Annotated in this window: 56 protein-coding genes and 1 tRNA gene (1 of these 57 cut by a window edge); 26 read left to right on the forward strand and 31 right to left on the reverse strand. The window is 65.6% G+C overall.

Annotated features, from left to right (window positions below; all coding sequences use genetic code 11):
- Positions 1-1,092, forward strand: a 1,092-nt coding sequence (locus tag QMB55_RS00195) for a conjugal transfer nickase/helicase domain-containing protein (protein ID WP_497586638.1), incomplete at its 5' end; no start/stop codon positions are given.
- A 26-nt stretch (positions 1,093-1,118) separates the two neighbouring features.
- On the opposite strand, the gene QMB55_RS00200 is transcribed toward QMB55_RS00195, so the two are convergent.
- Positions 1,119-1,418, reverse strand: coding sequence for a helix-turn-helix domain-containing protein (locus tag QMB55_RS00200; RefSeq protein ID WP_003282197.1), 300 nt, complete (start codon positions 1,416-1,418; stop codon positions 1,119-1,121).
- Between QMB55_RS00200 and QMB55_RS00205 the strand changes: the two genes are divergently transcribed.
- On the forward strand, positions 1,375-2,151 hold the full coding sequence (locus tag QMB55_RS00205) for a substrate-binding domain-containing protein (protein WP_497586639.1): 777 nt from the start codon (positions 1,375-1,377) through the stop codon (positions 2,149-2,151). The two genes, QMB55_RS00200 and QMB55_RS00205, sit on opposite strands and share 44 nt — an antisense overlap.
- A gap of 199 nt (positions 2,152-2,350) precedes the next feature.
- Here QMB55_RS00205 and QMB55_RS00210 read toward each other — a convergent pair whose 3' ends face one another.
- The 15 genes from QMB55_RS00210 to moaA form a co-directional block, all read right to left on the reverse strand.
- Positions 2,351-3,439 carry an IS5 family transposase gene (locus QMB55_RS00210; protein ID WP_497586640.1) on the reverse strand — a complete coding sequence of 363 codons (1,089 nt, stop codon included), beginning with the start codon at positions 3,437-3,439 and terminating at the stop codon, positions 2,351-2,353.
- 85 nt (positions 3,440-3,524) lie between these two features.
- On the reverse strand, positions 3,525-5,378 hold the full coding sequence (locus QMB55_RS00215; protein WP_497586641.1) for a tyrosine-type recombinase/integrase: 1,854 nt from the start codon (positions 5,376-5,378) through the stop codon (positions 3,525-3,527).
- Between the two features lie 238 nt (positions 5,379-5,616).
- Positions 5,617-5,690, reverse strand: a tRNA-Gly gene (locus tag QMB55_RS00220).
- A gap of 61 nt (positions 5,691-5,751) precedes the next feature.
- A complete protein-coding gene (purT, locus tag QMB55_RS00225) occupies positions 5,752-6,984 on the reverse strand; it encodes a formate-dependent phosphoribosylglycinamide formyltransferase (protein ID WP_497586642.1) in 1,233 nt (410 codons plus the stop codon).
- Positions 6,985-7,135: 151 nt separating this feature from the next.
- A complete protein-coding gene (gene modC / locus QMB55_RS00230) occupies positions 7,136-8,263 on the reverse strand; it encodes a molybdenum ABC transporter ATP-binding protein (RefSeq protein ID WP_497586643.1) in 1,128 nt (375 codons plus the stop codon).
- Between the two features lie 2 nt (positions 8,264-8,265).
- Entirely contained in the window at positions 8,266-8,937 is a 672-nt protein-coding gene (gene modB, locus QMB55_RS00235; protein ID WP_497586644.1) for a molybdate ABC transporter permease subunit, read from the reverse strand.
- Positions 8,938-8,950: 13 nt separating this feature from the next.
- The gene (gene modA / locus QMB55_RS00240) at positions 8,951-9,712 is read right to left on the reverse strand and encodes a molybdate ABC transporter substrate-binding protein (RefSeq protein ID WP_497586645.1); all 762 of its coding nucleotides are present in this window, start codon (positions 9,710-9,712) and stop codon (positions 8,951-8,953) included.
- Entirely contained in the window at positions 9,709-10,290 is a 582-nt protein-coding gene (gene mog / locus QMB55_RS00245; RefSeq protein ID WP_497586646.1) for a molybdopterin adenylyltransferase, read from the reverse strand. Before mog ends, modA begins: the two co-directional genes overlap by 4 nt.
- Before the next feature lie 10 nt (positions 10,291-10,300).
- Positions 10,301-11,563 (reverse strand): molybdopterin molybdotransferase MoeA, encoded by a 1,263-nt coding sequence (locus tag QMB55_RS00250; protein WP_497586647.1) that lies wholly within the window; start codon positions 11,561-11,563, stop codon positions 10,301-10,303.
- A 43-nt stretch (positions 11,564-11,606) separates the two neighbouring features.
- Positions 11,607-12,248, reverse strand: a complete 642-nt coding sequence (gene mobA, locus QMB55_RS00255; protein ID WP_497586648.1) for a molybdenum cofactor guanylyltransferase — start codon at positions 12,246-12,248, stop codon at positions 11,607-11,609.
- On the reverse strand, positions 12,245-12,754 hold the full coding sequence (gene mobB / locus QMB55_RS00260; protein ID WP_497586649.1) for a molybdopterin-guanine dinucleotide biosynthesis protein B: 510 nt from the start codon (positions 12,752-12,754) through the stop codon (positions 12,245-12,247). The genes mobA and mobB overlap by 4 nt, the downstream gene beginning before the upstream one ends.
- A 323-nt stretch (positions 12,755-13,077) precedes the next feature.
- A complete protein-coding gene (locus QMB55_RS00265; RefSeq protein ID WP_497586650.1) occupies positions 13,078-13,530 on the reverse strand; it encodes a molybdenum cofactor biosynthesis protein MoaE in 453 nt (150 codons plus the stop codon).
- A 3-nt stretch (positions 13,531-13,533) separates the two neighbouring features.
- Positions 13,534-13,773 (reverse strand): MoaD/ThiS family protein, encoded by a 240-nt coding sequence (locus QMB55_RS00270; RefSeq protein WP_497586651.1) that lies wholly within the window; start codon positions 13,771-13,773, stop codon positions 13,534-13,536.
- Positions 13,770-14,300, reverse strand: coding sequence for a cyclic pyranopterin monophosphate synthase MoaC (gene moaC, locus QMB55_RS00275; RefSeq protein WP_497586652.1), 531 nt, complete (start codon positions 14,298-14,300; stop codon positions 13,770-13,772). Before moaC ends, QMB55_RS00270 begins: the two co-directional genes overlap by 4 nt.
- Before the next feature lie 114 nt (positions 14,301-14,414).
- The gene (gene moaA / locus QMB55_RS00280; RefSeq protein ID WP_497586738.1) at positions 14,415-15,440 is read right to left on the reverse strand and encodes a GTP 3',8-cyclase MoaA; all 1,026 of its coding nucleotides are present in this window, start codon (positions 15,438-15,440) and stop codon (positions 14,415-14,417) included.
- Between the two features lie 261 nt (positions 15,441-15,701).
- Between moaA and QMB55_RS00285 the strand changes: the two genes are divergently transcribed.
- From QMB55_RS00285 to pssA, 3 genes are read left to right on the forward strand one after another with little or no spacing between them, the layout of a single operon-like run.
- Entirely contained in the window at positions 15,702-16,529 is an 828-nt protein-coding gene (locus QMB55_RS00285) for a substrate-binding domain-containing protein (protein ID WP_497586653.1), read from the forward strand.
- Positions 16,530-16,541: 12 nt separating this feature from the next.
- Positions 16,542-18,788, forward strand: a complete 2,247-nt coding sequence (locus tag QMB55_RS00290; protein WP_497586654.1) for an EAL domain-containing protein — start codon at positions 16,542-16,544, stop codon at positions 18,786-18,788.
- Between the two features lie 36 nt (positions 18,789-18,824).
- On the forward strand, positions 18,825-20,240 hold the full coding sequence (gene pssA, locus QMB55_RS00295; protein ID WP_497586655.1) for a CDP-diacylglycerol--serine O-phosphatidyltransferase: 1,416 nt from the start codon (positions 18,825-18,827) through the stop codon (positions 20,238-20,240).
- A gap of 38 nt (positions 20,241-20,278) precedes the next feature.
- Here the strand turns inward: pssA and QMB55_RS00300 are convergent, their stop codons facing one another.
- Positions 20,279-21,052, reverse strand: coding sequence for an N-acetylmuramoyl-L-alanine amidase (locus QMB55_RS00300; protein WP_497586656.1), 774 nt, complete (start codon positions 21,050-21,052; stop codon positions 20,279-20,281).
- Positions 21,049-21,420 (reverse strand): DUF1840 domain-containing protein, encoded by a 372-nt coding sequence (locus tag QMB55_RS00305; protein ID WP_497586657.1) that lies wholly within the window; start codon positions 21,418-21,420, stop codon positions 21,049-21,051. The genes QMB55_RS00300 and QMB55_RS00305 overlap by 4 nt, the downstream gene beginning before the upstream one ends.
- Before the next feature lie 143 nt (positions 21,421-21,563).
- Between QMB55_RS00305 and pepE the strand changes: the two genes are divergently transcribed.
- The 4 genes from pepE to QMB55_RS00325 all read left to right on the forward strand — a co-directional run bounded on the left by pepE (position 21,564) and on the right by QMB55_RS00325 (position 25,889).
- The gene (pepE, locus tag QMB55_RS00310; RefSeq protein ID WP_497586658.1) at positions 21,564-22,277 is read left to right on the forward strand and encodes a dipeptidase PepE; all 714 of its coding nucleotides are present in this window, start codon (positions 21,564-21,566) and stop codon (positions 22,275-22,277) included.
- 124 nt (positions 22,278-22,401) lie between these two features.
- Positions 22,402-23,613 carry an MFS transporter gene (locus tag QMB55_RS00315; protein ID WP_497586659.1) on the forward strand — a complete coding sequence of 404 codons (1,212 nt, stop codon included), beginning with the start codon at positions 22,402-22,404 and terminating at the stop codon, positions 23,611-23,613.
- Between the two features lie 178 nt (positions 23,614-23,791).
- Positions 23,792-24,676 carry a DMT family transporter gene (locus tag QMB55_RS00320; protein WP_497586660.1) on the forward strand — a complete coding sequence of 295 codons (885 nt, stop codon included), beginning with the start codon at positions 23,792-23,794 and terminating at the stop codon, positions 24,674-24,676.
- Between the two features lie 106 nt (positions 24,677-24,782).
- A complete protein-coding gene (locus tag QMB55_RS00325; RefSeq protein ID WP_497586661.1) occupies positions 24,783-25,889 on the forward strand; it encodes a dienelactone hydrolase family protein in 1,107 nt (368 codons plus the stop codon).
- Here QMB55_RS00325 and QMB55_RS00330 read toward each other — a convergent pair.
- The gene (locus tag QMB55_RS00330; protein ID WP_497586662.1) at positions 25,886-27,046 is read right to left on the reverse strand and encodes an alkaline phosphatase family protein; all 1,161 of its coding nucleotides are present in this window, start codon (positions 27,044-27,046) and stop codon (positions 25,886-25,888) included. The two genes, QMB55_RS00325 and QMB55_RS00330, sit on opposite strands and share 4 nt — an antisense overlap.
- A gap of 126 nt (positions 27,047-27,172) precedes the next feature.
- Here QMB55_RS00330 and QMB55_RS00335 point away from each other — a divergent pair, with 126 nt between their 5' ends.
- The 3 genes from QMB55_RS00335 to QMB55_RS00345 are packed head-to-tail and all read left to right on the forward strand — an operon-like array spanning position 27,173 to position 28,379.
- Complete coding sequence (locus QMB55_RS00335; protein WP_497586663.1) at positions 27,173-27,979, forward strand: enoyl-CoA hydratase-related protein; 807 nt, start codon at positions 27,173-27,175, stop codon at positions 27,977-27,979.
- Positions 27,976-28,194: a DUF1289 domain-containing protein gene (locus QMB55_RS00340; protein WP_497586664.1), complete on the forward strand. Its 219-nt coding sequence runs from the start codon at positions 27,976-27,978 to the stop codon at positions 28,192-28,194. The genes QMB55_RS00335 and QMB55_RS00340 overlap by 4 nt, the downstream gene beginning before the upstream one ends.
- Positions 28,191-28,379 (forward strand): DUF1289 domain-containing protein, encoded by a 189-nt coding sequence (locus QMB55_RS00345; RefSeq protein ID WP_497586665.1) that lies wholly within the window; start codon positions 28,191-28,193, stop codon positions 28,377-28,379. Before QMB55_RS00340 ends, QMB55_RS00345 begins: the two co-directional genes overlap by 4 nt.
- A gap of 17 nt (positions 28,380-28,396) precedes the next feature.
- Here QMB55_RS00345 and QMB55_RS00350 read toward each other — a convergent pair whose 3' ends face one another.
- Positions 28,397-29,446, reverse strand: a complete 1,050-nt coding sequence (locus QMB55_RS00350) for a response regulator (RefSeq protein ID WP_497586666.1) — start codon at positions 29,444-29,446, stop codon at positions 28,397-28,399.
- Positions 29,447-29,709: 263 nt separating this feature from the next.
- Here QMB55_RS00350 and QMB55_RS00355 point away from each other — a divergent pair, with 263 nt between their 5' ends.
- Together QMB55_RS00355 and QMB55_RS00360 are read left to right on the forward strand one after the other, a co-directional pair.
- Complete coding sequence (locus QMB55_RS00355; protein ID WP_497586667.1) at positions 29,710-30,471, forward strand: transporter substrate-binding domain-containing protein; 762 nt, start codon at positions 29,710-29,712, stop codon at positions 30,469-30,471.
- Positions 30,472-30,520: 49 nt separating this feature from the next.
- Positions 30,521-31,372: a substrate-binding periplasmic protein gene (locus tag QMB55_RS00360; protein ID WP_497586668.1), complete on the forward strand. Its 852-nt coding sequence runs from the start codon at positions 30,521-30,523 to the stop codon at positions 31,370-31,372.
- A gap of 36 nt (positions 31,373-31,408) precedes the next feature.
- Here QMB55_RS00360 and QMB55_RS00365 read toward each other — a convergent pair whose 3' ends face one another.
- A complete protein-coding gene (locus tag QMB55_RS00365) occupies positions 31,409-32,572 on the reverse strand; it encodes a M20 aminoacylase family protein (protein ID WP_497586669.1) in 1,164 nt (387 codons plus the stop codon).
- A 93-nt stretch (positions 32,573-32,665) separates the two neighbouring features.
- On the opposite strand from QMB55_RS00365, the gene rapZ reads away from it, so the two are divergent.
- The 6 genes from rapZ (at position 32,666) to QMB55_RS00395 (ending at position 37,441) form a co-directional block, all read left to right on the forward strand.
- On the forward strand, positions 32,666-33,526 hold the full coding sequence (gene rapZ / locus QMB55_RS00370; RefSeq protein ID WP_497586670.1) for an RNase adapter RapZ: 861 nt from the start codon (positions 32,666-32,668) through the stop codon (positions 33,524-33,526).
- Entirely contained in the window at positions 33,526-33,900 is a 375-nt protein-coding gene (locus tag QMB55_RS00375; RefSeq protein WP_497586671.1) for a NusG domain II-containing protein, read from the forward strand. The genes rapZ and QMB55_RS00375 overlap by 1 nt, the downstream gene beginning before the upstream one ends.
- Positions 33,881-34,432: a Gx transporter family protein gene (locus tag QMB55_RS00380; protein WP_497586672.1), complete on the forward strand. Its 552-nt coding sequence runs from the start codon at positions 33,881-33,883 to the stop codon at positions 34,430-34,432. The genes QMB55_RS00375 and QMB55_RS00380 overlap by 20 nt, the downstream gene beginning before the upstream one ends.
- Positions 34,429-35,067: a flavin prenyltransferase UbiX gene (locus tag QMB55_RS00385; RefSeq protein ID WP_497586673.1), complete on the forward strand. Its 639-nt coding sequence runs from the start codon at positions 34,429-34,431 to the stop codon at positions 35,065-35,067. Before QMB55_RS00380 ends, QMB55_RS00385 begins: the two co-directional genes overlap by 4 nt.
- Complete coding sequence (locus tag QMB55_RS00390; RefSeq protein WP_497586674.1) at positions 35,064-35,723, forward strand: LON peptidase substrate-binding domain-containing protein; 660 nt, start codon at positions 35,064-35,066, stop codon at positions 35,721-35,723. The genes QMB55_RS00385 and QMB55_RS00390 overlap by 4 nt, the downstream gene beginning before the upstream one ends.
- A 107-nt stretch (positions 35,724-35,830) precedes the next feature.
- Positions 35,831-37,441 (forward strand): methyl-accepting chemotaxis protein, encoded by a 1,611-nt coding sequence (locus tag QMB55_RS00395; protein ID WP_497586675.1) that lies wholly within the window; start codon positions 35,831-35,833, stop codon positions 37,439-37,441.
- On the opposite strand, the gene QMB55_RS00400 is transcribed toward QMB55_RS00395, so the two are convergent.
- The 5 genes from QMB55_RS00400 to QMB55_RS00420 all read right to left on the reverse strand — a co-directional run bounded on the left by QMB55_RS00400 (position 37,442) and on the right by QMB55_RS00420 (position 42,428).
- Complete coding sequence (locus QMB55_RS00400; protein ID WP_497586676.1) at positions 37,442-38,215, reverse strand: sulfite exporter TauE/SafE family protein; 774 nt, start codon at positions 38,213-38,215, stop codon at positions 37,442-37,444.
- Positions 38,216-38,329: 114 nt separating this feature from the next.
- Entirely contained in the window at positions 38,330-39,646 is a 1,317-nt protein-coding gene (locus tag QMB55_RS00405) for an amidohydrolase (RefSeq protein WP_497586677.1), read from the reverse strand.
- Positions 39,647-39,669: 23 nt separating this feature from the next.
- A complete protein-coding gene (gene dcuC / locus QMB55_RS00410) occupies positions 39,670-40,935 on the reverse strand; it encodes a C4-dicarboxylate transporter DcuC (protein ID WP_497586678.1) in 1,266 nt (421 codons plus the stop codon).
- A 63-nt stretch (positions 40,936-40,998) separates the two neighbouring features.
- Positions 40,999-42,252 (reverse strand): hydantoinase/carbamoylase family amidase, encoded by a 1,254-nt coding sequence (locus tag QMB55_RS00415; RefSeq protein WP_497586679.1) that lies wholly within the window; start codon positions 42,250-42,252, stop codon positions 40,999-41,001.
- Complete coding sequence (locus tag QMB55_RS00420; protein WP_497586680.1) at positions 42,249-42,428, reverse strand: hypothetical protein; 180 nt, start codon at positions 42,426-42,428, stop codon at positions 42,249-42,251. The genes QMB55_RS00415 and QMB55_RS00420 overlap by 4 nt, the downstream gene beginning before the upstream one ends.
- 157 nt (positions 42,429-42,585) lie before the next feature.
- On the opposite strand from QMB55_RS00420, the gene QMB55_RS00425 reads away from it, so the two are divergent.
- Complete coding sequence (locus tag QMB55_RS00425) at positions 42,586-43,536, forward strand: LysR family transcriptional regulator (protein ID WP_497586681.1); 951 nt, start codon at positions 42,586-42,588, stop codon at positions 43,534-43,536.
- Between the two features lie 103 nt (positions 43,537-43,639).
- Here the strand turns inward: QMB55_RS00425 and mnmE are convergent, their stop codons facing one another.
- The 5 genes from mnmE to rpmH all read right to left on the reverse strand — a co-directional run bounded on the left by mnmE (position 43,640) and on the right by rpmH (position 47,519).
- A complete protein-coding gene (gene mnmE, locus QMB55_RS00430; RefSeq protein WP_497586682.1) occupies positions 43,640-44,995 on the reverse strand; it encodes a tRNA uridine-5-carboxymethylaminomethyl(34) synthesis GTPase MnmE in 1,356 nt (451 codons plus the stop codon).
- 76 nt (positions 44,996-45,071) lie between these two features.
- Positions 45,072-46,757, reverse strand: a complete 1,686-nt coding sequence (gene yidC / locus QMB55_RS00435) for a membrane protein insertase YidC (RefSeq protein WP_497586683.1) — start codon at positions 46,755-46,757, stop codon at positions 45,072-45,074.
- 21 nt (positions 46,758-46,778) lie between these two features.
- Entirely contained in the window at positions 46,779-46,988 is a 210-nt protein-coding gene (gene yidD, locus QMB55_RS00440; RefSeq protein WP_497586684.1) for a membrane protein insertion efficiency factor YidD, read from the reverse strand.
- Positions 46,989-46,992: 4 nt separating this feature from the next.
- Positions 46,993-47,358 carry a ribonuclease P protein component gene (rnpA, locus tag QMB55_RS00445; RefSeq protein ID WP_497586685.1) on the reverse strand — a complete coding sequence of 122 codons (366 nt, stop codon included), beginning with the start codon at positions 47,356-47,358 and terminating at the stop codon, positions 46,993-46,995.
- Between the two features lie 26 nt (positions 47,359-47,384).
- Complete coding sequence (gene rpmH / locus QMB55_RS00450; RefSeq protein ID WP_081444259.1) at positions 47,385-47,519, reverse strand: 50S ribosomal protein L34; 135 nt, start codon at positions 47,517-47,519, stop codon at positions 47,385-47,387.
- A 283-nt stretch (positions 47,520-47,802) separates the two neighbouring features.
- Here rpmH and dnaA point away from each other — a divergent pair, with 283 nt between their 5' ends.
- The 5 genes from dnaA to QMB55_RS00475 all read left to right on the forward strand — a co-directional run.
- Positions 47,803-49,269 carry a chromosomal replication initiator protein DnaA gene (dnaA, locus tag QMB55_RS00455; protein WP_497586686.1) on the forward strand — a complete coding sequence of 489 codons (1,467 nt, stop codon included), beginning with the start codon at positions 47,803-47,805 and terminating at the stop codon, positions 49,267-49,269.
- Positions 49,270-49,478: 209 nt separating this feature from the next.
- Complete coding sequence (dnaN, locus tag QMB55_RS00460; protein WP_497586687.1) at positions 49,479-50,591, forward strand: DNA polymerase III subunit beta; 1,113 nt, start codon at positions 49,479-49,481, stop codon at positions 50,589-50,591.
- Between the two features lie 60 nt (positions 50,592-50,651).
- Positions 50,652-53,135 carry a DNA topoisomerase (ATP-hydrolyzing) subunit B gene (gyrB, locus tag QMB55_RS00465; protein ID WP_497586688.1) on the forward strand — a complete coding sequence of 828 codons (2,484 nt, stop codon included), beginning with the start codon at positions 50,652-50,654 and terminating at the stop codon, positions 53,133-53,135.
- Positions 53,136-53,438: 303 nt separating this feature from the next.
- Positions 53,439-54,008: a hypothetical protein gene (locus QMB55_RS00470; protein WP_497586689.1), complete on the forward strand. Its 570-nt coding sequence runs from the start codon at positions 53,439-53,441 to the stop codon at positions 54,006-54,008.
- Between the two features lie 112 nt (positions 54,009-54,120).
- On the forward strand, positions 54,121-54,529 hold the 5' end (the start) of the coding sequence (locus tag QMB55_RS00475; protein ID WP_497586690.1) for a DUF5677 domain-containing protein. It continues 476 nt past the right edge of the window; 409 of the gene's 885 nt are visible here — the first part of the coding sequence; the start codon lies at positions 54,121-54,123; its stop codon lies off the right edge, out of view.

A 54,529-nucleotide genomic window follows, 5' to 3' on the forward strand; every position in this document is an offset into this window, starting at 1 on the left:
AAGCATGCGCTGCAACGCAAATTGCTCGACGGCTTGCGCTACCTGCTCAAGGAAGAATTCAAGTTGAACCAGGCCGGCCCGGCGGACGGCTGGCTGACCCAAGACGCCCTGTGGCTGGTGAGCAAGACCGTCTCCGACAAGCTGCGCGCACATCTGCTGTCGCAGGGCATCGACGGCATCCCGGCGAGCAATACGGCGGTGTTCAACGTGCTGCAGGATCACGGCATCGTGCAACCGACGCCGGATGGCAAGGCGATCTGGAAGGCTGCGGTCACCAGCGAGGCCGGCTGGTCGCACGCCTTCACCTTCCTGAAACTCTCGCCGGCGATGATCTGGGATGCCGCCGACCGGCCGGCGCCGTTCGCAGGCCGTGTGCAGGTCGAAGAGGAACAAGCGGAGCCGACGCCGCAGGCGCCGGCGGTGGCCGATGGGCCGCGCGCGGAAGGCATCGAAGCTGCATCCGCGAGCACGGCGCCGGTCGCATCCGCAGCCATGGACACCGGCGTGGCCGCGCTGCTCGACCTGCTGGGCGACACCGCTCCACCCACGGCACCGGAGATCCCGAGTTCCCCTGTTGCCGAGCCCGAGCCGGCCCCTTCGACCGTGCCCCCGCCGCAGATGGGCCTCGCGCCTTCCCAGGATCGCGCGGAGCCCTCCGGGGCGCACTTCATGGCCTGGCTGCGTCAGAGCATCCAGACGCGCAAGCTCATCATCAACGACGCCAAGGCCCTGGTGCATACCGTCGCCGGTACGACCTACCTCGTCAGCCCCGGCGTGTTCCAGCGCTACGCGCAGGAGTACCTTCAAGTCGCCGCGCTGGCCAAGCAGGAGAAGCTGGAGGGGTGGCAGTGGGTACAGAAGCGCTTCGAGAAGCTGGGACAGCACCGCAAGCAGCCGAGCGGGCTGAACATCTGGACCTGCGAAGTCACGGGGCCGCGCAAGTCGCGCCGGCTGCACGGCTACCTGCTCGTCAGCCCGGATGCGCTGTTCCAGGAGACGCCGCCAGACAACCCATACCTGCGGCTCCTCAACGAGGCCGCAAAGCGCGAAGATTCAGCCCTTGGGGGCAAGGACAACGACGATCAGGGGTAGGCGTGCGGCCGCTGCGCAGGCCGGCTTCAATCCGCGGATGGGGCCGACTCTGCCAGCTTGGCTTCGGTCAGAGTCATCAAGTGGGCGGAACTGCATTTCAGCGCACGGGCGATCTTGAGGATGAGGGGGAGCGTGGGGACATGCTCGCCGCGCTCGATCTTGCCCATGTGAGACCGCTCGATGCCGGCCATGTGAGCCAGCGTTTCCTGAGCGATACCCTGGTTGGTTCTCTCTTCCCGCACGGCAGCCCCAAACGCGATGGCTGGTTCCGCTTCGTAGGTAGTGGTGCCGGTGGGGCGGCCCCTTTGGATCGAACGCTTTGGCATTGCCAAGAGCGTCGAACACGGTCACGATTTAAACCACGTTAAACTTAACTCATTCAACGGCTTCGAGATCAGTTGCCACGAGTTCACCGCCTGGGGGGAGCTGGACGTGGAATCGAGTGACATCACCGCCGAAATTCGCATGGCCGTCCTCGGCGAATGGGTGCCTCCCCAGCTCGCCGACGTGCTCGCCCTGCAGCGTGCCGAAGAGCCGGAGACTCATGCCGTCCTGGCCGGATGGACAGATCCCGTTCGAGGCGCGGAGCTGCCGGGCGACGGCTTCGACTTCGCCTTGTCTGCGGTTGCCCGGCAGTGGCCTGGCTGGGTATGCGAGCCGCTGTGGCATGACACGCTGGCGGTCGCCGTGGCCAAGCGCTCCCACCTGCTGGCCTACCGTGAAGTGCCGTGCGAGGAAGTGCTCAAGCAGCCCTTGATCTGCTCGCAGTCCACGGCCGATGAACCATGGCGCATGACCGTGCAGCGCGTGTTCGAGAACGCGCTGCAGGAGCGGGAGCAAACGGTGGAGACATTCGATGTGGCGATGACGCTGGTTGCCGCCGGGTACGGGATCGCCATTGCGCCTGCCGCGAGACTGGCGAGCTACCTACGCCGAGGCATCGCCGTGCGGCCGCTGGCCGGCGCACCAACGATCGTGATGGCTTACCTGCTGCGCCGCAACGCTTCCTTGTCGGACACCCAGGCAAGATTCGCCCGCCGCGCGCGCTTGGTGTCCTGACAGATACGCCGGGATCGCGGTTTCGCCACGATCCCGCATTCCTGCTGCTAGCAGCCTGTTGAAAATTGGCCTGATGGAGCGTCTGGAACGCTCCGCAGAGCCTCTTTCGCGCTTCTCAAACGTTTCGCAAACGCATGTCGAGCTCTGAACAAGCCCGATTCTCGGGCTTCCGGGCGCACCTTCCCCACGGAGGCCGCCATCACGCGGCCCCCGCGGCGATCAGCTTCGGCAGGCGGACGAGGTTGCTCGCCGCCATCGCCAGCTGAAACAGCGCCTCGACTTTCGCCATGCCACGCTGCTTGACCTGGCGCATCCCGGCGGCCGCCTTGAGCCAGCCGAAGTGCGTCTCGATCCAAGCGCGCGTCCGCAGGCTGATCGCATACCCGGCGTGTCGGGTGGTGCGGCCATCGATGGCGCTGCGGCGGTTCGAGGTGTTCTGCGCGACGTGAGGGGTGACACCCGCTGCCCGGCAGCCGGCTACGAAGTCGGCGGTGTCGTACCCCTTGTCCGCGGCGAGCGTTCGTCGTCGCCGACCGCGTAGCGAACCCAGCATCGCCAAGGCCGCGTCACGCTCACCATGGCCGCTGGCATGCGTGACGCGCGCTGCGCGGACAAGGCCGCTCCGATGCTCCATGAGCACATGGGCTTGGTAGCTCAGCTGAGCGCCGGTGTTGCCTTTGCGGTAGAGCCTTGAGTCGGGATCGCTCGTCGATGCGTGCGTGTCGTTGCGGCGCTTCCGACCCTTGAAGTCCGGCTGTGCATTGCGGTGCCCACCGCTCGGCGGGTCATTCGGACCTTCGTCCTTCGGCCGGAAGCTCTTGTGCGAGGCCCACGCCTGCAGCAGCGTGCCGTCGACCGAAAAATGCTCGTCCGACATCAGGCCTCGCTTCTCCGCCAGCCGCACCACCTCGGCCAGAAACTCGCTCGCCACCTCGCTTCCGTTCAGCCGATCCCGGTTCTTTGAGAACACGGAGTGATCCCAGACCGGCTCGTCGATCGCGACACCAACGAACCAGCGGAACAAAAGGTTGTAGTGGAGCTGCTCCATCAGCATCCGCTCGCTCCGGATCGAGTAGAACAGCTGCAGGAGCTGGGCCCGCATCAGCTTCTCAGGCGCGATGGAGGCGCGCCCGGTATCGGCATACAGCGTTGAGAACAGTCCGCTCATGCGCCCAAGCGCCTCATCGGCCAGCTGCCGAATGAACCGGAGTGGATGGCTCGCCGGAACGAAGTCGGCGAGCTTGGCGACCGTGAACAACGATTCCTGAGTTACGTCTGCACCACGCATCGCGAGGCCTCACTATGGCTGAGGTCGGTATCGCAAACGGGGCGCCGGAACGCAAGCTCTGGCGCGGGAGAACTTCAACAAGCTGCTAGGCAACCACGACTCGCGGCAGGGTCCATTCGCTTTCCTTCACGGCTGTGCTCACGGCCATGACGAGCTTGTCGAGATTGCTGGCCGTCACGCCCTCCAGTGCCGAACGCCCCCGCAGCATCGAGCGCGGTTGCAGCAGTGCATGGTAGATCTGCCAAGGGTCCGCACCCCTGGTCAGCTTCAGGACGGACTGGATCAGCTCGTGCTTGAGTGGGTCGAGGTGCCAGTCCGGCACGCGCTGGCCGCGGTTGCCTACGTTCAACGCCAGCAAGTTGCCCGCCTTGATCTCGTAGCTGATCCACCTGCGGGATTTGCCTGCCATCTTGGCAAACGCAGCGACGGGAAGGTTGTGCGGCGCCTCGAAGACATCGAACAGTTCCATCCTCTCGCGCTGAATGTCCGAAGGCACCAGCGGCGCGGCCGATCGAGGGGGCGGAACCGCCGGCAGCCGATGTGCGGCGGCAGAAACCAACGGCATGGCGTCACCCGGCTTCGTCACGAGCAGGATTGGCGAAGCGGCAACCGGCGTGGAGGGGGCGCTTGCGGTTTGCTCATTCGGGAACGCGGGTACGCCTTCCAGATGCACGGTGAGCGGCATGCTGGCTGCCTCGACCTGGTTCTGCTCGAAGAGGTCGAGCCGATCGGCCCAGTCCTGCATCATGCGGCGACGCTGCTCCACGTACTCGGCATGGTTGTAGGTCGCGCTGACCTTGTTGGGATCGACATGCGAGAGCTGTGCATCCACCCAGACCTTCGGGTAGCCGATCTCGTTGAGCGCAGTGGACATCGTGCCGCGGATGCCGTGTCCGGTCAGGCGTTCCTGATAGCCCATGCGCTTGAGCGCACCATTGAGCGTGTTCTCGCTGATGCGCTTCTTCAAGTCGCTGTCGTGCCGGAACAGGTGGCGCTGGGCCGGCTTGAACTCATCCAGCAGGTGCCGGACGATCTCCATGGCCTGAATCGACAGCGGCACGATGTAGGGCGGGATGTCCTTTGGCTGCTGCCGCTTCTTGCGCATATCCAATTGGAGTTGCTTCACGACGTCGGGCGGGATGATCCACAGCCCACGGTCCAGATCGAATTGATCCGGCGTCGCCTGTCGCAGCTCTCCGGTTCGCACGCCGGTCAGCAGCAATAGCCGCAGCCCGAGCTGGGTCTGCCGCCTGCCGCGATAGCTGCGTAGCCGCTGCAACAGCTTCGGCAGTTCGGCCATGCGCAGGAACGGGTTGTGGTTGACGGGTGGCAGCGGCAGCGCCACCACATCGAGATCGGAGGCAGGGTTCTGCTCCAGGCCCGGCACGATCACCAGCGCGTAGCGGAACAGTTGGTTGAACCACGTCCTGACTTTCTCGGCGACGGAGAGCGCCTTGCGCTTCTCGATCTTGGCGATCACCTCCAAGAGGTCGGGACGCTTGATCTCATAGACCGACCGCTTGCCCAAGGCGGGCAGCACATCCTTGTCGAAGATGCGCGGAAGTATCGAGAGGGTCGTCTGCCGGCCTTCCTTGAGGCTGAGCCCGCGATGCTTGAGCCACTTGCGATACACCGCCTCGAAGGTGTTTTCGTCGGCGAGCCGGACAGCGGTGCGCTTCTGCTTGCGGTGAACGCGAGGATTGGTGCCTTTGGCCAGCAGGGCGCGCGCTTCGTCGCGCAGGCTGCGGGCCTCGCGAAGCGTCACCTCCGGGTAGGTGCCGAGCGACATCCGCTTCTGCTTGCCCGCCCAGTAGTAGCGGAAGTGCCAAGTCCTGCCCCCTGCAGCCGTGACGGCCAGGGAGAGGCCATCCAAGTCAGGGAGGGTGTATGCCTTGCCAGTTGCCTTGGCCTGTCGAACGGCCAGGTCTGAGAGTGCCATGCTCTTGCTCCTGAACATGAGTCAGGAACCAGATGCTGGTCACGTCGACCTCGCCCCTCCATCAACAATCCGGAATCAGCCGCGCCCACAAAAATGGACTTGTTTGTGGACTTGAAAGTCCCGGCTGTAGGCGGATCGCAGTGGACTACGGCAGACCGTCAAAGAGAGGAAAAGTCTTTGTGCGGCAACGACTTGCAGACTCTCTTGGACTTCTGCGGAAGTCCGCAGATTGATACAGTGGAGCGGGCGAAGGGAATCGAACCCTCGGCATCAGCTTGGGAAGCTGAGGTATTACCATTATACGACGCCCGCGAAGGCGCCCATTCTAAGCGCTCCGGCGCCCAGGTTCAATCTTTCGTCCGTGTTTTTCTGCTCACGCCGCACGCGGCTTGACGCAAGCGGCAGCGGTGCGCGCGCGTTGGCGCGCCGTGTCGACGTCGTCTGCGGCGGCAACAGCGACGCCCATGCGCCGCTTGACGAAGCTCTCGGGCTTGCCGAACAGGCGCAGTTCGCTCTGCGGTACGGACAGGGCCTCGGCGACGCCGTCGAACACGAGTTTGGCCGCATCGACACCACCATAGATCACCGCCGAGGCGCCAGGGCTGCGCAGCTCGACATCGACCGGCAGGCCCAAGATGGCGCGCGCGTGCAGCTCGAATTCCGAAAGGCGCTGGGTGGCCAGGGTCACGAGACCGGTGTCGTGCGGACGCGGGCTCACTTCCGAGAACCACACCTGGTCGCCGCGGACGAACAACTCGACGCCGAAGAGGCCGCGCCCGCCCAGGCTGGCGGTGACCTTGGCCGCGATCTCGCGCGCCTTCTCCAGCGCCACTGCGGACATCGGCTGCGGCTGCCAGGATTCGACGTAGTCGCCGTCGACCTGATGGTGGCCGACCGGCGCGCAGAAGTGCGTTTCGATCGCATCGCCCGCGCCGCAGGCGCGCACGGTGAGCAGGGTGATCTCGTACTCGAAGTCGATGAAGCCCTCGACGATCACCCGCCCCTGGCTCACGCGCCCGCCCTGCATGGCGTAGTCCCAAGCACGCGCCACGTCGTCCGGGCCGCGCAGCAGCGACTGGCCCTTGCCCGACGAGGACATCGTCGGCTTGACGAGGCAGGGGTAGCCGATGCCCGCATCAATGGCCGCCTGCAGTTCAGCGAGCGAGCCGGCGAAGGCGTAGGGCGAGGTGGGCAGGCCGAGTTCCTCGGCGACCAGGCGGCGGATGCCCTCGCGGTTCATGGTCAGGTTGGTCGCGCGGGCGGTGGGGATCACCTCGGCCAAGCCCTCGCGTTCGATTTCGAGCAGGAGTTCGGTGGCGATGGCTTCGATCTCGGGCACCACGAGCTGCGGTTTCTCTTTTTCGATCAGCGTGCGCAAGGCCGCAGCATCGGTCATCGACACCACGTGCGCACGGTGCGCAACCTGCATCCCCGGCGCGTCGGCGTAACGGTCGACAGCGATGGTTTCGACGCCCAGGCGCTGCAGGGCGATGATCACTTCCTTTCCGAGTTCGCCGGCGCCGAGCAGCATGACGCGGGTGGCGGCAGCACCGAGCGGCGTGGCCAGGCGGGGCAGGGGGAAAGACGGACGGGCGGGGACGGACATGGACGGCTCCGGAAATCAGGAAAACAGGGGCCACCAGCCGATGGCTAGCGACTGAGGGCTGTGGCGGGATGCTGGCGACGCCCGGGTGTGGATCCGCAGCGCGGGGCGTCGATCGGGGGCGGATTGTACCAGCCGCCCGCCCTGCACAGGCTCACCCCCCGCGCTGCAGGGCGACGCTCTTGATCTGGGCGTACACCCGCTGCCCGACCGCCAGACCGAGCTGGCGCGCCGAGCGCCGGGTGATGCGGGCGAGCAGGTGGCTTGCGTTTCCTTCAGTTTCGCCAAGGCGCAAGCGCAGGTCGACCCGCCCCGGCGCGCTTTCCTCGGCCATGGCCTCGATGCGCGCCGGCAGCACGTTGAGGATGCTCGAATCCGGCGCCGCGCTCAAGGCCAGGCTCACGTCGCGCGCCAGGACGCGCGCCCGTACCCGCGCACCCAAGGGCCGCGTCAGGCGGCCGACCCACAAAAAACCGCCGGGAAAATCCAGGCGGGTAAGCGCATCGGCGTCGGCGTGCTCGCCGATCGTCGCCTCAAGCGTTGCACCGGCCTGTTCGGCTTGCGCCAAAGGCAGGTCGAGGCGCGCCTCGATGGCGTGCAGGCGGTCGCTGGCCAGCACCCGGCCGCGCTCAAGCAGCACCACGTGGTCGGCGAGCCGCGCCACTTCGTCGAAGGCATGGCTGACGTAGAGCAGCGGCACCTCGAGCACGTCGTGCAGGCGCTCGAGGTAGGGCAGGATTTCCTGCCGGCTCGTCGCGTCGAGCGCCGACAAGGGTTCGTCCATCAGCAGCAGACGCGGGCTGGCGAGCAGGGCACGGCCGATGGCCACGCGCTGCCGTTCGCCGCCGGAAAGCGCGCCGACCTCGCGCCGTTCGAGCAGGCGTTCGAGGCCCAGCCAGCCGACGACGGTGTCGAGGTCGAGTTTGGCGCCGACTCGACGCTCGCCGGGTGGAATGCGTTTCTGCCCGAATTCGAGATTGGCGCGCACCGAGAGGTGCGGCAAGAGGCTCGCCTCCTGGAAAACGTAACCCAGCGCGCGGTGATGCGTCGGAACGAAGACACCTTTCTCGCCTTCGTCCTGCCAGACCTCGCCATTGACGCTCACCCGTCCGCGGGCGCCACGTTCGAGCCCGGCCAGGGCGCGCAAGAGCGTCGTCTTGCCCGAACCCGAAGGTCCGAACAGCGCACTCACCCCGTGTCCGGGCAGGGTCAGGTCGACGTCGAGCGCGAACTCGCTACGCGCAAGCTCAAGCCGGGCGACGACGCCTGAAGGCGGAGACATGCTCATGCCCGTACTGGCCGCGGCTGCAGCGCGTAGAGCGCAAGCAGGACAAGGAAGGAGAACACCAGCAGGCCGCCCGAAAGCCAGTGCGCCGGCGTGTAGTCGAGCGCCTCGACGTGGTCGTAGATCTGCACCGAGACGACGCGCGTCGCGCCCGGGATGTTGCCGCCGATCATCAGCACCACGCCGAACTCGCCAACGGTGTGCGCGAAACCGAGCACCAGCGCGCTCAGATAGCCCGGCCGGGCGAGCGGCAGGACGACGCTGAAGAAGGTGTCGAGCGGCCCGGCACGCAGGGTTGCGGCCGTTTCCAGCGTGCGCTCGGGGATCGCCGCGAAGGCGGTGACCAGCGGCTGGACGACGAAGGGCAGGGAGTAGATCAGCGAAGCGACGACCAAGCCGGAAAAAGTAAACGGCAAAAGACCCAGGCCCAACGCCTCGGTCAACCGGCCGAACGGTCCTTGCGGGCCGAAGGCGACGAGCAGGTAGAAGCCGATCACCGTCGGCGGCAAGACCAGCGGCAAGGCGACGACGGCGTGCACCGCGCCCGTCCACCGGGCCCGGCTGCGCGCCAGCCACCACGCCAGCGGCGTGCCGAACACCAGCAGCAGCGCGGTGGTCAGCCCGGCCAGCTTGGCAGTCAGGACGATCGCGGCGAGGTCGGCGTCGCTCATGCGTTTTCTGGCTTCAGAAACCGTAGCCGTAAGCGGCGATCACCCGCCGCGCTGGCTCGCTCTTCAGGTAGTCGAGGAAGGCGCGAGCGGCGGCGTTGGCTTCGCCGCGCTTGAGCAGGGCCGCGTCCTGGCGGATCGGCGCATGCAGCTCAGGCGGAACACGCCAGGCCGAGCCCCCGGTCAGCTTCCCGTCCTGCCAGACCTGCGACAAGGCGACGAAACCGATTTCGGCATTGCCGCTGGCGACGAACTGGTGCGTCTGAGCGATGTTCTCGCCCTGCACGTACTTGTCCTGCAGGCGCGTGTACAGACCGCGCGCCTCGAGCACTTCGACCGCCGCCGCGCCGTAGGGTGCGGTCTTCGGGTTGGCCAAGGCCAGGTAACGGAAAGGCCCGGTATTCAGGATCTCGCCCTTTTCGTCGACCACTCCGGCCTGTGCCGACCACAACACCAACCGCCCGACGGCGTAGGTGTAGCGACTGCCGGCGACGACCTGGCCTTCCTTCTCCAACCGCTCGGGCGTCGTACTGTCGGCCGAAAGGAAGACTTCGAAGGGCGCGCCATTGACGATCTGCGCGTAGAGCTTGCCGGTGGCGCCCGACGAGACGCGCAGCGTATGCCCGCTGTGGCGGGAAAAATCCTCGGCAATCTTTCGCAAGGGCACGGCGAAGTTGGCTGCCACGGCAACCTGCACTTCGGCGGCCTGGAGCGAGGCGCTGCACAATCCGGCAAACACGATGACCATAACGGCCGGACGGAAATGCATGCGTTTCATGACGAGACGCCTTTCTTGGCGGCATGTTTAGGACGGAAGGTCGCGCACACTGCGGGATCGCTCTCCAGCCAGGCGCCATCGATCAGATCCAGACAATACGGGATCGCCGGGAAAACAGCGTCGAGGCAGTCATCGATCGCCGATGGCTTGCCAGGCAGGTTGACGATCAGGCTATGTCCGCGAATGCCGGCGGTCTGGCGCGAAAGAATCGCGGTCGGGACGAACTTTAGCGACGCGGCCCGCATCAATTCGCCGAAACCGGGAAGCATCTTGGCACACACCGCTTCGGTTGCTTCGGGCGTCACGTCGCGCGGCGCCGGGCCGGTGCCGCCGGTGGTGACGATCAGGCTGCATCCCTCGACATCAGCAAGTTCGATCAGCGCTTTTTCGATTTCGGTCTGCTCGTCGGGGATGACCCGCGCCACGGCCGCCCATTCGCTGCTTAGCGTGCGCGCAAACCAGGCGCGGATCGCCGGTCCGCCAAGGTCCTCGTAAACGCCCTGGCTGGCGCGATCGGAGACCGTCAGGATGCCGATTCGTGCGATGGAGGCAATGGGGGTGATGGGGCTTGCACTCATGCCTTTTCCTTTACGTTTCCAGACCCAGTTCGGTCTGCAATTCGCCGCCGTCGAGCAATTGCACGCGCACCGTGTCGCCCGCCGCGTGCCCGGACAACGCCGCCGAGACGACCAGCAGGGCGTCAGCGCGGGCCATCGACAGCAACACGCCGCTGCTCTGGGTGCCGGTCGGCGTCGCGAGCAGCGTGCCGTCGGCGTCGCGGCCCAGACCGACGCGAACGAATTCGGTGCGCCCCGGGCGGATCTTCACCGGCGCGGTCAGGCGCGCGGTCAGCGTCCGTTTGTACCGGCGTTCCTGACCCATCATTTGGCGCAACGCCGGCAGGACGAATTCCTCGCAACAGACCATGCTCGACACCGGATTGCCGGGCAGGCCGAAAACCAATTGGCCGCTCGCGCTGCTGCCGAAGGCCAGCGGATGCCCGGGGCGCATGGCGACGCGCCAGAAATGCATGCTAACCCCAAGCTGCGCCAGCACCGGCCGCACGTGGTCGTGCACCCCGACCGAGGAGCCGCCGGAAACCAGCAGTACATCGAAATTCCCTCCCTCCAGGCCCTGGCGCAGCAGACGGGCAAGGTCTTCGGGATCGTCGCGCGCAATCCCCAAGCGCACCGCCTCGCAGCCCAAGGCTTGCACCTGGGCGAGCAGGGCGTAGCTGTTGGAGTCGGGAATGCGCACGGGATCGAGCGGTGCCTCGAGCGCCTCGAGTTCATCGCCAGTCGCCAGCACGGCGACGCGCGGACGACGATAGACCTCGACCTGCGCGCATTTCGCGGTTGCCAGGATGCCCACCACGCCGGGCGTGATCAAGGTTCCGGGAGACAACAGCACTTGTCCGCAGTGCATGCCTTCGCCACGCCGACGGATGTCGTTGCCGGCCTCAACGCGCTTCCTGCATTCGACCCGCCCGTCGGGCAGGCTTTGCGTATCCTCGACGCGCAGTACTGCATCGGCGCCCGGCGGCACCGGCGCACCGGTCATGATGCGGGCGCACTCGCCTGCCTCCACGCGGCACCGGGGTCGATCCCCGGCCTTGATGTCCTCGAGCACGGTTAGCACTGCCGTCCCCGTCGCCAGATCGGCGCTGCGCAGCGCGTAGCCGTCCATCGCCGAAACGTCAAACGGCGGCTGGTCACGATTAGCCCGCACTTCGGTCGCCAGGACGCGGCCCTGCGCCGCCTCCAACGGCACGGACTCACTCATCCCCAGGACCGCGTGCTCAAGCACGCAGGCCAGGGCCGCATCGACGCTCAGAAAAGTTTCTTCGCTCAAGCCTTGCTCCTTAATCCTATTTCCGGTGTTCCTGCCGTTGAGGTCAGAAATTGTTTTGCACCTTGTCCGTCAGTGAAAAACCATACTTTCGCACATCCTCCGGAGTGTCGAGATCGACAAAGACCTTTTCCGCCGCCCCCAGGTCCGCCGCGTCGACGTACCGCACGCGCAGGCCTTCAAGCATTGCGCGCAGACTGCGCCGGCCGTCGGGCTGGGCCGTGAGTTCGTCGATCCGGGTGAGGCAGGACCGCGAATAGAAAGCCACCAGCGGCTGCGCCACACCTTCGCTGCACGGCACCACGGCATCGACGTCGTTCCGCAACTCCGCCAAACGGAGGATCGTGGCCGGGTCGATGAAGGGCATATCGACCGCCAGGGCGAACAACCACGGCGTCGAACAAACGCGCAGTCCGCCTTCCAATCCGGCAAGCGGCCCCATCAATGCCGGATCGTCGAAAACCTGGGGCCAGCGAATCTCGGCACGCGGCGCACGAACACTGACCAACAATTGTGCAAAGAACGGCTGCAAACGATAGGCCAGTTCATCGACCAGCGGCTGTGCGTTCATTGCGTTATTTGAATTCGTTGAATTCAAGGCCAGGGTCGCTTTGTCCTGCCCCATGCGTCGCGATTCGCCGCCGGCGACGATCAGAGCCGTGCAATCGTCGAGGCGAACCCCGCTCATTTGTCTGAGCGGGCGCTACGCGCCAGCAGGAAGTCGGCAACCTCGCCGACCGCATCGAGGGCGAAGCGCGGTAATTCCGGATAAACCTCACCGACGTCGGTCACCAGCGCGATCAAACCATCGTCGAGGGCGCAACGTGGCGTCGGGTTATGGGCGCGTCGCAGAACCTCGATTTTTTCACCCTGTGCCTGCGAAAAACCTTCCGCCAGCACCAGATCGGCTTCGCCCAGGAAACGTTCGGCCAACTCGGCGGGTTCGCGTCGATCAACGGCTTCGGCAACCAACTGCAAGCCACCCGTCGTTAATAACAGGCTGAGCTTGGCGCCGGCCTGGGTGTAACGCCAGCTGTCCTTGCCACTGTGATCGAGTTCGACCTTGTGATGCGCGTGCTTGATCGTTGCCACGCGCAGACCGCGACGATCGAGTTCGCCAACCAGGCGTTCGACGAAGCTTGTCTTTCCTGCTCCCGAGTGGCCGACAAAAATGAAAAGCGGTGGTTGAGGCATGGTTTCCTGCTTTCGGTTTTCTTTGTTTTCTTCCCCTGTGGGCTTGCTGCCGTCGAATTCCTGCGGCCAGGGTGCAGCCCATCGGTTTTTAATAGTTTTTTTATATATAACAACTACTATTGTTTACTCACAGACAATCCTGTGTATAACTTTTTAAAACCATTTAAAAACAAAACTGTAAACCCTAAAACCGGATCTGTAAGGAAGGTGTATTACGCTGTGGATGAGTTGTCACAACTTACCCACAGATTTGGGCTTAAGAGGCTGTTTACAATTCATCCACAGGTTCTGCGCCTGGTTTTCCCGTCCACATTCAGCCTGGCTCAAGGGTGCGGAGTAACCCAGGTTTCGCCTTCGGGCGTGATTTCTTTTTTCCAGATCGGAACTCGGGCTTTGAGGGTGTCGATCAGCCAGCGGCAGGCGTCGAATGCGGGGGCTCGATGTTCGGCAGCGGCGGCGATGAAAACGATGTTGTCGCCGGCCTGGACGGTTCCCAGGCGATGTACGAGACGGGCGTCGATCAGTGCAAAGCGTTCGATGGCTTCGTCGCGCAAGGCTTCCATTTCAGGGACGACCATGCGCGCATAGGCGTCGAAACTGATTTCGCGTACCGCCCGGCCTTCGGAAAAATCGCGGGCGCAACCGACGAAGCTGGCGATGCCGCCGATCCGTGGCGAAACGTCGCGCAAGGCGCGCAGTTCGGCATCGACCGAAAAATCGGCGTTCTGGACACGAACCGGAGCGTTTTCTTCTTTCGTTTCTTTTGCGGCGTTCACACTTCAACCTCCAGAAAACCGCGACATGAAGACGACTTCGGCACCGTCTTCGAGCGGGCGTTGAGCGTCCCTTTCGTGGCGGCCATCGATGGCCATCAGCGAAACCAGGGCGAACGCCTCGGGATAGCGCGTGGTGAGGTGTTCGCGCAGGCTGCCGAGCGTGAGTCCGGGCGAAGTTTCAAGCTCAAGCGCTGAAGTGCCGGCACGTTCGGCCACCGGACCAAAAAACAGAACCTTGATCATGGCTGGGCCTCGGACGTTGCAAGGCCGGGATTCCGCCGCCAAATGCCGCTTTTGCCGCCGCGTTTTTCCTCGAGTTGGACGTTTTCGATGCGCATCCCGCGGTCGATCGCCTTGCACATGTCGTAGACGGTAAGCAACGCGACGCTGACGGCGGTCAAGGCTTCCATTTCGACCCCGGTCTGACCGACGCAGCGCACCCGCGCTTCGACTTGAAGACTGGCTTGTCCGTCGGCGTCGAGCTCTGGATCGGGATGAAAATCGATGTCGACGCCCGTCAGCGCCAAGCCGTGGCAGAGCGGGATCAGGTCGGAGGTGCGTTTGGCGGCCATTACCGCGGCAACGTCGGCGACCGCGAGTACGTCGCCCTTGGCGATCCGGCCGGACTGGATGCGCTCAAGTGTGGCTGCCTGCATGCGAATGCAACCGCGGGCGACGGCCAGGCGTTCGCTGTTCTCCTTGCCGCCGACGTCGACCATGCGGGCGCGGCCGGTCGGAGAAAAATGGGTCAGGTCCTGCGTTTCGTTCACGGCGGATCCTCTGCTGGAAAGGTGGCCCCTGTTGCACGCTGCTGGCATTGTCGCGCAGCGGGCGGCAAGGGGATTTGATCGATCTTCAAAATGGCGGGGCCGGTTCAGGGGCATTTATCCGCCGATATAGGACATCTCGATGCGTTTTCCGTTTGCTGGCGCTGCCGTCTCCGCGTGGCGCAGCGCCGAGTAACGGTCCTGGCGTGCGCGCCAGGTGTCGGCGATCCGTGCAGCCAGGTCAGCATCGTCGGCGCCGCGGCGTAAAGGATCGCGCAGATCGGTACCGGACGTGGCAAACAGGCAGGTGTAGAGTCGTCCATCGGTCGATAGGCGCAGGCGTGAACAGGCGCGACAGAAGGCCTGGGTGACCGAGGCGATGACGCCGATTTCGCCGCCACCGTCGGCGTAGGCCCAGCGTTGCGCAACTTCGCCGTGGTAGTTGGGATCGATGGCGAGCAGCGGAAATTCGGCGCCGATGCGCGCCAGCACTTCGTGGGCCGGGACGACTTCGTCCAGACGCCAGCCGTTACTGCTGCCGACGTCCATGTATTCGATGAAGCGCACAATCACGCCGCTGTGCCGGAAATGCTGCGCCAGCGGGACGATCTCGTGTTCGTTGATGCCGCGCCGGACGACCATGTTGACCTTGAGCGGCGTCAGTCCGGAAGCCTGGGCGGCGGCAATGCCTTCGAACACGCGCGCCACAGGTACCGGGCTGTCGGACATGCGCTGGAAGGTAGCGTCGGAGAGCCCGTCCAGGCTGACCGTGAGGCGCGTCAGTCCGGCGTCGCGCAAGGCCGAGGCCTTGCGCCCGAGCAGGACGCCATTGGTGGTCATGGCGATCTCAAGCGCTTTTCCATCGGGTGTGCGCAACGCGGCCAGCTGTTCGATCAGGCGTTCGAGGTCGTGGCGCAACAGGGGTTCGCCGCCCGAAAGGCGCAGCTTGCGCACACCAAGATCGACGGCGATCCGCGCCAGACGGGTGATTTCCTCGAAGGAGAGGAGTTCGGCACGGGGCAGGAAGGCGAAATCCTTGCCGAAGACCTCGCGCGGCATGCAATAGGTGCAGCGCAGGTTGCAGCGGTCGGTGACCGAGATGCGCAGGTCGTGCAGCGGCCGCGCCAGGGTGTCGACCGGCATGGCCGTGCTTGGGGTCGAACCGAAGGACTGCTGTGTACTCACTCCTGCCTCCGCGCTTTCGGGATGCAAACGATGCGAACGATTTTCGTCTGCCCGATTCTAGCAGGAGCAAGGCGCTGGCCGCACGCGAGGCATCGGATGCCTCTGACCCCAGACGAGAGGGCTTGCACATGCAGAAAAATACCGTCCGCCATGCCCAGTAATGGAACTATGTCCTACAATCTGAATATCGAGAATGCATGTCTCAACGGGAAATCCACCGTGCCATCGTTTCTGTTCAAGTTCGATCGCTTTTGCCGTGCGGGGTTCGCGCTGCTGCTGGTCGCGCTGTCCTTGAGCACTGGCGCAGAGACCCTACGGATCAGCGGGACCGGGGACGCGTTGGGGGCCTTGACGCTGTTGGCCGACGCCTACATGCGCCAGTCCCCCGAGCGGAAGGTCAAGGTGATCCCCAGCGTCGGCAGTACCGGCGCGATCAAGGGGGTGCTGCGGCAGCGTCTCGAAATTGGCGTCACCTCCGGCCCGCTCAAACCCGAGTATCGCGAGCAGGGGCTAAGGGACATCCGTTATGCCGCGACGCCGACGGTGATCGTGGTGCGCCCGGAACAGGGCATCGGCGCCTTGAGTCGCCAGCAGCTGGCCGACCTCTACTCGGGCCGGACCTCGACCTGGCCTGACGGGACGCCGGTGCGGCCGATCATGCGCCGACTGAACGAAAGTAACGTCGAAAAGGTGATGAGCCTTTCACCGACGGTGCATGACGCCTTGAAAGCCGCGTCCCAGCGTGAGGGCTTGTCCTACGCCAGCAGCGATCAGGAAATGGCGGACCTGACCGAACGCATTCCCGGGGCGATCGGCATTTCGACGCTGGGGATGGTGCTTTCGGAGAAGCGCCGTTTGGTGCCGCTGACCCTCGACAAGGTGGCGCCGACGCCGGAAAACGCAGCCAAGGGCCTGTACCCGATCGCCAAACAGCATCATCTGATCATCCGCGAACACGCCTCGGACGATGTGCTGCGCTTCGTGAAATTCATCCGCTCGGAGGAAGGTCAGGCGATCCTTCGCGCCCACGGCCATTGGATTCCCTGAGCGACGGCCGGTATGCCAACGCCTTCCTACCACCGCCTGCAGCAATCGCTGACGCAGTTCGCCGGGGCTCTTGCCGTCCTGGTTGCGGTGAGCCTTCCGCTTGGCTATGGCAGCGCGGTGTACCGTGATTTCAACGACGACCTCGAATTCAAAGGCAAGATGAAGGTGATCGCGGTCGAGGCGTTGATCGTTTCCCGCCCCGAAACCTGGATGCTGACCGAAAAACGCGTCCGCGACGCCCTCGAACGGCGCCCGGAGCTCGAGCGTTTCGAGCGGCTGCAGGTTTTCGACCTTGAGCGGATGCTGGTCGCCGAGGCCGGAGAAGCACCACTGACCCCGGTGGTGCAGCGCAGCTTCGAACTGCACGATGCCGATCGGGTGACCGGATTCCTCGAGTACGAGGTGTCGTTGCGCTCGACGCTCGTGAAGATCGGTATTTCCGTGCTGATCGGTGTCGGTTTGGGCTTCCTGGTGTTCTTGACCTTGCGCGTTCTGCCGCTGCGCGTCCTGCGCCGGGTGATGGATGCCCTGCACACCGAAAAGGAACGCGCCGAAACAACCTTGGGCGCAATCAGCGACGCCGTTGTCACCACCGACGCCGAAGGTCGCATCGAATACCTCAATCCGACCGCCCAGTCGTTGTTCGGCGTGGGCATGGCGGCGGCGCGCGGGCGGCCGCTGGGCGAGGTGGTGCGCCTGTTCGACGCGCAGAGCGATGCGCCGCTGGCGGCGGCGCTGCACACCGCGCTGGCCGAACGGCGTAGCGCCTCCTGCCAGGGGCGGAGCGAAGTCCGTCGTGCCGATCAGAGCCGCCTGGCGGTCGAGGAACGGGCGGCGCCGATTTTCGACGCCGACGGAAAACTGACCGGTGGAGTCATGGTCTTGCGCGACGTCAGCCTCTCGCGCGAAATCGATCAACGCCGTTCGTGGGAGGCGACCCACGATCCCTTGACCGAGATCTTCAACCGGCGCGAATTCGAGAATCGCGTCCGCCTTGCCCTGGCCGAGCTGCAAGCGAGCGGCCAGACGCAGGTCGTCTGCTACATGGACCTCGACGGCTTCAAGGTGGTCAACGACACCTGCGGGCACGCTGTCGGCGACCGCCTGCTGGTCCAGTTGGCGCAGCTGATCCGTTCTCACATCCGCGAATCGGACACGCTGGCGCGCCTTGGCGGCGATGAGTTCGGTGCCCTGCTGGTCGGCTGCGACCTCGAGCGGGCGCGGGTGATCGCCAGCGAACTGATCGCCGCGGTCGATGAATACGTGTTCGTGAGCGACGGCAAGCGGTTCTCGGTCGGCATCAGCATCGGCCTGACGCGGATCAGCGCCGATCACGCCGGGATCACCGAAATCATCGGCGAAGCCGATTGCGCCTGCTACTGGGCCAAGGCGCAAGGCCGCAACCGGGTCTGCGTCTACCAGGCCAGCGACATGAAGCTCGCAGCACGGCGCAGCGAGACCGGCTGGGTGCCGCAGATCAACGCGGCGTTCGAGGAAGGGCGTTTCCAGCTGTATTACCAGGACTACCTGCCGCTACACCCGGAAAAGAACGAGCCGGAACGACAGCATTTCGAGGTGCTGCTGCGCATGATCGGGCGGGGGGGCGAGATCATTCCTCCCGGCCGCTTCCTGCCCGCCGCCGAACGCTTCAACCTGATCCACGCCATCGACCGCTGGGTCATCGCCACCCTTTTCGCCGCCTATCCGCGGCTCAAGGCCGAACGCGGCGGCGCGCCATTGACCTGCTGCATCAACCTCTCCGGGGCCTCGCTCAACACCCCGGACTTCATCGACTTCGTGCGCCAGCAGGCCGAGCTGCATCAACTCGAACCCGGGGCCGTCTGTTTCGAGCTGACCGAGACGGTCGCTGTACACGACATCCAGGTGGCGGCGGATTTCGTCCTGGCGTGCAAGGCGATCGGCATTCGCTTCGCGCTCGACGACTTCGGCACCGGCAGCAGCTCCTTCGGCTACCTGCGCCACCTCCCGGTCGATTACCTGAAGATCGACGGCGGTTTCGTGAAGGACATCGAGCACGACAGCGTCGATTTGGCGATGGTCGAGACGATCAACCGCATCGGTCACATCCTCGGCATGCGCACCATCGCCGAGTATGCCGAGAACGACGCGATCATCGCTCAGCTGCGCGAAATCGGAGTCGATTACGCGCAAGGCTACGGCGTTTCGCTGCCGATGCCCCTGGTCGCGCCGGGCGGGATGCAGATCCTCCCCAGGGACGAAGAAGCACGCCGCCGTTAAGGGCGGCGGCAGGCAAAGCCGGTATAATCAGCCGCCGTGAAACCCTTGCCCCTCGATCCCCTGAAAAACTCCACTCTGGCCACGGCCTGGCAACGCTGGCGCGCCCACCTTGGTGCCCCCAGACGCCTGTCCGAACTGCCCAGCCTGCCGGTTCCGGCACGCGACGTGCAGACCCTGTCCGGTCCCGAGGCCTATCGACAGACGCTGCTCGAGCTGATCGCGGGCGCCGAGCGGCGCATCCTGATCGCCGCCCTTTACCTGCAGGACGACGATGCTGGCCGCGAAGTGCTGGCCGCGCTCTATGCCGCCAAAAAAGCGCGCCCGTCGCTCGAGATCGCCGTCTTCGTCGATTGGCACCGCGCCCAGCGCGGCCTGATCGGCAAGGCCAAGTCGGAAGGCAATGCCGCGCTGTACCGGACGCAGGCCGAACGCCTGGGGCCGGGGGTGACGGTCTATGGGGTGCCGGTGCAAAGGCGCGAGTTCCTTGGCGTGCTCCACCTCAAGGGCTTCGTCATCGACGACCAGGTGCTCTACAGTGGCGCCAGCCTCAACGACGTGTACCTGCAGAAGCACGGCCGCTACCGGCTCGACCGCTACCACCTGATCCGCAGCGCGGCGCTTGCCGACAGCCTGGCGGCGCTGCTCACCGACGTCTTCCTGGCCAGCCCTGCGGTGTGTCCGCTCGACCGCGCGACGCGCCCGCAGACGGCGCAATTGCGCCCGGCGATTTCGGAGTTCCGGCACGAGCTGCGCCGCGCCCGGTACACCTTGCCCGACGCCTCCGCGCCACGCGGTGCCGACGAGGTTGATATCACCCCCTTGCTGGGCCTGGGCCTGCGTCGCAACGAACTCAACGCCGTCCTGCTCGAACTGGTGCGCCGTGCCAAACGGCGCCTGATTCTGCTGACCCCGTACTTCAACCTCCCGGGGCCGCTGCGCCGGGCGCTCGACCGGCAGATCCGCGCCGGTTGCCGCATCACCGTGGTGGTCGGCGACAAGACGGCGAACGACTTCTACATCCCGCCCGACGAGCCGTACAAAACGATCGGTGCCTTGCCCTACCTCTACGAAGCCAACCTGCGCCGCTTCTGCCAGGCGCATCGGCGGGCGATCGAACGCGGCCAGCTCGAGATCCGGCTCTGGCGGCACGGCAACAACACCTACCACCTCAAGGGTTTGCTGGTCGACGACGACTACGCGCTGATCACCGGCAACAACCTCAATCCGCGCGCCTGGCGGCTCGACCTCGAGAACGGCCTCTTGATCCACGACCCGAAGAAACTGCTGCGTGCGCAGCACGAGGCCGAACTGGCGCGCATCCTCGAGTACACCGAGCGCGTTTCCGGGCCCGACAACCTGGAGTGCGTCGACGCCTACCCGGCGCCGGTGCAACGCCTGATGCGCCGTCTGGCGCGGGTGCGCGCCGACCGCTTGGTCAACCAGATGCTCTGATCCGGCGGCGCCGATGCCTCGGCGCCGTGATCAACCAATCAACGCCCGTACAGGCAGGCCGCGATCCCGGTGGCGATGGCGTCGGCCATGCGTGCCTGGCGTTGCGGGTCGCGCAGCTCGAGTTCCTCCTCGCGGTGCTTGATCACCCCGGCTTCGAAGAGCACTGCGGGCAGCGTGGTGCGGTAGAGGACGACCAGGTTGTCGTAGTAATGCACTGCATTGGCCACGTCGGCATAGGGGCGTGGCCGGCCGGGGATCGAGTCGGCGTGGTGCGTTGCGGCGACGAAGCCGAGGCGGCGCAGGCGGCTACCAATCGCCGAGGCGCAGCGCAGGCTGGTTTCGAGGTCCGGGCTGCGCCGCGAGACGAAGAAGGAGAAACCGCGGTGCGTGTCGCTGTAGGTCTGCATCGACCCGTCCCAATCCCATTCGACGAGCAGGTGCGGCTGCACCGAATCGTGGTGGATCGAGAGGAAGAAATCGCTGCCCAGGGCCGCCTGCGGCCGGGCCTGCAGGCTTTCGATGCGCCCGTCGGCGTTGACCGGACGCAGCGCCAAGCCGCGTTCGACGAGCGCCACGCCAACCTTCTCGGCGAGCTCGCGGTTGAAGTCGAATTCGCCGCGTCCGCGCGCACTGATCGCGCCGACCGCGGCGAGGGTGTGCCCGACGTCGACGGCGACCGTGGCTGCGGCAGTCGTTTGCGCCGAAGTTGCTTCGGCGGCCGACGCGCTGCGTGGGGTGATGCTGGCGAGGCAAAACGCGAGGAGGGCGAGTCCGCCGCAAAGCCCTCGGCGTAGGCGGTGCAGGCGGCTCAAAAGTCGTGCTCGGCTTCCCAGAGGACGAAACCGCCTTCCTTCTGCGTCCATTCGAGCAGGTTGATCAAGGGCTGGGCGCGCTGTCCGAGGCTGACGCCGATGCGCCCGGCTTTGCGTGCTTCGGCGTGTTCTTCGTCCTCTTCACGTTCGTCGACGCCGTCGCGCTGATCCTGCCGCTCGCCGCTCTGCTGGGCTTGGCGGTCGTCCTGCACCGCCTGACGCAGGCGGGCGATGGCGGCGGGCAGTTGCTCGGTGGTGAACACGCCGCGCGCCGTGCATTCCTTGCCGACGATCTCGAACAGGCGGCGGGCATGCTCGGCGAACATGATCATTTCGCCGGAGGTATTCGATGTCAGTCTGACCAGCATTTGAGTCTCCGGACGTGTGACGGGAAGGGGCCTTTTCGCGGGCGCGGAACGCCGCGTCGCAGTGCTCATTCTAGCGCGCCGCGCGGTGTTGACCGCAGCGTATCCGCCGCTTATGGTGCTGACATTTGGCCCGGGAAACCGCCATGCGCCTTCTTCTTCTCAGCAACTCCATGCGCGAAGGCATGGGTTACCTCGAACACGCGCGCCAGCCGCTCACCGACTTCCTGGTCGGCAAGGTCGAGCGCCTCCTGTTTGTTCCGTATGCCGCGGTGACGCGCAGTTACGACGACTATCTGGCGCTGGCGACGCCGATCTTCGCCAGCCTGGGGATCGCCGTCGACGGCATCCACCACGCGGCCGATCCGGTCGCTGCGGTCGAAACCGCGCAGGCGGTGATGATCGGAGGCGGCAACACCTGGAAGCTGCGCCGTACCCTGCACGATCACGGCCTGCTGCCGGCGATCGCCGCGCGCGTCCGTGCCGGGGCGCCTTACGTCGGCTGGAGCGCCGGTTCGAACGTCGCCTGCCCGACGATCATGACCACCAACGACATGCCCATTGTCGATCCGCTGGGCCTCGACGCATTGGGTTTTGTCCCTTTCCAGATCAATCCCCACTACCTGCACGGCAACCCGCCCGGCTTCAAAGGCGAGACGCGCGAGGAACGCATTCTCGAGTTCCTGGCCATGAACCCGCAGCGCACCGTCGCCGGCTTGCGCGAGGGCGCGGGCTTCCGGGTCGAGAATGGCGCCATCGAGTTGGTTGGCGACGCCGATTGCCGCGTCTTCCGGCACGGCCAGGCGCCGCTCGAGCTTTCACCGGGCGACGACTGCGCCTTCCTGCTGCGCGCCGGCTAAGGCTCGCATCTCTCTCCAAGCGGAAAATCCAGTCTCTGCCGGGTGCGCCGTGGGCGCGCCCGGCGTATGATGTCGGATTCAGTGGCTTAGTGGCCTCGCCGTCGGGGCGACGACGCGTGTTCACATGCTCTGGCTCAGACTCTTCCTTCCTTTCGCGGGCGCTTACTTTCTCTCCTACCATTACCGGACGGCGAACGCCGTCGTCGGGCCGGTGCTCAGCGCCGAACTCTCGCTTGGCGCGGCCGACCTTGGCCTGCTCACCAGCGCCTATTTTCTCGGCTTCGGCCTGGCCCAGCTGCCGCTGGGGGTGTTTCTCGACCGTTTCGGCGCGCGCCGCGTCGAGGCCAGCCTGCTGCTCATCGCTGCGCTCGGGGCGACGGTCTTCGCCAGCAGTCCCGACATCGCCACGCTGACCGTCGGCCGCGGCCTGATCGGGCTGGGCGTCTCGGCCTGCTTGATGGCCTCGTTAAAGACCTTCTCCTTGTGGTTCCCGCCCGAACGCCAGGCCTCGCTGGTCGGCTGGATCATGACCGCCGGGACGCTCGGCGCGCTCGCCGCCGCGACCCCGCTCGACCTGGCGCTGCGCGTTGCCAGCTGGCGTGAAATCTTCTACGTCCTGGCGGCGGTGACTTTGGGCATGGCTGCCTGGCTCTGGCTGGCGGTGCCCGAAAAATCCGGTCAGCCCAAACCGCCGCCCTTCTCCGAGCAATGGGTGGGGGTGCGCGCGGTGCTGGCCAGCCGCCATTTCTGGCGCTTCGCCCCGCTCGGTTTCGCCCAGATCGGCGGCTTCATGGCCGTGCAGAGCCTGTGGTCGAGCGCCTGGCTGATGCAGGTGAACGGCTACAGCCGTTCGCTCGCCGCCGAGCACCTGACGGCGATGAGCGTGGCGATGATCGTCGCCTACAGCCTGATCGGTCTGCTCGCCACCCGGCTGGCGCGGCGCGGCGTCGGCAGCGCGACCCTGCTCGGCGGCGGAATGACGCTGGCGTTGGCAACGCTGCTCTTGATCATCACCGAGGCGGTCGATCAGCATTACCTGCTGTGGATCGCCTATGGCAGTTTTTCGAGCTTCGGCACGCTGGCCTACACCGCGACTTCGGCAGGCTTTCCGGTGGCGCTGTCCGGACGCGTCAATTCGACGCTCAACCTGATGGTCTTTGCCGGTGCCTTCAGCTTGCAGTGGGGGCTCGGCGTGCTCATCGACCTCCTGCTCGCCGCCGGTCGCAGTGCCGCCGACGCGCATCGCGCCGCCTTCGTCGCGCTCTTCGTACTCCAGCTCGCCGCTTCCCTGTGGATGCTGGCCGGTGCCCGCAAGGGGCGCAGCGCAAGCGTCTGATAACGGGCCTGAACGCACCAGTCGACGCGGCATCCAGGCCGGCTGCAGGGCGCGTCCACAGGCGCTCGCAGCGGCTCATCGGACGTGTCATAATCGTTCGCACCCGGCCTCGAATCGACTCCGGTTCGTCCTTCATCCGGCGCGGGGCGGCCCCGCCCCCTCTTTGCGAGCACGTTCCATGGTGCAGGCGACCCCTGCGATTTACGGCAAGCTCCTGCTGACCGCCTTTTTCTGGGGCGGTTCGTGGATCGCCGGTCGTGTCGCCGTGCAGGAGGCCTCGCCGTTCGCCGTCGCCAGCTGGCGCTTCTTCATCGCCGCGGTCGCCCTCGGCCTGCTGCTCCTGCACCGCGAAGGCCGGCCGCGCTGGACGTCGGCGCAGTGGGGCTGGATCAGCGCGCTGGGCCTCTCCGGCATCTTCCTCTACAACATCTTCTTCCTTTACGGACTGCGCCTGATCGAGGCCGGCCGCGGAGCCTTGGTCGTCGCCCTGACGCCGGCGGTGATCGCCCTTGCCGACGCGCTCTTCTTCCGCGCCGCGTTCTCCTGGCGCCGCGCGACCGGCGTCGCCCTGGCGCTGTTCGGCTGCCTGCTGGTGGTCACCGACGGCAGCCCGGCCCAGCTGTGGTCGGGCGGGGTCGGGCGCGGCGAATGGCTGATCATCGGCAGCGTGTTCACCTGGGTGGTCTTCACCTTCATCGGCCGTCGCGCCGGCGAAACACTCTCGCCCCTGGCGCTGACCTTCGGCGGCTGCCTCACCGGCTGCGTCATGCTCGCCGCCGCTGCGCTGATCGAAGGCTCGCTGTTCGATTTTTCGGCGACCACCTGGCGTGGTTATTCGAGCATCGTCTTCCTCGGCCTGCTGGTCACCGCGGCCGGCTTCACCTGGTATTCCGAGGCGCTCACCAGCCTCGGGCCGACGCGCAGCGCGGTGTTCATCAACCTGGTGCCGCTCTTCGCCGTCCTGCTCGGCGCGTTGCTGCTCGACGAGCGTCTCGCTGCCGGGGCGCTGGCCGGCGGCGTCTGCGTGGTCGCCGGGGTGTGGCTGACCAACCGCTATCGTTAGCCGCCGGCCTTGCGGCCGGGCGGCCCGCAGCGCGCTTTTTTGCTTTAATGAGTGGACGCAGCCTTCCGTGCGGAAGGTTTTCCTGCTCGGCGCGTTCGGTGCTCGGATGCTCACACTCCTGTTTCGCGGTTTGCTCCTCATGATGCTCGGCGGCGTGGCCTCGGCCGCCCTGCCGCCGCTCAACCTCGGGCTCAACGAGCAGGTGTTCTTCATCCGCGACCCGGAACGCGGGACCGAGCTCGAAACCACGCTGTTCAAGCCCGACGGGGCGGGGCCGTTCCCGCTGGTCGTGATCAACCACGGCAAGTCGGCGGGCGACGCGCGCCAGCAGGAGCGCACGCGCTATCCGGTCGCGGCGCGGGAGTTCGTCCGTCGCGGCTACGTGGTGCTGATCCCGATGCGTGGCGGCTTTTCCCGCTCCACCGGCCCGTACGTCGGCTACGGCTGCAACATTTCGGCCAACGGCGTGGCTCAGGCGCGCGACCTGCGCGTGGCGCTCGATTATGCGGTCAAGCTGCCTTACGTCGATCGCGGACGGATCGTTATCGTCGGCCAATCGCACGGCGGATTGACCGCCCTGGCCTTCGGCATGCGCCCCTATCCCGGTGTGCTGGGCCTGATCAACTTTGCCGGTGGCCTGCGCATGAAGTCGTGTCCGGAGTGGGAGGAGCAACTGGTGCAGGCCTTCGCCGACTACGGGCGCAGCAACCGCTACCCCAGCCTCTGGTTCTACGGCCTCAACGATAGCTTCTGGTCGCCGGCGCTGGTCGAGCGGATGTACGCGGCCTACCGCGCCGGCGGCGGACGGGCGACGAAAATCGACGTGGGGCGCTTCAAGGCCGATGCGCATGCCTTGTTCCGTGACCGCGAAGGCTTGGCGGTGTGGTGGCCTGCGGTCGAGGGCTTCCTGACCGGACTCGACCTCCCCACCGAGCTGCGCCCGCATGCCGAACGCGGCGACGACCCGCGCTGGCATCGCTTGCTGGCGGCCGGACGTCGACTGCCCGAGTCGGCACGGCGCTGCCGCGCGCTGTACGACACCTTTCTCGACGTCGATTACCCGCGCGTTTTTACCCTGGCCCGCGACGGCCGCTGTGCGCTCGCCTCCGGCGGCAAGGACCTCGAACAGCGGGCGTTGACGGCCTGCCGTGCCGGGCGCGAGACGCCCTGCGCGCTCTACGTGGTCGACGACGAGGTGCGGGCGCTGCCCTAGAGCCGGACGGCGACCAGCGGAATGCGCATCTCCTCGGGCCGGATGCCGCCGTGGTGGCCGATCAGGCGGTAGCGGCGTTCATTCGGCAGCCAGTCCTTGATGGTCCAGTCGTCGCGCATGACGAGGCAGAAGTCGCCGACCCGGGCGAGCAGCTCCGGGTGCAGGGGCGGTGGGCCGAAGCTGCCGGCGGCGACCAGGTCGGCGCTGCGCCGCAGCTCGACGGCGTGCGCCAAATGGCGCTGCACGTAGGCCGCGAATTCGCCCTCCTGGCCGGCGCGTACCTGGGCGTAAGCGAGGCGTCCCTCGCCGGAGAGCGGCGCAGCGAGCCGGCAGGCCAGTTCGGGGTGGTCGTCGAGCGAGATCTGGCGCTCGGCGGGCGAATCGATGAAGCCGTGGTCGGCGCTGACGATCAGCCAGACGTCTTGCCCTTGCAAGGCAGCGACGAGGCGCGCGTAAAACGCGTCAAAAGCGAGCAGCGCCACGGCGACCTCGGGACTGCGCCAGCCGTGCCGGTGCGCCAGGCTGTCGATGTCCGGGTGATAGGCATAGACATACTCCGGCGCCGTGCGCGTACGCAGGCGCTCAACGAGTCGGTCGCCGAGGTCGGCGAGACCGTCGTAGGCGAGCACCTCGGCGCCGCGGCTGTGCCAGCGGTTGAAGGGGCTGGCGGCGAGGTGGCGGGGCGAGAGCACGCAACTGGCGCGCGTCAGCTGCGCGAACAGGGTCGGGTAGGGGAAGAGCGTCGGCAACAGGGCCTCCGCAGCCTCCGGCGTCGGCGTCAGGCCGGCTTCGCGAGCCGTCAGTGGCAGGACCGCCAGGGTGCGCTGCGGTTGGCAGCAGCGTACGTGCCAGCCGGTCAGCCCGTGTGCTGCGGGCGCCAGGCCGGTCATCACGCTGCCGATCGCCGCTGCGGTGGTGGACGGGAAGACCGAGCTCAAGGTGGCGCGCCAGTCGCGGCGCAGGGCCGCGTCCGGCGGCAGGGTGTCGAAAAGCGCTTGCCCGAGCCCGTCGGCAAGGATGAAGACGACGTGGCGGGCCTCGGCCAGCGCGGCCGCCGGCAGGGCGGCAAGTTCGGCGTAACGCACCGGCCCGCCGCAGGCGCGGGAGAGGCTTTGCACGAGGTTGAGCAGGCCGTGGCCGGCGTAGTCGGGTTGCATGCGGAGGTGGAAGCTACGGAAGGGGCTCGATGCGTCGATTGTAGCCCGCTGGAATGTCGCCGGCGGCGCAAAAAAGCTACACTCGCGGCGTAGCGCCCGCCCTCCATCCTTACGAGACGGTCGATCATGTACAGCACCCTGCTTACCGAAATCGACGAGGCGATCGGCCTCATCACCCTCAACCGGCCCGAGCGCCAGAATGCGCTCGACGCGACTCTGGTCGCTGAATTGATCGATGCCCTGCTCGAATTCCAGGCTCGCCCTGCGGTGCGGGTGGTCGTCCTGTCGGCGTCGGGGCTGGCCTTCTGCGCGGGGATCGATCCTGCCTGGCTGCGGCACAGCGAGGCCCAGGGCGAAGCCGCCGGCATGCGCGACGAGCGCTTGCTGGCGCAGCTCCTGACGACGCTCAACGAACTGCCCAAGCCGACCCTTGCCCGCGTGCAGGGGCCGGCCTACGGGGCCGGAATCGGCTTGATCGCTGCGTGCGACCTGGCGGTGGCGAGCGAGGAGGCGAATTTCCTCTTCAACGACATTCGCCAGGGCCGGATCGCCGCCAGCAGTGCGCCGTTCTTCCTGGCCGCGGTCGGGGCTCGCCAGGGCCGTCGCTACCTGCTCGGCGGCGAGCGCTTCTCGGCCATCGAGGCCTACCGCATCGGCCTGCTGCATGAAGTCGTCCCCGGGGCCGACGAACTCGATGCGGCGCTGGGGGCGTTGATCGAACCGCTGTTGCGCGGTGCGCCACAGGCGCAGGCCGAGACCAAGGCCCTGCTGCAAACGCTGGCCGGGCAGCCGCTCGACGAGGCGACCCTCGAAGAAGCCGTGCGCCGTGGCGCACGCGTCGGGGCCAGTGCCGAGGCGCACGAAGGACTGGCGGCCCAGGCCGGAAAACGGGCGCCGAACTGGCAGCCCCGGCCGCGGTCACAGTGGGCATGAATGCTCCGAGCCCCCCTTCCTCGCTGTCCGCTGCTGCGGCCGCTTCTTCGATTGTTTCGCCTTGCGTCAACCAATGCCGGCTCGACGCCGGTTTGACCTATTGCCTCGGCTGCCTGCGTACGCGCGCCGAAATCGCGGCCTGGAGCACGGCCAGCGACGCCGAGCGCCGGGCCATCCTGGCGGCCCTGGCCGGGCGCCGAGAGGCGGCGCGGTGAGCACTCCCGAGGTCGATTATCCCTGCGTCGGCGTCTGCATCGACGATCCGGAAAGCGGCGTCTGCCTGGGCTGTGGTCGACCGCTCGATGTGCCGCCGATCCGGCCGCAGCCTCCGGAGTCCGAACCTGCGGCGACAACGCCGCCGGACGCAGCGCAAGACGCTTCGACGCTTCCTCGTCCCTGAGTTTTCCTTTGGCTGCGTCAAACGCGCGGCAGGTCCTGGTGCAGGCGACGTTTGATTTCTGCCAGCGGCAGGCCGAGGGCCAGCTCGCGGTCGAGGGCGGCGAGCAAAGGGTAGAGGTTCGGCGCCAGGCGCAGGATGCGCTCGCGGTCGACTTCGCCGCCCAGCCAGTGCGAGACCGTGGCCCAGGCTTCGGACGGCCATTCCGGCGCGTCGATCACCGCGTTGCCGCCGCCGACCGCTGCCGCGGCGAGACGTTCGGCCGCCACGGCGAGCAAGGCCTTGGCATCGTTTTTTCCGTCGGCACTGCTGTCGGCGACGCCGGCGCTCAAGGTCAGCGGGACGTTCTCGCCGCGCACGGCGATTTGCCCGGCGGCGAGTGAGCGGCAGATCTGACGTGCAAAATGTGCGCCCTCAGCGCCGGTGACGCCGCGCGCCAGCACGGCCAGGCGACCCGGATGCCAATGTCCGAGCAGGTCGTCGGGCCCCAGCCGGGCGACGAGCAGTTCGCCCAGGCGCGCATCGATGCGGCTGAGGACGGTCTCGCCGAAGCGTTTGAGCAGGGCGTCGCGGCCATCGACGGTAAACACGATGGCGCTGAACGGGCCGCGGCCTTTGAAGCCATCAATCTGCCGGGCGAAGGCTTCGCCGCTCAGGACGCCGCCCGGCGCCCGTTTCGTCGGCGTTTCGGGGGCGATGCAGCGGGCGAGAATCGCCAGGATGGCGTCTTCCTTCATCGTCTTGGTGATGAAGTTGGCCACGCCGGCCGCGAGGTCGCGCTCGCGGTGCTCGTGGTGTTCGACGTCGGAAACGATCAACAGGAAGGGCAAACGGTGCAGCCGGCGCTTCGAACTCGAACGCAGGCGCGCGAGCAGGTCGAAGGCCGCAAGGCGTGGGGGATGGGCGCCGGAGATCACGGCGACGATGCCGTCGTCGAGCATGAGCGTCTGCCAGGCCGACTCGCCATCGCTTTCCTCGACGATGGTGTAGTGGTCGGAGAGCCGTTTCCGGAGCGTCGCGCGGACCACGCGCGAGCCGTCAACGACGAGTAACTTGGCCGTTCCGTCCATAATTCTCCCGCCTCGTTATCGAGCTTTTCGTCGACCTGCAGTGTCAGTTTTCTGGCCCTGGACTGCGGTGCGTGCGCTCTTGATGTTCTGGCAGCCTGATACTCTAATCCAGCGCGGTGGATATGACCAGCGCTTAGTTGCCTGGGGATAAATGGGTCGCTATGCTGTGGAGACCGGTTGCGTTTCTGGGAGAATCGATGCGCCGAGGCCTGATCGTGCTTTGCCTTTGGCTGGCATGTTTGCATGCCGGGGCCGAGACCCTCGTGCTCGCGTACCCGGAGCGCCAGCGCCTGCCGTTCATGGCCGAGGCGCCGAGCAACGAAGGCATCTATCGCGACGTCTTCAGCCGCGCCGCCGCGCTGATCGGGTACGAACTCACCATCCTGCGCCTGCCGAAGAAGCGCCTTTTCCAGTACATGCGCGAAGGGCGTGTCGACCTCTATCCAGGCTCGTTCTCTAGGGATCGCGTCGCCACCATGAACTGGATGGAATTCGGGCTGATGACCAAGGAAGTCTGCATCACGCGCGACGAGGTGCCGCCGATCGATGACCTGGCCAAGGCCCCGCCGCTGCGCTTACTGCACGAAATCGGCGACAGCCGGGCGGGGTTCAACAAGCTGTATCCGAACCTGACGCCGGTCGAGTTCGGTGCGCGCATCGACCTCGATCTGGCGGTGACCCTGCTCAAAGGCCGGCGCGGCGATCTCTTCATCATCGAAAAGCAACCTTTGCAGCATTACTTGGCGATCCACAAACTCGCGTCCCTGAACGAGATTGGGCTGACCTACCATGAACACTGCATCGGTCGGGAGCAACCGGTGCTGCTCGGATTTGCGCGTGCGTCCAAGTATTATGCCGAGCGCTTGAATCCTGAGTACGAACGGAGCCGGCCGCTGGCGCCGGGGAACCTGCCGACGGTGATCGACGAGCGTTCGGTGGCCGGGCAGTTGCGGCAGGCCTTGAAGGAGATGGAGGCACGCGGCGAAATCCGGCGCATCATCGTGGCCCATACCGAGTCGCCGTGATGCCGGGCGGAGACAGAAACGACGTAGAACTCCGGGAGGAGGACACGTGATGAACAGCAAAGCGGTTCGATGTTGCCTGGGCCTCCTGTGGGCCGTGATCTGGGCGAGCGCGGCCTGGGCGAGCGGCGAGCGCCCGGTGCTGGTGCTGGGGTACCCGGAGCGCGAGAAAAATCCGTTCATCGCCGATGCGCCGAGCAACGACGGCATTTTTCAGGACGTGCTCAAGCTGGCGGCAGAGCGGGTCGGCGCCGAACTGCGCATCGAGCGTTTGCCCAAGAAGCGTGTCTTCCAGTACATGCGCGAGGGCAAGGTCGATTTATACCCCGGCACCCCGACGCCTGAGCGCAACGAAACCATGGTCTGGATTTCGCTCGGCTTCCGTTCCAAGAACGTCTGTCTGGTGCGGGCAGAGACGCCGCCGTTCAAGCATCTGCGCGAAGCGCCACCGCTGCGCCTGATCTACGAGGTTGGCGACAGCCGCGCCAACCTGCCCAAGCAGTACCCGCAACTCAAGGGCATCGCGGCGGCGGCGCAGTTGAGCACCGACGATGCTGTCCGCATGCTGCGCGGCGACTACGGCGACCTGTTCGTCACCCAGCGCGAAACCTACCTCTTCTACCTGCGCAGCCAGCAGCTCGATTCGCTCGAGCGCTTCAAGATCCGCTACGAGGAGGACTGCACCGGCCCGGGGCGTGATTATGTGCTCGGGGTCGCCAAGCGTTCGCGTCATTACGCCGGCCGGCCGAACCCCGACTACCGGCCGGGCCAGCCGCTGTCACTGAGTAATCAGCCGATGCAGGTTGATCCGGCTTCGCTGATGGGCCGCCTGCGCGACGCGCTGCTCGAAATGCAAGCCAGCGGCGAGGCGCAGCGCCTGGTCGAGCGCCGCATCGGGCATTAGCGCGAGGGCGGCACTCCGATTTGGCGCGGGGTTTGCCTACAGCACGGTTTCGACGAGCCGCACCCAGTAAGCGACGCCGAGCGGCAGGATTTCGTCGTTGAAGTCGTAGTGCGGGTTGTGCAGCGAACACCCGCCGCTGCCTGGACCGTTACCGAGCCAGACGTAGCAACCGGGTTTTTCCTGCAGCATGTAAGCGAAGTCCTCGGCGCCCATCGACGGCAGCTCGTTCTTGCGTACCCGCCCTTCACCAAGGACGTGGCGCGCGGCGCGGTGACACAGTTCGGCTTCGGCGACGCTGTTGACCGTGGGCGGATAGCGCTGGTCGTAGCGGACGCTGATCTGGGCACCGTAGGTGCTGGCGATGCCGGCGCAGATGCGTTCGATGGACCGTTCGACGAGTTCCTGCACCTCGGGCTTGAAGCTGCGCAGGGTGCCGCGCAGGACCGCGTCGTCGGGGATGACGTTGGTCGCTTCGCCGGCGTGGATCTGGGTCACGCTGACCACCGCCGACTCGCAGGGATGGACGTTGCGGGCGACGATCGACTGCAGCGCGAGCGCCAGCTGGCTGGCGACGAGGACGGTGTCGACGCCCTGGTGCGGCATCGCCGCGTGGCAGCCGTGGCCGCGGACGTTGATCTCGAAAACGCAGGTGCCGGCCATCACCGGGCCGGGGGTGATGGCCATTTCGCCGACCGGGATGCCGGGCCAGTTGTGCAGGCCGTACACCGCGTCCATCGGGAACTGGCGGAAGAGGCCGTCGGCGATCATGCGTGCCGCGCCGCCTTCCGATTCCTCGGCAGGCTGGAAGATGAAGTAGACGGTGCCGGAAAAATCGAGCGTGCTCCGATGTTGCGCGAGGTAACGTGCGGCGCCGAGCAACATCGCCGTATGCCCGTCGTGGCCGCAACCGTGCATTGCGCCGGGGTGGCGCGAACGGTAGGGGAAGTCGTTTTTCTCCTGCAGCGGCAGGGCGTCCATGTCGGCGCGTAGGCCGATGGCGCGCGGGCTGTCGCCCTGGCGCAGGACGCCGACGACACCGGTGCCGGCGAGGCCGCGGTGGACTTCGAGTCCGTAGGCGGCCAGTTCGCGCGCCACGATCTCGGCGGTGCGCGTCTCCTTGTAGGCGAGTTCGGGGTGGGCGTGGAGGTCGCGGCGCAGGGCGACGAGTTCGGAGAGGTAGGGCAGCTCGATTGGGCGCATAGGCAAACCGGAAGGAACGAGAAGTCTCTAGTGTAAGCCATGTCCGGCACGCCGGCTTGTCGCGTCGAGGCACGTTCCGCTATGCTGGCTGGCATGCAGATCGTGATCATCAGCGGCCTCTCCGGCTCGGGCAAGTCGATCGCCCTCAACATCCTTGAGGACGCCGCCTACTACTGTGTGGACAATTTGCCCTCGCCTTTGTTGCAGCCTTTGGTCGACGAAGTCGGCCGCCAGGGCTACGACAAGGTCGCGGTGGCCATCGACATTCGCGCTGGCGAGAGCATCGACAAGCTGCCGCAGCAGCTCGCCGACCTGCGCGCGCGGGGCTTCACGCCGCAGTTCATCTTCCTCGACGCCAAGACCGAGACCTTGCTGCTGCGCTATTCGGAAACCCGGCGTCGACATCCGCTCGCCGCGGCGCACGGTACGCTGGCCGAGGCTATTGCCGAGGAGCGCGAGCGGCTGGCCCGGGTGGCCGAACTCGGCCACCGCATCGACACCAGTGGGCTCAAGCCGAATGCGTTGCGCGACTGGATCCGCCAGTTCGTGTGCGGTGACGCGCCGCGCGAGTTGACCCTCGTCTTCCAGTCCTTCGGCTTCAAGCGCGGCGTGCCGCTCGACGCCGAGCTGGTCTTTGACGTGCGCTGCCTGCCCAACCCGTATTACGAGAAACCGCTGCGCGCGCTGACCGGGCGCGACCAACCGGTGATCGATTTTCTTGACGGTGAGCCCCAAGTGCAGCGCATGCGCGACGACATCGCACGCTTCGTCGGCGACTGGCTGCCGTCCTACGTCCGCGACAACCGCAATTACCTGACGGTCGGCATCGGCTGCACTGGCGGCCAGCACCGTTCGGTCTATCTGGCCGAGGCCTTGCGCCCGTTGTTCTTCGGCCGGGCACGCGTGCTGGTGCGCCACCGCGAACTCGCCCCGGCGCTGCAAGGCCTGCTCTGATGCGCTGGCTGGACCTGCTGCGGCCCGGCGACTGGCTGCTGGCCGGGCTGGGTCTGGCGGTCTGCGCGGCCTCTTTTCCGCTCGCCTGGCAGGCCGGTCGGCCGGAAAAAGCCGTGGTGCGGCGCGGCGGCGAAGTGTTCGCCGAACTCGATCTGGCGCGTAACCGGCGCCTGGAAGTTCCCGGGCCGCTCGGGGCGACGCTGATCGCCGTCGAACGCGGCCGGGTGCGCGTCGTCTCCGACCCCGGCCCGCGCCAGTATTGCGTGCGCCAGGGCTGGCTAGAGCGCCCGGGCGAGATCGCCATCTGCGCGCCGAACGAAGTGAGCGTCCAGGTCGTCGGCGGTCGGGAGGTCTATGACTCGCTCAGTTATTAGCCTGCCGGTCAGTGCCGAGGACTTGCGCATCGCGCGTCTGGCGGCGGCGGCGATCGCCCTGTCGCTGGTCGATGCGGCGATTCCGATGCCGCTGCCTGGGGTCAAACCGGGGCTGGCCAACATCGTCACCTTGATCGTCCTCGCCCGTCACGGCTGGGGGGCCGCGGCCTGGGTCAGCGGTTTGCGCGTGCTGGTCGGCGCCTTGTTGCTCGGACAACTGTTCACGCCCGGCTTCTTTCTCAGCCTGAGCGGTAGCGTCTGCAGCCTCGCCGTTTTGGCCCTCGTTTTTCGCCTCCCGCGCAGCTTCTGCGGCCCGGTCGGCTGGAGCATCGTCGCCGCCTTCGCTCACATCGGTGGCCAGTTGCTGCTTGCCCGGTTGTGGCTGATCCCGCACGACGGGGTGTTCTACCTCACGCCGATTTTCGCCGCGGCGGCGCTGGGCTTCGGTATCATCAACGGTCTGGTGGCCGCGCGCCTGCTCGCCGAGCCGGCCTCACCCGCGTCCCCGCCGCACGGAAATCCCTCACCATGACCAAGACCGTCTGCCTTGCCTTGACCGGCGCCTCCGGCATGCCTTACGGCCTGCGCCTGCTCGAATGCCTGCTCGCCGCGGGCTGCAGGGTGCAGCTCCTGTATTCGCAGGTGGCGTCCATCGTCGCCCGCCAGGAGATGAACGAGGACCTGCCGGCGCGCGCCAGCGAAGCGCAGGCCCTGCTGCGCAAACGCTACGCCGCGCTGCCCGGACAGCTCGACGTCTATGGCCGCGAGGAATGGTTCGCCCCGGTGGCAAGCGGCTCCAATCCGCCCGATGCGATGGTCGTCTGCCCCTGCACCATGGGCACCCTGGCGGCCATTGCGCAAGGGCTGGCCAACAACCTGATCGAACGCGCCGCCGATGTGGCGCTCAAGGAAGGACGACTGCTCGTCCTGGTGCCGCGCGAGACGCCGTTCTCGACCCTGCACCTTGAGAACATGCTGCGTCTGGCGCGCGCCGGCGCGGTGATCCTGCCGCCGAACCCGGGTTTCTACCACCACCCGCAAAGCGTCGGCGACCTCGTCGACTTCGTCGTCGCGCGCATCCTCGACCGGATCGGCGTACCGCACGCGCTGATGGCGCGCTGGGGCGAAGCGTCGGCGGTGCCGGCAGCCCCGGAGGACGCGGTTTGAGCTGGTTGCCGGCCTGGCTGAGCCCGCGCGACGCCGCTGCACACTCCGCGCCGGAGCGCCTGACGGTACCGCTCTTTCCGCTCGGCACCGTGCTCTGCCCGGGCGGCCGATTGGCGCTCAAGATCTTCGAGCAGCGTTATCTCGACATGGCGGCCGCCTGCCTCAAGCAGCAGACGCCCTTCGGGATTTGCCTGATTGCGCGCGGCAAGGAAGTTGCCGAGCCCGGCCAGACCGCCAACATCGCCGAGCCGCACGCCATAGGCACTTTGGCGCATTTCGTCGAGGCTGACATGGAGCAGCTCGGCATTCTGCTGGCGAAAGTGCGCGGGGGGCGGCGCTTCCGAATTCTGACGCCGAAGACGCAGGTCGACGGCTTGCTGCGGGCCGAGGTGGAGTTTTTGCCCGAGCCTGCCCCGGCGCCGATTCCCGAGGCTTGGGCGGGCGTCGTGCCGTTGTTGCGCCGGGTGGCCGCCGACCTCGGACCGGAACGGCTGCCCGAGCCGCATGCCTTCGACGATGCGGCCTGGGTCGGTTACCGGCTGACCGAGATCGTTCCCGTGCAAGCGCTCGCCAAGCAAAAACTGCTCGAACTCGACGACCCGCTGGTGCGGCTCGAAATCCTGCACACCTACCTCGCGCAGCGCCGGCTGGTTTGAACTGAGCGCCGAGGCCGGGGTTTCAAGCGCCGGCCATGGAAATTTCAACTTGGGTGGCTACACTCGAAAGACCACGAAATTTCCATCCTTTCTCAAGGAGCGCGGCCATGACCCTCAAGAGGCAGCTGCTGTTGATCAGCGGCGGCGCGTTTTCGGTGCTGTTTGCTGTGTTGGCCTATGCCTTGTATGCGCTCGACCGGGCCTCGGAGGAAACCGATCACCTGATCGGCCACGAGGTTTCGGCGCAATTGGCCTACACCAACCTTTATGCTTCCGGCTTGCAAGCGGCGTCATCGATGCGCAGCGTGGTCCTTGATCCGAAGAACGAGGTTGGCTATGCCAACCTCAAGCGCGGCCTGGACGATTTCGATGCGGCGCTGGCGCTGGCCAAGAGCATTCCGCCCACCGAAAGCCAGAAGCCCGATGCCCTGCGCTCGATCGAAACCATGCATGCCCAGCGCAAGCAGCTGATCGAGCGGGCGACAACCCTGGTGCGTAACGACGTGCCGCGCACCATGGCCCTGCTCAACGACGAGGAAATCCCGCTCTGGCGGAAGATTCGCGATGTGTTGCTCGAACAGGTCAAGGCGGCGCGCACCGACATGGACGCCGCGCGCCAGGAAGGTGCCGATGCGGCGCACCGGGTTATCGCCGTGGTCGGCGTCTGCACGCTGCTGGCCCTGATTTTTGGGGGTGTTTGTCTGGCGCTCCTGGTGCGTCGTCTGGACAGCAGCCTCGGCGGTGACCCGGTGGCCGTCGCCGCGGCCGCCGCGGCTGTGGCGCAGGGTGATTTATCGCAGGCGCTGCCGGGGGCTGTGCCCGGCAGCGTGATCGAATCGATGCGTCGGATGCAGGGCCAGCTCGTCGACTCGGTGACCGTCATCCGCACCGGTGCCGAACAACTCAACGCAGCGGCCGAAGCCCTGAACGAAAACGAGGCCGGCGTCGCCGCGCGCGTGCAGCAGCAGTCGGACAACCTTTCCGAGATCGCTGCGGCCGTCGAGCAGCTGACCACCTCGATCCGGGTCGTCGCCGATCTGGGCAGCGAGACGCATCATCTGGCGCAAGGCGCGGGCGAACAGGCCGGGCAGGGCGTTGCCGCAATCGAGCGGGTGTTGACGGAAATGAACGCCATCCAGCGTACCGTTGACCACGCGGCGAGCGTGATCGCTGATCTGGGGCGCGAATCGGAGAGCATCGCCAGCGTGGTCGGCACGATCCGCGAGATCGCCGACCAGACCAACCTGCTGGCGCTCAATGCCGCCATCGAAGCCGCCCGCGCCGGCGAACAGGGACGCGGATTCGCGGTGGTGGCCGACGAAGTGCGCAAACTCGCCGAGCGGACGACCACGTCCACCGGCGAGATCGGCGCCACCATCGCCCGCGTGCGCGCCGGGATCGGCGAGGCGACGGGGCGCATGAGCGAGGGCGTGAACACCGTGGCCAGCGGGCGCGCCCTGGCCAACGATGCGGGCGTCGTGATGCAGGCGATCCTGAACAATGCCCAGGACGTTGTGCGCACGGTCCATGAAATGGCGCATTCGGTCAGCGAGCAAAGTACGGTCAGCACCCAGATCGCGCAGCGCATCGAGGCCATCTCGCTGGCCTCCGAGGACAACCGGCGGGCGGTCGACGAAGCGGTCGGCGCGACGCAGCGAGTCAACACGCTGGCGCACCAGCTCACCGACAGCGTGCGTGTGTTCCGTTTGCCCGCGTGATCAGGCGGCGAAGGTATCCCAGGCGAACTTGACGATCAGCGCACTGACCACCAGCAGGAAGGCCTTGCGCACGAAGGCGCTGCCGTGGCGCAGGGCCAGGTGGGTGCCGACGAAGGAGCCGCCGACGTTGCCGAGCGCCATGACGAGGGCCCCCGAGGCGATGAAATAGCCGTTGGGGGCGAAGTAGCTGATTGCCGCGACATTAGTCGCGACATTGACGATCTTGGCGACCGCCGAGGCGTGCAGAAAGTCGAAGCCGAACAGCCGGATCAAGAGCAGGATCAGGAAGCTGCCCATGCCCGGGCCGAAGAAACCGTCGTAAAAACCGGCCAGCGCCCCGACGCCGAGCGCCAGCACAAGTTCGGTGCGGCCGTCGTGGCGCGGCGCATGCACGACGCCGAATTCCTTGCGCCAGAAGGTGTAGGCGGCTGCGGCGATGAGCAGGACGAGGATCGTCGGGCGCAGCACTTCCCGCGGTAGCCAGGCCACCGAGAGCGCGCCGAGGAAAGAGAAGGCGAAGGCGGACACGGTCGCCGGAAGGACGGTGCGCCAGGGCATGTCGACGCGGCGGGCGTAGCCGAGGGCGGCGTTGGCGGTGCCGAAAACGCTGGCGATCTTGTTGGTGCCGAACAGGGTGGCCGGCATTTCGCGCGGCAGCGCGGTAAACAGCACCGGCACCTGGATCAGGCCGCCGCCACCGACCACGGCGTCGATGAAGCCGGCGAAGATTGAGGCCGCGCCAAGCACGAGAAGTAAGCTGAGTTCGATATCCACGGGATCTGCTGGCGTTGCCTCACGGCGTCACGCGGGCCTGGAAAAAGCGGCGCTGGCCGCAAAAGAAAACGGCCCCGCAAGGCGGGGCCGTTCATGATACTACGGCTCGCCGGATTACTTGGTGAGCGGATTCTTGACGAGATCGACGGCCGCCGTGGCGACCATGGCAATCGCCTTGGGCATCACGTTTTCGTCGAAATCGAAGCGCGAGTCGTGGTGTCCGGCGGCGATTTCACTGCCGACCACCATGTAGGCCGCGAGGCCGCCGCGTTGCTGCACCCGCTCCATGAAGTAGGTGCAATCTTCACTGCCGCCGAGGTCGGCGCGATCGACCTGCTCTTCGAACAGGCCGCTGTCCTCGGCGATCTGGCGCAGGCGATCGCCCAGCACGGCATCGCTGTCGCAACCGGCGGCACCACCCATTTCGGCGAGCGAGACCTTGACGCCGTACATCGCCGCGGCGGCGTTGATGATGCGCACCGACTCCTCGTAGACGTACTCGTTGATCGCGCTGGTCACGCCGCGCGTTTCGATCTTGAGCACTGCGTTGGCCGGAACGACGTTGCGCCCGCTGCCGGCGTTGAGCACGCCGACGTTGATGCGCGAGGCGCCCGCGCTGTGGCGCGAGATGGCGTGCAGGTTGACCGCTGCCGTAGCCGCCGCGAGCAGAGCGTTGCGGCCCGTCTCGGGGGCACCGCCGGCATGCGCCGGAACGCCGGTGAACACCGCGTCGAGCTTGGTCGTGGCGAGGAAACCCGAGGTCCGGCAGCAGATGCCGCCGGAACGACGCAGAACGAAGCCGATGTGCAGGCCGAGCAGGACGTCGACGTCGTCGACCACCCCGGCCATGACCATGGCCTTGGCACCGCGCACGCCTTCCTCTGCCGGCTGGAAGATCAGCTTGATCGTGCCGACCAGCTCGTTCTTCAGGCCCGCCAGAACTTCGGCGACGCCCAGACCGATCGAGGTGTGTCCGTCATGGCCGCAGGCGTGCATCGCGCCGTCGTTGACCGAGGCGAAGCCGTCGCGGAACGGGCGGTGCGTTTCTTCCTTGGACTCCAGCACGTCGTTGGCGTCGATGTCGAAGCGCAGGGCAACGGTCGGGCCGGGCTTGCCGGTGCGCAGGATGCCCACGACCCCGGTTTTGCCGCCCTTCATTTTTTCCACCCACGCCGGGTTGGCACCCTGTGCCAGGGCGCGCTGGGCGTGCTTTTCCAGTTCCGCGGCCGAAGGCACACCCATCATGCCTTCCGCGGCGACGACTTCGGCGCCGGCCTGCACCTCGTAACCGAGCGCGCTCAGCGTATCGGCGACGAGGGCAGCGGTGCGGAACTCGGTCCAGGCCACCTCGGCGTGGCGGTGCAGATCGCGCCGCCGCTCGACGGCCTTGGCCGTGAGGGCCAAGGCCAGTTCGTTGATGCGTTGTTTCATTCTTCTCCCTTGCTGAGACGACGTTACAACAGGATCACCATCACTGCGATCGCGGCAACGATACAGCCGGGGCCGTTGCGCTTGGTGATTTCGATCGGGCTGATCCGGGCCAGGCCTGCGCAGACGATGGCTGCGCCGGCAACCGGCGACATCGTGCGACCGAGCGAGCCGGCGAGGAAGGCCGTCGAGCCCATTTCGATGATGCCGTAGCCGAAGTCCTTGGCGTGCGGGGTGATCGCGCCGTTGAAGGCCAGCGTCGCGGCGTCGCCCGAACCCGAAAGGATGGCGATGATCATCGGGCCGAAGGTCGCGCCGAACTGGGCGATCTGCTGCGAGTTCTTCATCGCTTCGATCAGCGCCTGGGTCAGGCCGATGGCCTGCATACCGGCGGTGAACACGGCGGCGGCGATGATGATGCCGATGACGCTGCCGTAGGCCTCGCCGAGGCCGGCCCAGAACTGCTTGGAGATCGCCGACGGGTCCTTGATCATGGTCAGGAAGCCGAGGAAGACGCCGATGATCATCGCCTGCGGCACGGTGATCGCCCAGGGCAGCAGGTTAACCTGCTTGCTGCCGAGCAGCAGCAGGATCAGCGGCACCATCGGGATCAGGGCCATCAGGAAGTTGACCTTGAAGCCGTCGCCCACGTGCACCGTTTCGGGCGACTCGTAGCCCTTGTTTTCCTTGCGCACGATGGCCATCAAGGTCAGCGAGATGGCGACGATGACGATCCCGACCAGGGCCGCGTTGGTGAACGAGGCGATGACCGAGACCGGATCGGTGCCGGCCAGCTTGGCGATGAAGGGGTTGTGCGAGTTGCCTGGGTTGAAGGCGCTGCCCCAGGTTCCGGCCATGACCGCGCTGGCGGCCACCGCGGGATGCACACCGGCGCCGATCAGCGTCGGAATCAGCACCGCACCGACCGCCGCGGCGCAACCGGCCGCGCTCGGCAGAGCGATGTTGATGGCGAAGGTGACGAATACCGCGCCGGGGATCAGCACCGGGCCGAGTTTGCCCAGGCCGCCGGCCAGAAAATGCACCAGATGCGAATCGCACTTGGTGAGCTTCATCACGAAGGCAAAGCCCATGACCGTACAGATGACGGTCACCAGACCGGGGTTGACCATTGCCTTGGTGAATGCGTCCATCGCGCCTTCGAAGCCTTTGAGCATACCGCTGCCCACCAGGCACATGGCGAGACCGGAGATGAAGAGCACCATGCGGGTCTCATACTGCCGGATAATCGCCACGAAGGTCAGGATCACAATGAGTGCGCCAATCCAAACCATACACTTACCCTCCTTTTGTGTACTTGTATATCAAGAAATGCAAAGGATAATCCTGCTTGACGCTCAGGTCAAAGGATACGTTACGGCGTCGCAAAGGAGTTCGCAACCTTGAACGAAGTCGTCCAAACGCATTGCTTCGGCGGGGTTGTGCGAGCCGTTCTGGTTGCGGATGAAGAGCATGGCTGAAGGAATGCCCGCGTTGGAGAACACCGCCGCGTCGTGCCCGGCACCGCTCGGCACGTCTTCCAGCGTCAGGCCGCGCTGGCCGGCGCAGCGGCGCAGGGTCTCGCACCAGCCGGCGTCGAGCGAAGCCGGGGCGGTCACCACCTTGCGGTCGAATTCAAAGCGCACGCCCCGCGCCTGCTCGATCGCCGCGCATTCTTCACGCATCAGCGTGTAGAAGCGGTCCATCGTCTCGGCGTCCTGGCTGCGCACTTCGAAGCTGAAGTTCATTTCGCCGGGGATCACCGAAACCGCATGCGACTTGGGCGGCGTAGTGCAAATGCCGCTGGTCATCACCATGTCCATGCCCATCTGGAGCAGTACGCGCCAGTGGTCATCGAGTTTCGAGAGCAGGTCGGCCACGGCGAGGACGGCGTCCTTGCGCAACCAGCGCGGCACCGCGCCCGAATGCCCGGTTTCGCCCAGACAGCGAATCTGGTTGTGGCGGATGTTGCCGCGGATGCCGCTGACTACCGCCACTGGCCATTCCCGGGCGACCATCACCGGCCCCTGCTCGATGTGGAGTTCGAGGTAGGCGGCGACGTTGTGCGTTCCGATCTGGGACTGGCCGGCGCGCACGAGGTCCATGTTCACCCCTGCCGCCGCCATGGCGTCGGCGAGCGTTCCCTGGCCGCTGCGGTGCTTGGCCGCCAGTTCGGTTTCACCGAGTTGGCCGAAGAGCGCGAGCGAACCGATGTAGGCCTTGCCGTACCAGGCGCTTTCTTCGGCGCGCATGGCCAGCACGCGCACCGGGCGCGGCGGCTTGAGGCCGCGGCGGCGGATTTCGTCGAGCACGGCGACGCCGGCGACGACGCCGGCCAGGCCGTCGAAATTACCGCCCTGCGGCACCGAGTCGACGTGCGAGCCGATCAGCGAGCACGCGCCCTGGCCGTCGTCTTCGGGCAGGCGCAGCCACAAGTTCTGCAGCGCATCGCGCTCGCTGTGCAGGCCGAGTTTTTGAGCTTCGGCTTCGAGAAGGCGAAGCGCGGTTTCTTCGCCAGCGCCGAAGGCTTCGCGGGTGACTCCTTGCGTATCGCGCGTGGCTTCGGCGATCTCGGCAAAGAGGCGGGTGGACAGTTCGAGCATCTGACTCATGCGCCGACCCCCCCCTGAGTGAGCGAGCTTTCGCTGCCGGCGATGGCCGCGAGGCCACCTGCAGCGGCGACGCTGGAGGTTTCGAATGACGGCTGGCGCGAGGCGGCGCGGATGGCGCCGACGTCGACCCAGCAGGATTGCGCGCGATGGCGCGTTTGGTTTGCGGTCAACTGCATATGCACTGCTCCTTGTAAAAAGGCGGGCGCGCCGCGGCGCGACATGCCTGCACTTTAGAGCGCAAAACGGCAAGCTACCAGCGGCAATTCGCCGCACGAGGGTTTCCAAAACGCGAAAGCTCTTCGCCGGCAAGGCGCAGGCTGTTACCATGCCGCCATGCACAATCAGGCTTTACTCGCTCCCCTGCGCAGCTTCGTGCGCCAGCTCGACCTCGCTTCGCTCGACCTTTTCGTCCTGATCTGCCAGACGGGCAGCATCGGTGCTGCGGCCGAGCAGGGGCAGCTGGCCATCTCCTCGGTCAGCAAGCGCATCAAGGAACTTGAGAACGCCGTGCACACGCCTTTGCTGGTGCGCCATGCGCGCGGCGTAGTGCCGACGCCGGCCGGCGAATGCCTGCTGCGGCACGCGCAGGAACTGTTGCTCGGCGTCGAACGCCTGCGCGGCGAACTCGAGGAATATGCACAAGGTGTTTCCGGCCACGTCACCGTTTATGCCAGTGCTTCGGCGGTCGAGCAGTTCCTGGCTGCCGAGCTGGCGAGCTTTGCCCGCCGCAATCCCGAAATTTCGGTCGACCTCTCGCAGCGCACCAGCCAGGAAGTCCTGCAGGCCGTGCGCGGTGGCTTGGCCGACCTCGGGTTTGCCGACGCGCACGACGACATGCACGACATCGAGAGTCGGCCCTATCGCGAAGAACAGCTGGTGCTCGTGGTTCCGCGCCAGCATCCGCTGGCTGGGCAGCACGAGGTCAGTTTTGCGCGCGCGTTGGACAACGACCTGATCGGCCTGCGCGGCAGCAGCACCATTCAGCGCCTGCTCGAACAGGCGGCCAGCGAGGCCGGCCGGGTCATCCGCCAGCGGATCAAGGTGGCCAGTCTGAGCGCCTTGTGTCGCATGGTCGAGAGCGGCTTGGGCATCGCGGTCATGCCGCGGGGGGTGCTGTGCGAACAGGCGCGCAGGGCGCAGCTCTGCGCGGTCAGCCTGAGCGACCGCTGGGCGGTGCGCGAACTGCGCGTCTACGCCAAGCGTTTCGACGTGCTCTCGCCGCCAGCGCTGCGTTTCCTCGAGCACTGCCAGGGCGAAGCCGAGCGCGGCCGCAAGGCCCGCTGAACGGCGCCTGCAGGCATCTGCTGCGCCAAGTAAAAAGCCCGCTGGCGCGGGCTTGAAAACGGCGTGTGGCGGCCTTCCGAGCCAGTCGGGAAGGGCCTTCGCTTTATTTTCCGATGCAAAACCGCCCGAAAATCTCGCCCAAAAGGTCGTCGGCGGTGAATTCGCCGGTGATCGTGCCCAGGTGCTGCTGGGCCAAGCGCAGCTCTTCGGCAAACAGCTCCAGTTGCGGCAGTTGGGCGCGGGCGAGGGCGATGTGTTCGCGCGTTGCGGCCAGCGCCCGCAGGTGGCGTTCGCGAGCGATGAAAACGTTTTCCTGCGGTTGCCAGCCGGCGATGCGCAAGAGTTCCTGCCGCAGCAGGTCGATCCCGGCACCGGTGTGCGCCGAGAGGGCGATGCCGACCGTGGCATGCCCGGCAACGTTTTCTTCCTGGCGCGACGGTGCTTGACCGGCAAGGTCGATCTTATTGTGTACGGTCAGCCGGGCGATGCCCGGCGGCAGGCGTTCGAGGATCGCGCGTTCGGCGTCGCCGATGCCGTGTTGGGCGTCGACCAGCAGCACGACCACGTCGGCCCGCTCGATCTCGCGCCAGGTACGCTCGATCCCTAAGCGCTCGACTTCGTCGTCGGTGGCGCGCAGGCCGGCGGTGTCGATGACGTGCAGCGGGATGCCCTCGATCTGCAGCGTGCCGCGCACCACGTCGCGGGTGGTGCCGGCGACCGGGGTGACGATGGCCAGTTCGTCGCCGGCCAGGCAGTTGAGCAGGCTGGACTTGCCGACGTTGGGCTGCCCGACCAGGACGACGTGCAAACCGCCTTGCAGCAGGCGGCCCTGGCGGGCGCGGGCGAAGACTTCGCCCAGGCGGGCATCGAGCCGATCGAGGCGGCCGAAGGCGTTGGCGGCTTCGAGGAAATCGACTTCTTCCTCAGGAAAATCGAGCGTCGCTTCGACCAGTGCGCGCAACTCGGTCAGTTCGGCCTGCAGGCCGCCGATCTCGCGCGAGAAGTCGCCTTGCAACGAGCGCACGGCGCTGCGTGCGGCCGCGCCCGTCGAGGCGTCGATCAGGTCGGCGACGGCCTCGGCCTGAGCCAGGTCGAGCTTGCCGTTCAGGAAGGCGCGGCGGGTGAATTCGCCGGGTTCGGCGAGGCGTGCGCCGAGGTCGAGGCAGCGGCCGAGCAGTTGCTGCATCACCACCGGGCCGCCGTGCCCCTGGAGTTCGAGCACGTCCTCGCCGGTGAAGGAGTGCGGCGCCGGGAAGTGGAGGACGAGGCCGCTGTCGATCGGCTCGCCGTCGGCGGCCTTGAAGCGGGCCAGCGTCGCCACGCGCGGCGCCGGGCATTTGCCGCACAGCGTTTCGGCCAGCGGCAGCAGGGCCGGGCCGGAGAGGCGGATGACGCCGACCCCCCCGCGTCCGGGCGGGGTGGCGATGGCGGCGATGGTGTCGGAATTCTGGAGGTTCATGGTAAAAGCGCCCGGAGCGGCGAGCCGTCCGGGCGCTGGATCAGAGTCGGGTTACGTTAAGCCCGGTCAGGCCCGCTTAGGCCTTCTCGTCGTTGGCCGCCTTGTTGCCGCCTTCGATCATCCGCGTGATCTGCCACTGCTGGGCGATCGACAGGACGTTGTTCACGATCCAGTACAGCACCAGGCCGGCCGGGAAGAAGAAGAACATCGCGCCGAAGGCGAAAGGCATGATCATCATGACCTTGGCCTGGATGGGATCGGGCGGCGTCGGGTTGAGCTTGGTCTGGATCAGCATGGTGGCGACCATGATCACCGGCAGGACGTAGTAGGGGTCCTGCGAGGAGAGGTCGGTGATCCACAGGACCCACGGTGCGTCGCGCATTTCGACGGCCCCGAGCAGCGCCCAGTAGAGGGCGATGAACACCGGAATCTGGATCGCGATCGGCAGGCAGCCGCCGAGCGGGTTGATCTTCTCGCTCTTGTATAGCGCCATCATCTCGACGTTGAGCTTCTGCTTGTCGTCGCCGCAGCGTTCGCGTAGCGCCTGCAGGCGCGGGGTGATCGCCTTCATCTTGGCCATCGACTTGTAGCTGGCGGCCGAGAGCGGGAAGAACAGCAGCTTGATGCCGATGGTCAGCAGCACGATCGCCCAGCCCCAGTTGCCGACCATCTTGTGGATCAGCTCCAGACACCAGAAGATCGGCGCGGCGACGATGGTCAGCCAGCCGTAGTCGACGACCAGCGGCAGGCCGACGGCGCCGATGCCGCCGTTCGCTGCGGGCTTGGCGAGTTGCTCGAGCGCCGACTGGATCTGCGGGCCGGCGTAGAGGTGAACGGTCTGCTTGGCCGTGGTACCCGGAGCGACAGCGGGGGTCGGCACGACGACGCCCGCGGCAACCGCCGGCGTGGTGCCGTCGATCTTGCGCGTGTAGTACTCGCGCGCCAGCTTTTCCTGCGGAATCCAGGCCGAAACGAAGTAGTGCTGGATCATCGCCACCCAGCCGTTATCGGCCTTGGCGTTGAACTTGGCTTTGCCCTTCTCGATGTCCGAGAAGCTGATCTTCTGGAACTTCTCCTGCTCGGTGAAGACGGCCGGGCCGGTGTAGGTGCTGACCATGCTGCTTTCGCCTTCCGGCGCGGCGGTGTCGCGTTGCAGCTGGTAGTAGGCGTAGGGCGCGAGTTCCTTCTGGCCGCCGTTCTCGATCTCGTAGCTGACGTCGATCAGGTAGCTGCCACGGGTGAAGGTGTAGACCTTGGCGACCTTGACGCCGTCGTGCGCCGGGGCTTCGAGGCGCAGCTGAACGCTCTTGGCGTCGCCAGCGAGTTCACGCGCGCCGGCCTTGGCGACGAACAGGGTCTTGTGGTTCGGCAGACCGTCACCGATCAGGCCGCTCTGCGCCACGTACTGGTGCTTGCCTTCGAAGAGCTTGAACTGCTCGGCCTTGTTCTTGAGCGCCTTGTAGTTGTTCAGTTCGAGGCTGACGAGGTCGCCGCCCTGGGTCGACACTTCGGCGACGAAGAGGTCGGTCGCGATGCGGACGATCTCGCCCTTGCCCGTGGCGGGCAGGGTCGGCACCGCGGCCGAGCCGACGGCTGCGCCGGTTGCGGCCGGCGTGCCCGGTACCTGGGTGCTGCTCGGCGCGGCGACGGCGGCCTCGGTGGCCGGGGGTGCCGGCGGCTGGTTGTATTTCTGCCACGCGTCCCAGAGGACGAACACGGAGAATGAGAAGACGAAAAGAAGTAACAGGCGTCGGTTGTCCATGTACGGCCTACCAGATTGTTTTCAGGGAACGGGATCAAAACCACCCGGATTCCAGGGGTGGCAGCGGAAAATGCGGCGAAGGCCGAGCGCAGTGCCCTTGAGCGCCCCGTATTTCTCGACGGCCTCGGCCGTATATTCGGAACAGCTCGGAAAGAAACGGCAGCGGCTCCCCAAAAAGGGGCTGATCGCGTATTTATAGCAGCGGATCAGGGCGAGCAGCAGTCGTTTCATGGGCTCAACGTGCGGGTGAAGACAATTTGCCCAACAGGCCTCGGATTTCCTTGGCCAGTGCGCGTCGGTCCAGCGCTTCCGGACGGATCGCCAGGCGCAAGACCAGATCGCGCGCGGGCAACTGGGGGCGCAGCAGACGGAAGCTTTCACGGATCAGGCGGCGGACGAGATTGCGATCGACGGCGCGTTTGAGGAAACGCTTGGCGATGATCAGCCCGAGCCGGGCGTGTTGCGCTTCATCTGCCGCCCGAAGGCGGTAATGTAGCAGGAAATGACGGCTCTTTATCGCCTTCCTGAAACCAAAAACGGATGAATAATCATCCGTTTTGGTCAGGCGATACGTTCTCGGGAAGGCGGCGCCTGCGGGCACCGGGCGATCCCTGGGCGGCTGGTCGATCAAACGGCCAGACGATGACGACCCTTGGCACGACGAGCGCGAATCACGGCACGACCGCCACGGGTAGACATGCGAACGAGGAAGCCATGCGTGCGCTTGCGACGGACGACGGACGGTTGATAAGTGCGTTTCATGGTTAAACCCTTGAAGTCATTGCGAAGTAAACGCGCAATTAGACATGCGCGCGCGGGCTGTTGTCAAGTCTAAATTTTTCCCTTGGCTGTGGATAACTTCGGGATGAACGGGTAAAATTCCCCCTCTTGGCGTTGGCAAACGCGCGCGGGCACTCAGTCGCCCCTCCGCGACGGCTGCGCCCGCACTGCATGAGCGCCCCCGGGCGCAAGACAAACCCGGTGAAGACGCGCGTGCGGCGCTCGACACTAAACCGTTCCGTTGCCGGAACCTGATGCCCGACGTATGAGTGGTTTTTGGACAGCCTGCCTGAGCCAGTTCGAACAGGAACTGCCGCCTCAGCAATTCAACACCTGGATCCGCCCCTTGCAACTTGAGGGGGAGGACGACTTCGCCAATGGCTTGCGCCTGCTGGCGCCCAATGGCTTCATCCTGAAATGGGTGCGCGAGCGCTATCTGGCGCGCATCGAGGAGTTCGGTTGCGCCTATTTCGACGCGCCGGTCACCGTGTCCTTGCAGCTCGGCGGGCGTGCCCCCGCGCCGCAGGCCGTGGCTGCACCCGCAGCGTCCCCGCAGCGTCCGCTGGCGGCCGCTCCGGTGTCTGCGCCGGCCCCGGCCAGCAGCTACGCCGCGCCCATGGCGCAGCTGGCCTCTGCGCCAACGCAAGCTCCCGCCCCGCGCCCCGCGCCGGCGGCACGCGGCAATGAGCGTGAGCGCTCACAATACGAAAAATCGCGGTTGATTCCCGGCTTCACCTTCGACAACCTGATTGTCGGTAAGGCCAACGACCTGGCCCGCGCGGCGTCGGTGCAAGTCGCCCTCAACCCGGGCGGCGCGGCGTACAACCCGATGTTCATCTACGGCGGCGCCGGCCTGGGCAAGACCCACTTGATCCACGCCATCGGCAACCACATCCTGCACAACATGCCGGAGAAGGTGGTGCGCTACGTGCACGCCGAGGATTACTACTCCGACGTGGTTCGCGCCTACCAGACCAAATCCTTCGACGCGTTCAAGCGCTACTACCGTTCGCTCGACGTGCTGCTGCTGGACGACGTGCAGTTCTTTAACGGCAAGAACCGCACGCAGGAAGAATTCTTCTTCGTCTTCAACGCCCTGATCGAAGCGCGCAAGCAGATCGTGATCAGCTGCGACACCTATCCGAAGGATATTTCGGGCCTCGAAGACCGCCTGATCACCCGCTTCGACTGGGGGCTGACGGTGCAGATCGAGCCGCCCGAGATGGAAATGCGGGTCGCCATTCTGAAGAAGAAGGCCGAGGTCGAGAACGTCGAGCTGAACGACGAGGTGGCGTTCTACATCGCCAAGCACCTGCGCTCCAACGTGCGCGAGCTCGAAGGCGCGCTCAAGAAGGTGCTCGCCTACGCCTCCTTCCACGGCCGCCCGATCGAGATGGATCTGGCCAAGGAAGCGCTCAAAGACCTGATCGGCGCGGTGAACCGCCAGATCACCGTCGAGAACATCCAGAAGACCGTCGCCGACTACTTCAAGATCAAGGTTGCCGACCTCTATTCGAAGAAGCGGACCCGCCAGATCGCCCGGCCTCGCCAGGTGGCGATGTGGCTGGCCAAGCAATTGACGTCCCAGAGCTACCCGTCGATTGGCGAAGCCTTTGGCGGGCGCGACCACACCACCGTACTGCACGCCGTGCGCACCATCGAAAGCCTGCGCGCCAAGGACAACGAGTTGAACCACGACGTGCACGTCCTGCTCCAGGTGCTCAAGGGCTAGGCGGCATGGACAAAGGGCTGAACAGGCTGTGGACAAGGCGTGGGCAGTTGCCGAAGAATGTGGGTGTGGACAACTTGCCCAGTTTCATCCACAGCACTATCCCGGGGTTTTGAGCTTGCGTTTTTGCGATTCAACCATTTGATAATAAAAGATAAACCAGATACATCCACAGAGTTGTTTCCGAGTTATCAATAGAGGACTTCATATATATGGTTCTTATTAAAACCCACCGTGATGCGCTGCTGGCGCCGTTGCAATCGGTTTCGGGCATCGTCGAGAAACGGCATACGCTGCCGATCCTCTCCAACGTCCTGCTCGAGAAAAAGGGCGAACAACTGACCCTGCTGGCGACCGACATCGAAATCCAGATCACCACGACGACCCACGGCGCCCAGGGCGACGGCGACGGCGCGGTGACGGTGGGGGCGCGCAAGCTGCAGGACATCCTGCGCTCGCTGCCGGACAGCGCCGAAATCTCGCTCAACCTCGAAGACAAGCGCCTGCTGGTGCGCGCCGGCAAGAGCCGGTTCACGCTGCAGACCCTGCCGGCGGAAGACTTCCCGCGCATGGCGACGGTCGAATCCGACCTCAAAACGATCACCGTCACCCAGCGCCAGTTCCGTCATCTCCTGGCGCAGACGCAGTTCGCCATGGCCGCGCAGGACGTGCGCTACTACCTCAACGGCCTGCTGCTGCTGGTCGACGGCGGCGAGCTGCGCGCCGTGGCCACTGATGGCCACCGCCTGGCCTTCGCCTGCATGCCGCTCGACGGCGAAGCGCTCGACGGCCGGCACGAGCTGATCCTGCCGCGCAAGACGGTGCTTGAACTCAACCGTCTGCTGGCCGACAGCGACGAGCCGCTGACCATTCGCCTGGCGGCCAACCAGATCCACTTCCAGTTCGGTCACATCAACCTCGTCTCCAAGCTGATCGACGGCAAGTTCCCCGACTACGAGCGGGTCATCCCGAGCAGCCTGAAGAACTCGGTGACGCTCAACCGCCAGCTGTTCCTGCAGTCGATGGTGCGCGCGGCGATCCTGACCAACGAAAAATTCCGCGGCGTGCGCCTGGTGCTCATCGACGGCAGCCTGAAGATCATGGCCGCCAACGCCGAGCAGGAAGAAGCGCAGGAAGAACTCGAAGTCGATTACCGCGGCGATTCGATCGACGTCGGCTTCAACGTCAGCTACCTGCTCGACGTCCTCAACAACACCTCGGCCGAGAATGTCGAATGGCGCTTCAACGACGCCAATTCGAGCGCGCTGCTGCTCGTGCCGGGCAACGACCGCTTCAAGTACGTCGTGATGCCGATGCGCATCTAAGGACCGAAATCGGGCAGGACGCATGACTTTGTTTCACCTGGAACACAATTCGGATCGAGCATGAGTGAACTGAACGGCCAGCCGGCCTACGACGAATCGAGCATTCAGCAACTGGAAGGCCTGGAGGCTGTGCGCAAGCGGCCGGGGATGTACATCGGCGACACCTCTGATGGCACCGGCCTGCACCACATGGTCTTCGAGGTCGTCGATAACGCGATCGACGAGGCGCTGGCCGGGCATTGCGACGACATCGTGATCACCATCCACGCCGACAACTCGATCTCGGTGGCCGACAACGGCCGCGGCATTCCGACCGGCATCAAGTTCGACGACAAGCACGAGCCGCGCCGTTCGGCGGCCGAAATCGTGATGTGCGTGCTGCACGCCGGCGGCAAGTTCAACCAGAACTCGTACAAAGTCTCCGGCGGCCTGCACGGCGTCGGCGTCTCCTGCGTCAACGCGCTCTCCAAGTGGCTGCGCCTCACCGTCCGCCGCGACGGCAAGAAGCACTTCATGGAGTTCAACCGCGGGCACGCCGTCAATCGCGTGCTTGAGATGCAGAACGGCGTCGAAGTCTCGCCGCTCAAGATCATCGGCGACACCGAAAAGCGCGGCACCGAAGTGCACTTCCTCGCCGACGAAGAAATCTTCGGCACCGTCGAGTTCCACTACGAAATCCTCGCCAAGCGTCTGCGCGAGCTGTCCTTCCTCAACAACGGGGTCAAGATCCGCCTCGTCGACCAGCGCACCGGCAAGGAAGACGACTTCGCCTTCGCCGGCGGGGTCAAGGGCTTCGTCGACTACATCAACCGTGCCAAGACCGTGCTCCACCCGAGCGTGTTCTACTCCTCCGGCGAGAGCACGGTGCCGACCGGCGCGACGATCAGCGTCGAAGTCGCGATGCAGTGGAACGACACCTACGCCGAGCAGGTGCTGTGCTTCACCAACAACATCCCGCAATCTGACGGCGGCACGCACTTGACCGGCCTGCGCGCAGCGATGACGCGGGTGATCAACAAGTACATCGAAGAAAACGAGATTGCCAAGAAAGCCAAGGTCGACATCACCGGCGACGACATGCGCGAAGGCCTCGCCTGCGTGCTCTCGGTCAAGATGCCCGACCCCAAGTTCGCCTCGCAGACCAAGATGAAGCTCGTTTCGAGCGAAGCGCGCCCGGCGGTTGAAGAAGTCGTCGCTGCCAAGCTCGCCGAATTCCTCGCCGAGCGCCCGGCCGACGCCAAGGTCATCACCGGCAAGATCGTCGAAGCCGCCCGCGCCCGCGACGCCGCCCGCAAGGCGCGCGAAATGACGCGCCGCAAGGGCCTGCTCGACGGCGTGGGCCTGCCCGGCAAGCTCGCCGACTGCCAGGAGAAAGACCCGGCGCTGTGCGAACTCTACCTCGTCGAGGGTGACTCCGCCGGCGGTTCCGCCAAGCAGGGCCGCGACCGCAAGTTCCAGGCCATCCTGCCGCTCAAGGGCAAGATCCTCAACGTCGAGAAGGCGCGCTTTGACAAGCTCATCGCCTCGCAAGAAATCGCCACCCTGATCACCGCGCTCGGCACCGGCATCGGCAAGGACGAATACAAGCCCGAAAAGCTGCGCTACCACCGCCTGATCATCATGACCGACGCGGACGTCGACGGCGCGCACATCCGCACCCTGCTGCTCACCTTCTTCTACCGCCAGATGCCCGAGCTGGTCGAAGGCGGGCACATCTACATCGCCCAGCCGCCGCTCTACAAGGTCAAGCACGGCAAGACCGAGCGCTACATCAAGGACGACCAGGCGCTCAACCAGTTCATGCTCAGCCTGGCGCTTGACGAAGCCGTGCTGGTGCCCAAGTCCGGCGCTGAGCCGATCAGCGGCCCCGCGCTTGAAGCCCTGGCGCGCGACTACCTGCTCGCCGAAGCCGTCATCAACCGCCTGAGCCATCTCGTTGACCCCGCCGTGCTGCACGCCGCCGTCGAACACAACCTCGAACTCAGGCTCGACGACGAAGCCACCGCGCACGCCACCGCCAGCGCCATGATGCGTGCGTTGAACAGCAACGGCAGCGCGCGCGAGGACATCATGGTCCTCGCCCACTTCGACGCCGTGCAGGAAACCTGGCAGATGCGCGTCGAGAAGATGCACCACGGCAACCTCAAGGTGGGCGTGCTCGACGACGACTTCGTCCTCTCCGCCGACTACGCCCAACTGCGCAAAACCGCGCAAACGCTCTCCGGCCTCTTCGGCCCCGGCGGCACCGTCAAGCGCGGCGAGAAGAAGCAGGCCGTCGCCAACTTCGCCGACACCATGCACTGGCTGCTCAATGAAGTCGAACGCGGCGTCAGCAAGCAGCGCTACAAAGGGCTGGGCGAAATGAACCCCGAACAGCTCTGGGAAACGACCATGGACCCCAACGTCCGCCGCTTGCTCAAGGTGCAAGTCGAAGACGCCATCAGCGCCGACGAAATCTTCACCACCCTGATGGGCGAGCTCGTGGAACCCCGCCGCCAGTTCATCGAATCGAACGCCCTGGCGGCGCGGAACATCGACGTGTAATGAGGTTTAGCGCGATTGAATGAGAAAAGCCGACCCCAACGGGTCGGCTTTTTTGTTGGTGTGGTGCGATGTAAAAGGGCTTTTTTCGGCCAGGAGCTGACTTTGGCGTTCTTTTCCTAAAGCGGACTTTTAGTGCGAGGGCAAAAGTGACGTCGCCGGCAAACAGCCGAGACAATATCCATAAGAAAAAGTGACGGTGGTCCCATAAGGTTCACTCCTGTAAGGAATCACGTCGGTGTAATGCAAGTGGTGTTAGTGAAACCTTAAACGTCCGATTTTTCATCTACGAATAGATGCATCATCATGCATGAGAACATTCTCTTACTATCCGACCTAAGCTATGACGTAGGGTTAATTGGTTTCGCTGAATATTTGGAGCGCCAAGCCATTGCGAATTGGATTTCCTCATCTGGCTCGACCTTGCCAGATCCACGATTGCTTTCAAATGAAGAGGAAAAACGCTCCGAAACCCGAGAGACGCCTCATATAGATATGGGTTCAGTGGGAAGCGGATCGTCTGTTAATGGGGAAGATGCTGAGGACAAAAATCATTGGCCGCAGTTTCTGGCCTTCAATAAGTGGTTGTTTACTTTAGGCGACAAAGACTGCTACCCGTCTGTGCCGCATGGGCATTTACACAAGAAAACCAGAGGATGGCCGAAGCTAAATCCTTACACCGGGCGAGTATTTTCTGACGTACACCAGGAAGATGTTAGCTCCCGATTGAACAAGGCAGCAATGAAGTCGTTATGGAACGACTCTGACTTTGTTGAGTTCTGCCGAAAACAAGTTCTGTGGTATAGCCGATTTGCGCCTGAGTATGGCTTCCCAGGAGCCAGATTTGGCAAGCTTCACTTTCCACGCTGGCGCTAACCATGTCTAACATGGCGCTCAACCTCGCCCCCTTCGGTCGCTGGGCGCTGCGCGATAAAGCCGCGCAGCGCCGGGTAGCTCTACGTTGGGCATCATTACTTGGTTGCTCGTAATGGATACCGAAGAACTCCCGCTCCTTGATGGGCTGCGTGGCTTGGCAATGCTCCAGCAGGAATTTCTTCGTCTTGCGCTTTTCGTCGCGTCCGAAGGCCCTGCAACCTTTGAAGGGGAAAAGTTAACTTGTACGCTTGGTGACGGACAACGGCGCACAAGTACGTTTCTGGCGATGGCTGCAGGTCAGTCACTTGAAACGTTGTTACATATGGCGAAACTTCGCGGCATCCCGGTTCGAGATGCGTATCCGGTCGCTAGATCGGCAATCGAATCCTTCGTAAATGCCAGTTACCTCTTGGCCGAATCAGACAACGTGGCTGCACGAGCCATCCGGTACATCGACTTTGCTGCTTGGCGTCACCACAATAGGAAATTTGGGAGCGGTGAGTTCTCGATTGAAGTTCGCT

The organism is Propionivibrio sp., assembly GCF_041441355.1.
In the GTDB taxonomy this organism is placed as follows: Bacteria; Pseudomonadota; Gammaproteobacteria; order Burkholderiales; family Rhodocyclaceae; genus Propionivibrio.

What these genes read in the sequence shown, in the direction of transcription:
- QMB55_RS00270 (WP_497586651.1), bottom strand. Translation starts at nt 13,773, where the DNA reads ATGATCAAGGTTCTGTTTTTTGGTCCGGTGGCCGAACGTGCCGGCACT.
- QMB55_RS00210 (WP_497586640.1), bottom strand. Translation starts at nt 3,439, where the DNA reads ATGCGTGGTGCAGACGTAACTCAGGAATCGTTGTTCACGGTCGCCAAG.
- QMB55_RS00325 (WP_497586661.1), top strand. Translation starts at nt 24,783, where the DNA reads ATGCTCACACTCCTGTTTCGCGGTTTGCTCCTCATGATGCTCGGCGGC.
- gyrB (WP_497586688.1), top strand. Translation starts at nt 50,652, where the DNA reads ATGAGTGAACTGAACGGCCAGCCGGCCTACGACGAATCGAGCATTCAG.
- yidD (WP_497586684.1), bottom strand. Translation starts at nt 46,988, where the DNA reads ATGAAACGACTGCTGCTCGCCCTGATCCGCTGCTATAAATACGCGATC.
- QMB55_RS00350 (WP_497586666.1), bottom strand. Translation starts at nt 29,446, where the DNA reads ATGGACGGAACGGCCAAGTTACTCGTCGTTGACGGCTCGCGCGTGGTC.
- QMB55_RS00395 (WP_497586675.1), top strand. Translation starts at nt 35,831, where the DNA reads ATGACCCTCAAGAGGCAGCTGCTGTTGATCAGCGGCGGCGCGTTTTCG.
- QMB55_RS00315 (WP_497586659.1), top strand. Translation starts at nt 22,402, where the DNA reads ATGCTCTGGCTCAGACTCTTCCTTCCTTTCGCGGGCGCTTACTTTCTC.
- QMB55_RS00415 (WP_497586679.1), bottom strand. Translation starts at nt 42,252, where the DNA reads ATGAGTCAGATGCTCGAACTGTCCACCCGCCTCTTTGCCGAGATCGCC.
- modC (WP_497586643.1), bottom strand. Translation starts at nt 8,263, where the DNA reads ATGTCTCCGCCTTCAGGCGTCGTCGCCCGGCTTGAGCTTGCGCGTAGC.
- QMB55_RS00360 (WP_497586668.1), top strand. Translation starts at nt 30,521, where the DNA reads ATGAACAGCAAAGCGGTTCGATGTTGCCTGGGCCTCCTGTGGGCCGTG.
- purT (WP_497586642.1), bottom strand. Translation starts at nt 6,984, where the DNA reads ATGTCCGTCCCCGCCCGTCCGTCTTTCCCCCTGCCCCGCCTGGCCACG.
- QMB55_RS00405 (WP_497586677.1), bottom strand. Translation starts at nt 39,646, where the DNA reads ATGAAACAACGCATCAACGAACTGGCCTTGGCCCTCACGGCCAAGGCC.
- mobA (WP_497586648.1), bottom strand. Translation starts at nt 12,248, where the DNA reads ATGAGCGGGGTTCGCCTCGACGATTGCACGGCTCTGATCGTCGCCGGC.
- rpmH (WP_081444259.1), bottom strand. Translation starts at nt 47,519, where the DNA reads ATGAAACGCACTTATCAACCGTCCGTCGTCCGTCGCAAGCGCACGCAT.
- dcuC (WP_497586678.1), bottom strand. Translation starts at nt 40,935, where the DNA reads ATGGTTTGGATTGGCGCACTCATTGTGATCCTGACCTTCGTGGCGATT.
- QMB55_RS00320 (WP_497586660.1), top strand. Translation starts at nt 23,792, where the DNA reads ATGGTGCAGGCGACCCCTGCGATTTACGGCAAGCTCCTGCTGACCGCC.
- QMB55_RS00420 (WP_497586680.1), bottom strand. Translation starts at nt 42,428, where the DNA reads ATGCAGTTGACCGCAAACCAAACGCGCCATCGCGCGCAATCCTGCTGG.
- QMB55_RS00330 (WP_497586662.1), bottom strand. Translation starts at nt 27,046, where the DNA reads ATGCAACCCGACTACGCCGGCCACGGCCTGCTCAACCTCGTGCAAAGC.
- QMB55_RS00470 (WP_497586689.1), top strand. Translation starts at nt 53,439, where the DNA reads ATGCATGAGAACATTCTCTTACTATCCGACCTAAGCTATGACGTAGGG.
- QMB55_RS00290 (WP_497586654.1), top strand. Translation starts at nt 16,542, where the DNA reads ATGCCAACGCCTTCCTACCACCGCCTGCAGCAATCGCTGACGCAGTTC.
- rapZ (WP_497586670.1), top strand. Translation starts at nt 32,666, where the DNA reads ATGCAGATCGTGATCATCAGCGGCCTCTCCGGCTCGGGCAAGTCGATC.
- QMB55_RS00380 (WP_497586672.1), top strand. Translation starts at nt 33,881, where the DNA reads ATGACTCGCTCAGTTATTAGCCTGCCGGTCAGTGCCGAGGACTTGCGC.
- QMB55_RS00200 (WP_003282197.1), bottom strand. Translation starts at nt 1,418, where the DNA reads ATGCCAAAGCGTTCGATCCAAAGGGGCCGCCCCACCGGCACCACTACC.
- pepE (WP_497586658.1), top strand. Translation starts at nt 21,564, where the DNA reads ATGCGCCTTCTTCTTCTCAGCAACTCCATGCGCGAAGGCATGGGTTAC.
- QMB55_RS00385 (WP_497586673.1), top strand. Translation starts at nt 34,429, where the DNA reads ATGACCAAGACCGTCTGCCTTGCCTTGACCGGCGCCTCCGGCATGCCT.
- moaA (WP_497586738.1), bottom strand. Translation starts at nt 15,440, where the DNA reads ATGCCGGTCGACACCCTGGCGCGGCCGCTGCACGACCTGCGCATCTCG.
- mog (WP_497586646.1), bottom strand. Translation starts at nt 10,290, where the DNA reads ATGAGTGCAAGCCCCATCACCCCCATTGCCTCCATCGCACGAATCGGC.
- dnaN (WP_497586687.1), top strand. Translation starts at nt 49,479, where the DNA reads ATGGTTCTTATTAAAACCCACCGTGATGCGCTGCTGGCGCCGTTGCAA.
- QMB55_RS00340 (WP_497586664.1), top strand. Translation starts at nt 27,976, where the DNA reads ATGAATGCTCCGAGCCCCCCTTCCTCGCTGTCCGCTGCTGCGGCCGCT.
- QMB55_RS00375 (WP_497586671.1), top strand. Translation starts at nt 33,526, where the DNA reads ATGCGCTGGCTGGACCTGCTGCGGCCCGGCGACTGGCTGCTGGCCGGG.
- modA (WP_497586645.1), bottom strand. Translation starts at nt 9,712, where the DNA reads ATGAAACGCATGCATTTCCGTCCGGCCGTTATGGTCATCGTGTTTGCC.
- mnmE (WP_497586682.1), bottom strand. Translation starts at nt 44,995, where the DNA reads ATGAACCTCCAGAATTCCGACACCATCGCCGCCATCGCCACCCCGCCC.
- QMB55_RS00215 (WP_497586641.1), bottom strand. Translation starts at nt 5,378, where the DNA reads ATGGCACTCTCAGACCTGGCCGTTCGACAGGCCAAGGCAACTGGCAAG.
- QMB55_RS00425 (WP_497586681.1), top strand. Translation starts at nt 42,586, where the DNA reads ATGCACAATCAGGCTTTACTCGCTCCCCTGCGCAGCTTCGTGCGCCAG.
- QMB55_RS00305 (WP_497586657.1), bottom strand. Translation starts at nt 21,420, where the DNA reads ATGCTGGTCAGACTGACATCGAATACCTCCGGCGAAATGATCATGTTC.
- mobB (WP_497586649.1), bottom strand. Translation starts at nt 12,754, where the DNA reads ATGCCTCAACCACCGCTTTTCATTTTTGTCGGCCACTCGGGAGCAGGA.
- modB (WP_497586644.1), bottom strand. Translation starts at nt 8,937, where the DNA reads ATGAGCGACGCCGACCTCGCCGCGATCGTCCTGACTGCCAAGCTGGCC.
- QMB55_RS00335 (WP_497586663.1), top strand. Translation starts at nt 27,173, where the DNA reads ATGTACAGCACCCTGCTTACCGAAATCGACGAGGCGATCGGCCTCATC.
- QMB55_RS00365 (WP_497586669.1), bottom strand. Translation starts at nt 32,572, where the DNA reads ATGCGCCCAATCGAGCTGCCCTACCTCTCCGAACTCGTCGCCCTGCGC.
- dnaA (WP_497586686.1), top strand. Translation starts at nt 47,803, where the DNA reads ATGAGTGGTTTTTGGACAGCCTGCCTGAGCCAGTTCGAACAGGAACTG.
- yidC (WP_497586683.1), bottom strand. Translation starts at nt 46,757, where the DNA reads ATGGACAACCGACGCCTGTTACTTCTTTTCGTCTTCTCATTCTCCGTG.